Source organism: Clostridium omnivorum, assembly GCF_026012015.1.
Lineage (GTDB): Bacteria > Bacillota > Clostridia > Clostridiales > Clostridiaceae > Clostridium_AX > Clostridium_AX omnivorum.
Map to the genome: position 1 here is coordinate 230687 of NZ_BRXR01000001.1, position 46814 is coordinate 277500.

Here is a 46814-nt window from a genome sequence, read left to right on the forward strand (position 1 = left end):
ATTATAATAGCCTTCTTAATGGGAATACTATTTAAAAATACTCTCTTTAAAAAAGACGAGGAACCTTTTATTATAGAACTTCCTGAATACAAGCTACCAGAAGTAAAACTATTATTTAAGCACACTTGGGAAAAAGGAAAGGGTTTTTTAAAGAAAGCTGGTACAATAATTTTTTCAGTATCAATAATTGTTTGGGTTCTTTCTAACTTTAATTTTACTGGTATGACAGATATTAATTCCAGTTTTATGGCCTATATAGGTAAATTTATAAGCCCTATTTTCAAACCATTGGGATTTGCATCTTGGCAAAACTCCGTTGCTCTTCTTACTGGGATTATGGCAAAGGAAGTTGTCGTTGGAACCATGGGGGTTATATACGGCAGCGATTTAACAACAATGCTTCCTAAGGTTTTTTCTCCACTTTCTGCATACAGCTTTCTAGTATTTGTACTTCTTTATACTCCTTGCATTTCACTTATTGCCACTATGAAGAAGGAGTACGGCAGCAAAATGGCTATTTTTTCAGTATTATATCAACTTGTACTTGCATGGGTTGCATCATTTATAGTTTACAATTTAGGCAGTATGATACTTTCATTAATCTAATTTTCTACGAAAACAGCAAAGGTTCAAAAGTCATAACCGAACTTTTATAGGGCTGAAAATTTGAACGCACTTCAATAAGTAATTGAACTAATTACAATCAGATTAAATTTCCCGCGGATGTCCGTAAGAAATCTGCATGAATAGATTACTAAGTGTTTTAAGTGAGAGGAGAAAATTTATGATAGTAGAAATTATAGTAACAGTTGGCATTATAGCCGCTGCAGGTTATATTTTGTTTAAAAATCTTAAAAAAAGCGTTTCAGGTAAATGTAATTGCGGAAGTTGCTCTTCTAGCTGTCCAAAATACAATAGCCCAAAACAAAAATAAAAGCAGGTATATCCTGCTTTTATTTTTTAATAACTATTACTTATAATTTCATCAAGAAGCTGACCATCTAAATTGCCTTTTAATATAGCATCTATAACCCTTGATGCCGATTTTTTTGATATTTTTTCAATATCAGATTTTATCACAATTTTATTTTTCGAAATAAGGCTCTTTAAAAAACCAAGCTGTTTTTCAGTTATGCAATCTTCCCTAACTAAATTATTATTGCAGTCTACTTGATAGACTATCTTGAAAATCTTAGGTAAATTTAACACATCTTCATAATTATGAAGCATTATAATATATTTTAAATCCTCATCCTCTGATTCTAAAAATTGATTGTAAAGTTCAACGCTCATACCACCATCAATTTTATCTTCTCTTTGAACCCCAAGATACTTTTCTACAGTTTTAAGATTGCACCTTTCCATTCCCAATTGTTTATGATAAGGTCTAATTAACCTATATAAATCTATATGTTCATCTGGCGATTTAAATACAATATTATTCTTTTCCATACGTCTTTTAACAAAAGGTTCATCGAAAGCCATTCCATTGTAAGAACACCATGTTGTAAAACTAATTAAATCCTTGCCAAATTCAAAAAGAATATCAGCTTCATCTTCCAAAGTTTCAGCAAAATATTGTTTAATACTAAATCTTCCATCTTCCAAAAAAGTTCCAAGAGATATTAATATTATTCTGTCCTTATCTTTGTCAAAACCAGTAGTCTCTATATCAAAGTATGCAACTTCTTTCATCTTATATCTTTCAATTATTTCGCTAGGAATAATCAAATTGTCATTATACTCTCTAATATACATCATTTCCTCCAAATTCTAGACTGTAAGCCGCCAATACATTTATTATACACTAAAGAAATAATATATTAAATACAAAAATAGCTTCAGAGTACTATAAAGTTCTCTGAAGCTATAAACTACATTTTTTCTACTGTTTCAATCCCTAAAATATTTAATCCATTGCTTATAACCTGACAAGTTGCCTCAACTAGCTTTAAACGTCCTAATTTAACTTCTTCGTCTTCAACATTTAATATATTATGAGAATTATAGAACTTATTAAAAGCTTTAGCAATCTCAATTATATGTCTTGTTACTACAGATGGTTCATACTTGTCTATAGCAAGTAAAATGGAACTTTGGAAAGAATCTAAAAGCTTAGCAAGTTCAAATTCTTCAGCTGTTGTAAGCTTAGAGTAATTAACTTCTCCATTCAATTCTCCAGCTTTTCTAAGTATGCTCTTACCTCTTGCATAAGTATATTGTACATAAGGACCAGTTTCGCCATCAAAGCTTAACATTTCTTTCCAATCAAACACAATATCTCTTTCTCTTGTATTCTTAAGGTAAGTAAACACAACAGCACCAATTCCGATTTTCTTTGCAGTTTCTTCTTTGTTTTCTAGACTAGGATTCTTCTCATTTATTATTTCTAATGTTTTAGATATAGCTTCTTTTAATAAGTCCTCAAGGAATATTACATCTCCCTTTCTTGTAGAAAGCTTTTTATCAGCAAATCTTACAAGCCCAAAAGGTACATGTACACAATCTTTAGACCATTCATGTCCCATTAATCCTATAGTAGTAAATACTTGCTTAAAGTGTAATGATTGATCTATTCCTACTACATATATATTTTTATAAAAATCATAAGTTTTCTTTCTATAAAACGCTGCAGCAAGATCCCTGGTAGCGTAAATACTTGCTCCATCCGCCTTTTTTATAATAGTTGGAGGCATATTATATTCATCAAGCATTACCACCTTTGCTCCTTGGCTCTCTACAAGAAGCCCTTTTTCATCTATTTCTTCAATAACAGATTCCATTTTATCACTGTAGAAACTTTCTCCAGCGTAGGAATCAAACTTAACTCCAAGCATTTCATATACTTTATTAAATTCTTTTAAACTCATGTCCTTGAACTTATTCCAAAGGGCAGTTTCTTCCTCTTTTCCTTCTTCTAAGTTTTTAAAATGATGTCTAGCTTCATCATCTAAAGCAGGATTTTTCTCAGCTTCTTCGTGAAACTTAACATAAATTCTTAGTAGTTCATTAATTGGATCTTTAGCTAATTTTTCTTCATCAGCCCAGCCTTGCTTATATGCATATATAAGCTTTCCAAACTGAGTTCCCCAATCACCAAGATGATTTATCCCTATACAGTTATAACCTTCGAATTTCATTATTTTATATAAAGCATTTCCTATTACAGTGGTAAATAGGTGTCCAACGTGGAAAGGCTTAGCGATATTAGGTGATGAATATTCAACTACTACATTTTTACCAACTCCAACATTAGAAGAACCATAAGAATCTTTTTCAGCTAATACTTTTTCCAGTACGCTTTTAACAAAAACTCCCTTATCCAAGAAAAAGTTCAAATACGGTCCTGCATTTTCAACCTTTTCAAATCCTTCTCTATCAATTTCATTTTTTATCTGTTCAGCAATCATTTGCGGCGCTTTTCTCATAGTTTTTGAAAGCTGAAAACACGGAAAGGCAAAATCACCCATTTCAGCTCTTGGTGGTATTTCAATTAATCTTTCTATTGTTTCCAAGTCCAAATCAACGCATTTTTTTATTCTTTCTGCAACTACTTTTTTGTATTCCATAACCTTACTCCCTCCGATATAAATAATAAAACCCGTCTCTTATTAAAAGAGACGGGTATAATTCCGCGGTACCACTCTAGTTGACCAATAAGGTCCACTCAATGCTTTAACGTAGCAACCGGCTTGCTCTACTTATTTTCAAGCAGCTTCTCCGAGGCTCTCTTCCCTTTTTTAATCTTACAGGCTCACACCAAACCCTGCTCGCTGAAAGAAACCTAAAAAGGTACTCTTCTCTTCAATGAATTTTTATATTAAAATTACAATGTATTATACAACTATTAGTATTATTTGTCAATACATTTATTATTTTTTATGATTTTCTCTCTAAAAGCACTCTAAGAGCAGACTTTTCTTGTTCAATTTCTGATAATGTTCTAACTCCAAACCTCCTTAAAATCGATACAGGTGGACACCATCCTTGTAAGGCATGTTGAAGCAAAAATCCACCTATAACTCCAGTAACTGCATACCACTTCCTTTCCTTAGTAAAAAAACCTATAACACTAGATGCAAGCGCTGCAGTAGCGGCATGGGTTTCTAGAGTTCTTTCTATATCCCATTCAGCATCAAGCTCTTGCAGTCTTTTAAGCACATCTTCTCTGCTGCCTTTATAATATTTAGTTATACTTTCAACCATCTTTTCATCAATCTTTTGATTTACCTTTTCCTTTGTATGAATCCTTACCCTTTCAATGGTATTAGGAAGTGAAATATTCACGTTTCATTCCTCCTTTTAGTCGGAAGACGGAGCAATTAAACCTTACTCGCTTCCGCTTGCTAATTACTTGCTAAAGTCCATTTAGGGCTTTAACCTCCTTTATCATTCTACATGTACAATTTTAGTATGCGCAAAAATGAGTATTCCATTTACTGAAATACTCATTTATAAAATATATATACTTCCCTAGCTTACCTCTTCATTTTCCACAGCATTTTCATACTTTTCTATAGTACTATGCTTTATTCCATATATAAAATACACAACCAAGCCTATAGCAAGCCAAGCTATGAATCTATATTGAGTTATACGCGGAAGTGAATATATAAGATATCCACAGAATAGTATAGCCATAATTGGCACCGCTGGCACCATAGGGCATTTGAAGCTTCTTTTTAAATCAGGTCTTTTCTTTCTTAAAACAATTACAGCCGCTGAAACAATCATAAATGCAGCTAAAGTACCAATATTAGTTAGTTCAGCCACTATGCCAATTGGAGTAAATCCAGCCATAAGAGCTGTAACTATTCCAACTAAAACTGTACTTTTTACAGGAGTTCTAAACTTTGAATGCACTTCTCCAAAAACCTTAGGAAGCAATCCATCTCTTGACATAGCAAAGAATACTCTTGTTTGACCGAACATCATTACTAGCAAAACTGAAGTTATACCACAAACCGCACCAACAGATACTAATGCAGAACCCCAATTTATTCCAATTTGCTGTAATGCAAAAGCAACTGGCGCAGATGTTTCTTTAAATTGAATATATGGAACCATACCAGTAAGTATAGCTGATACAACAATATATAGTATAGTACATATAATTAAAGATAATATTATTCCTCTAGGTAAATCCTTTTGAGGATTTTTAACCTCTTCTGCAGCTGTTGAAACTGCATCGAAACCTATATAAGCAAAGAATATTATTGAAGCTCCTTGAAATACACCCTTCCAACCATATGGCATAAAAGGAGTCCAGTTTGCAGGTTTTATATGTGTTACTCCTAGTATAATAAATAGAAGCACAACTATCAATTTTATACCCACCATAATGTTGTTTACAGTGGTACTCTCTTTTACTCCAATAATTAAAAGTCCTGTAATAACTGCTATTATCAAAATAGCCGGAAGATTAATAACCCCTCCATTTACTCCTGGTGCATTAATTAGTTGTTTTGGTAAATTGATACCTATTGAACTCAAAAGATTAACGATATATCCAGACCATCCAATAGCTACAGCAGCTATGGCTACAGCATATTCCAGAATTAAATCCCAGCCTATGATCCAAGCCCAAATTTCTCCTAGAGCAGCATATCCATAAGTATAAGCACTACCAGCTACAGGAACCATAGCTGCAAATTCCGCATAGCACAATCCTGCAAAAGCACAAGCAAGACCTGAAATTATAAAGGATAAAATAAGTGCAGGACCTGAATAATTTGCTGCTGCAACTCCAGTTAAAACAAATATTCCAGTTCCAATAATAGCTCCAACACCTAACATTGTAAGCTCGAAAGAACCCAGTACCTTATTTAATGATTTTCCACCCTCTCCATCTTGCAAGAGCTGATTAATTGGCTTTACTCTAAAAATCTTGTTGCTCATGTTTTTTCCTCCTATCTTCTGTGTTTTCACCAGTTTATCATGGTATTATGCTAAGTGCAAATCGTCAAAATACTACAAAATAAGACAAAAACATGCTTATTTAATAGATGCAATCGTTTTCCTTTTGATATTGCGCATTTCAAAAAAAATATTATTTTGAAAAATGAATATTTTATAATTGACACTTGCATTTTCTGTTGTTAATATATTAAATAGTTACTAATTAATTTCGAAAGGAGAAAATATTTATGAAAAAGAAGTTACTACTTTTATTCACATCACTTATTATTGCTTCAACGCTTTCGGGCTGCTCAAACCCTTCTAAGGAGGCTGCTTCTGCTCAGAAGACTAGTAATGACAAAAAATATGTAATAGCTACAGATGCAACTTTTGCACCCTTCGAATTTCAAAAAGACGGAAAGTATATTGGTATTGATTTAGATATACTGGATGCAGTTTCCAAGATAGAGGGTTTCAAATACGAACTGAATCCTATGGATTTTAAAGGTATAATACCCGCACTTCAATCAAATCAAATAGATGGGGCAATTGCAGGCATGAGCATAACCGAAGAAAGAAGAAAAGTTTTAAATTTTTCAGATGACTATTTTGAGTCAGGTTTATCTGCTGTAGCAAAAAATGATAATTCTCAATTAAAAACTATATATGATTTAAAAGGAAAAATTCTAGCTGTTAAGAAAGGCACTGCAGGTGCAAAATATGCAGAAGATAATAAGGATAAAAGTAATTTCACCATTAAATATTTCAATGATTCCCCTTCAATGTTTCAAGAAGTTAAAAACGGGAATGCTGATGCAACTTTTGAAGATTACCCTGTAATTGCTTATAGCATTACTTTAGATCCAAATTGTGGGCTTAAAATTATAGGTGACAAAATAACAAAATCAAATTATGGTTTCGCTGTAAAAAAAGATTCAAATAAAGAGCTGCTTTCAATGTTCAATGATGGTTTGAAAAAAATCAAGGAAAATGGTGAATATGATAAAATCATCGCAAGGTATATAAAAAAATAAATTACATTTAAATTAAGGGGATGATGAGACTTGGATATTATAACTCTTTTTAATGATAGTCTTCCAAGCTTGCTGTCAGGTCTTTCAGTAACATTACGAGTTGCTTTTGTATCTTTAATTATAGCAAGTTTTTTAGGATTGATATTTGGACTTATGGCTATAGGTACCTCAAAGGTACTTAGGGCCATCTCTACTGTTTATGTAGATATAATTAGGGGTACTCCGCTTATTGTTCAAGCATTTTTCATATACTTTGGGCTTCCTAGTATTTTTAATTTTAAGATGCAGGCTATCACTGCAGGTATAATTACTATAAGCGTAAATGCAGGTGCGTATCTTGTTGAAATATTCAGAGCAGGTATTTTAGCCATAGATAATGGTCAATTAGAGGCTGCAAGAAGTTTAGGACTTTCATATAGTCAGGCAATGAGAAAAGTAATACTTCCTCAAGCTATTCGTAAAATGATTCCAGCATTTATAAATCAATTTATAATTTCCTTAAAAGATACATCACTCCTTTCAGTAATTGGTATAAAGGAGCTGACTCAAAGCGGAGAAATTATAATAGCCTCTACTTATAAGGCTTTTGAAATTTGGTCCATTGTTGGCATTCTGTATCTCGTATTAATTACAATGCTAAGTTATTTTTCTAGATACATTGAAAGGAGATTGAGAGTATGAGCATAATAGAAATTAACGCTTTAAAAAAATCCTTTTCTAACGTAGAAGTTCTCAAAAATATTAATTTAAAAGTAGAAAAAAGCGAAGTTTTATGTCTAATAGGACCATCAGGTTCTGGAAAGAGTACCTTATTGAGATGTCTTAATAGATTAGAAGAAATACAATCAGGAGAAATATTCATTAACGGTGAAAATATTTATGATAAAAAACTAAATACTAATGTACTTAGAGAAAAACTCGGCATGGTTTTTCAATCATTTAATTTATTTCCTCACTTGAAAGTTATTGACAATATTACCATGGCTCCATTAACACTAAAAAAAGCCTCAAAACAATCAGCAAAAAAAAGTGCCCTAGAGCTGCTTGATAAAGTAGGTTTAAAAGATAAAGCAAACGTGTACCCTGACAAATTATCCGGCGGTCAAAAACAACGAGTTGCTATTGCAAGAGCATTAGCTATGGAACCAGAAATTATGCTTTTTGACGAACCAACCTCAGCTTTAGACCCCGAAATGGTTGGGGAGGTGCTGCAAGTCATGAAAAATTTAGCTAGAGAAGGTATGACAATGGTAGTGGTAACTCATGAAATGGGCTTTGCAAAAGAGGTATGTGATAAAGTAATTTTCATGGATGGTGGCTATATTATTGAAGAAGGTGTTCCTGATGACATCTTTAATAATCCAAAGCAAGAAAGAACTAAGGATTTCCTAAGCAAGGTTTTATAACTTGCTTAGGACTTTTTTATATATCTATCTTTGCTTTTATAGCTTTTTTAAATTTCTCTAAATCTGTTATTGGTTTACCGCAAGTAAAATTCTGGCATAGATAGACCGTCACCATATTATTAATTCTACCTTTTGACGGTAAATTTTCATCCACCTTAGCTATTTCAATATTATCATTTAGAACAAGCATAGAAAAAGGCAAGTAGTTTTCGTTAATTTCTTTTATAAATTCCAAAGTTCTGCTTTCACCTTTTTCACCAGCAATTACAATTACCTGAGTGCCTATTTCATAAAAAAGTAATGCTGTCATCATGAATGAATATGAACTTGGATTATGTTTTATAGTTCCACCAAAAGCATTAAAAATTTCTTCAGCTTTCTTTTCTAACTCTAAATTTTCTGTAAGTCTTGCAAGCCTAATAATATTATAAGCTGCAACAGAATTTGCAGAGGGTACAGCACCATCATATATCTCTTTTGGTCTTATTATTAATTCTTCAGTATCTTTTCCATATAAGAAAAAGCCTCCTTCCTCACCATCCCAAAAGTTATCTAGCATTTTGCTATTAAATTCTATAGCCTTCTCCAAATATTTCATTTCCAAGCTGCTCTCATAAATTTCAATAAGGCCCCAAATTAAGAAGGCATAATCCTCTGCATAAGCTTCATAAGCACTTTCTCCATCTCTATACCTTGCCATTAATCTACCATCTTTACTAACTAAATTGCCTAATATAAATTCCACCGACCTTACAGCAGCATCTAGGTATTCACTCTTTTCAAAAGCTCTTGCTCCATAAGCCAGTGCAGCAATCATCAATCCATTCCAAGAAGTTAATATTTTGTCATCCTTATATGGATGTATTCTTTTATTTCTATAATTGAAAAGTTGCATTTTCAGTTTTTCAAGTTCTGAACTTATTTTTTTATCATTTTCTATATCATCCATATTTTTTTCTATAAGATTAGGTATATTCTTTCCTTCAAAATTCCCAGCCTCTGTTATATCATAATAATCACAAAATAGTTTACCACTATCTTCACCCAATACTTTTATAATTTCGTCATAACTCCAAACATAAAATTTTCCTTCTACTCCCTCAGAATCTGCATCCTCCGCAGAATAAAATCCCCCACCCTCAGAGGTCATATCTCTAAGTACATAGTTAAATATCTTTTCAGCAACCTCTCTATAAAATATCTTTCCCGTTAACTTATAACATTCCGTATATGCAATTGCAAGCAGTGCATTATCATATAGCATTTTCTCAAAATGAGGTACAAGCCATTTTCTATCCGTAGAATATCTAGAAAAGCCATATCCTATATGATCGAAAATTCCACCTTTGTACATAGCTTGTAGTGTTTTTTCAACTATATCAAGAGCTCCCTTGTCACCTTTGATAGAAGAATATCTCATAAGCAGATATAAATTATGTGGTATAGGAAACTTAGGTGCTCTTCCAAAACCTCCATACATGCTATCAAAACTATTCTTAAAATCTTCTATGGTGCTATAAATTGTTTCTTCCCCTATATCCCCATTGTCATGTGATACTGCTATCCTCTTAACCTGATTAATTATAGCATCAGTGGACTTCTCCAACTCATCCCTTCGTGTACTCCAAAAATTATGAATTTCATGGAGCAAGTCTATTATTCCGCTGTATCCATACTTACTTTCTTTAGGAATATATGTTGCTGCATAAAAAGGTTTTTTATCTGGTGTCATTAAAATAGTAAGCGGCCATCCACCACTTCCATTTATAAGTTGACAAACATTCATGTAGATACTATCTATATCCGGTCTCTCCTCTTTATCCACTTTTATAGCAATAAAATATTTGTTTAGCACCTCAGCAACCTCTTCATCTTCAAAAGATTCACGTTCCATAACATGACACCAATGACATGTTGAGTAACCTATTGACAGGAATATAGGCTTATCTTCTAATTTAGCTTTTTCAAAAGCTTCACTACCCCACGGGAACCAATCTACTGGGTTATGTGCATGCTGCAGCAGATATGGTGATTTTTCATTAGATAATCTATTTACAGTTTTATGACTAGTTTTAGACATTTTTAACCCTCCTTTATTTTCTTTGATTAGTTTGGCATTCACAAATATTTGCTATTCATTTTTCTCTTATGACTATGCTTTTTAACACTCAATTCCACAAGCACTTCTCAATTAAGTGAAAATATGTTTTTTTATTTTACTTTATCATTATCAATTACAGGAATAAAAAAGCAGCCGGAACAATCCAGCTGCTAAAAAGGGGGATGACTTTTGGTGTTATCTTTACTATTAATCCAATATTACCAGATAAGCTACTAATTGTAAAGTTTTTTTTTTACCTTTTCGCTACTAAATAGATTATTTCTATGGTTTAGAAAATTGCAATTGTGTCAAATGTCTATTTTTCAGTTCCTGTAGGTCTATCTAAAGCTTCTCTGCTAGATACGCTTATGCTAACTCTAATATTATTGGCCTAATATGTTGCCTTCTTTAAAATATATCAGGATCTTTTTTATTAGGCCCTTCACCTGGATGCTTCAAATGATTAAATGCTGGCCCTTCTACATTATCTCCGTCTATTGTAAATCTTGATCCATGACATGGACAATCCCAAGTTTTTTCTGCATCATTCCAAACTAGTTCACAACCTAAATGAGTACAAGTAATATCAACTATGTGCAGTTCTCCATTTTCATCTCTATAAGCTCCATACTTGTCACCCTCAATTTCTACTACTTTAGCTTCTCCATTTTTAATTTCCACATCTCTTGGAGCAGGTGTAATCTTACCCATAAAAAGTGTTTGAGCTACATCTAAGTTTTCAGATACTAATTTAGCTCCAGAAGCAAGTATGTCAAATCTTGATGGACTATAAACTGGTGCCCATGGACTATCACCTTTTGTAATCAAATCTGTTAATATATTTGCTGCTGCAGTGCTATTTGTCATTCCCCATTTAGCATAGCCTGTCGCTACAAATACATTATTAGTTTTAGAAGTAAGATATCCTACATAAGGAACATCATCCACGGTAGTACAATCCTGTGTAGACCATCTATATAATATCTTTTCCAAGTTAAAAGTTTCCTTTGCAAACTTGCCTAGGTTTTCGTAGTGTACACTTGTATGATCTTCACTTCCTGTCTTGTGATGTTCGCCACCTACAAGTATCATTTCTCCATCTTCATAGCTTTGGGAACGCAGTGATCTACCGGGTTCTTCTGCTGTTATGTAGGTTCCCTGTGGAAATTTATCTTTTATCTTAATACCAAGTACGTAGGATTTTTCTGCATACATTCTGGCGAAGTACATACCTAGTCCGTCATAGCATGGAAAATGGGATGCTATAATAGCCTTTGATGCTGTTACCTTGCTTCCGTTGTTTGTTACTACTACACATTTATCACCATCATCAACATCTACAACTTTAGAAAACTCAAAGATATGACTTCCATCTCCCGGTATTTCCTTAGCTATTGAAGTTATGTATTTCAATGGGTGAAATTGTGCCTGATTCTCAAATTTTATTGCCGCTCTTATATCAAAAGGAAGCTCTATCTTATCTTCATAAGATGCCTTTATCCCTAATTTTTCAGCAGCTTCTACTTCATTTTGTATTTTTTCAATATAATCTTCAGACTGAGTATACACATATGAAGGCGTCCAGCAAAAATCACAATCAATATTTTTTTTCTTTACTAAGTTCGCAACAAAATGAATTGCTGATTCATTTGCCTCTGCATACTGTCTAGCCTTTTCTTCTCCAAACTTTGAAATAATTTTACTATATTTTAATCCGTGCTGAGATGTTAACTTAGCAGTTGTATGACCTGTAGTACCATGTGCAATTCTACCTGCCTCTATTACAGCAACCTTAAGTCCTTTGCTTTTCAGTAGAAATGCTGTAGTAATTCCGGTAATTCCACCACCAACTATTGCAACATCCACTGTTATGTCCTCTTTTAATACTGGATAATCCGTTTTATCTATGGATGCAATCCAATAAGGTTCATGAATACTAGAAAATACATCCAAGCTAAGTTGTTTTGAGTCGTACATAATTATTCTCCTTTCAGACGAAACACTGCATAATTTATTTTTACTAGTTTCAGCCAGCAAGTCCATTTAGGACTTACATCTCAATCTATATCCCATTTTATTTTTTGCTACTTTTATAAAAATATGTATTGTAAGGTATTATAAATCAATTACCATATAGTTATTGAATAACTAAAAAATTAAACGCACACTTTGAATATAAGTGTGCGCTTTACATCAACCTTTTATTATTTTTTCATATCATTAAGCAATACTTTCATCATGAACTAAATTTAAATTGTTTTCAGCTTCTTCTTTTCCGGCTTTATTTAAAAGAATTATTGATACTAAAACTGAAATCAAATCTGAAATAGGATAGGCAATCCATGCTCCAATAGTACCAAGTATTTCAACAAGAATAATTGCTATTGGTATAAAAACTACCAATTGTCTAAAGATAGAAAGCAGGAAACCCTTTTTAGCTTCTCCAATCGCTTGATTATAATATATACCAATGTAGTAGACTCCAGTTAAAGAAAGTAATGAAATACATATCCTTAGTGACTTTACTGCCTCTGGAAGTATTTCTTTATCCTTTAAAAAGAAACCAATAATTTCATTCGAAAATGTGCCTATAATCATAGCAAAAACTACTGATATTATTGTAACCGTCTTAATAGATGTAATAACTATTTCCTTAACTTTATCAAATCTTTCAGCTCCATAATTATAAGCTACAATTGGCTGCATAGCAGAACTGATTCCAATTATAACAGTAAACATAAACATTGAAATTTTAGTTACTACTCCAACAATTATTATAGCTGTGTCTCCACCAGAAGAATAAAGCAGATTGTTCAAAATAATTGTAACTACAGCATCAGATATTTCTACTATAAATGTAGAAAAACCTATAGCTACAATTGAACTGATTACATCTTTATTTAGCGAACTGCAAGCAAATGTAATTGAATAATTAATATTAAACTGCTTCAATGCGCAATAGAATTTATAGAAAGCATATGCAAATACAATAATTTGAGAAATAACTGTTGAGATAGCTGCACCTTCTATACCTATATGAAAATGAGCTACTAAAACATAATTCAAAATTGTATTTACTAAAGCACCTAAAGAATTAGAATAAAGAGTAATCCTAGTATTTCCTAGTGAAGTCATAGTATAACATATTACTAATCCTAAACACTGAAACATGCCGCCAATTAATATCATTGATGTATAATCATTGGCCAATGAATAAGTTACATCACTTGCTCCTAGTCTATAAAGAAGAGGTTCTTTAATAAGATATATAAATACAGGAATGAGTATCATTAATATTATAGTTAATGCAAAAGCATTTATTATACTCTTTCTAATTTCAGAGGGTTTATTTTCTCCTAAATTTCTTGAAATATAAGTTGAAGAACCTACTGCAATTAATAATCCAATGGATGTTATAAACTTTTGAATTGGAAAAGCAACTGTAATTGCTGCAATGGCATTGCCTCCAATATATCTACCAACGAATACAGTATCGATCATATTATATAATTCAATAACTAATAGTGAGATAACCGATGGTATAGCAAACCTTAAAAGTATTCTATTTATATTTCCATTAGAAAAAATTCTTTCACTATTTCCCATATATATCTCACCTCCATCTCTAATCATATATGGTAAACCCATGAATAACTTTTCTAATTTCATTATATTTCTTAGGCTTATTTATCACATTCACATTTAAGCTTAATAAAATGTACTTTTAAGCTTCTACACATTTCTGTAAAAATGTAAAAAGGTACAAAAGCACCTTACTTTTGGTGTTTTTGTACCTTTTTAATCAAAATCAATATAGCTCCATAGCCTTTAAGAACGGTCTGAACATTTACAACGGCACTTTTCTTAAAATATTTAAATTCTATTTTTGGGAAAGATGCCTTATGAAGTATTTCCTTTTCTTCTTTATTAATTCTTACTGGTTTACCCATCTGGAGCCAATAATTGAAGGAGGAGCCCTGCTGCTCATTAATTTCATAACTTGTAATTCTAATATCAGATTGTATATTTGTTATGTTTAATGAAATTTTCTTTGATGTAGCATTTTTTAGTCCTCTTGATTTAAAAAATTCCTTATAAGTAACTAATTCATCTATACCCTCATGAAAATTATAAAGTAAAACTTGAAATTCATCAGAGGATTTTGTAACTATATAACCATCCTCCTTAGCTACTAACGTATCCCCAAGCTTATTTAGTAAATAATATGCATAATAAGCTGGCTTTTTTATACCTTTGTCATTTATTAAACCAGGATACCCAAAAAACACTTCATTTGTCAGGTTTACTTGTTTATCTAAAACATCAAATGCTCTTAGGTATGATAGTGTATTACTATTTAGCGCATTGTGAAGAATAAAAGGAACCATGTAACCAGTATCATAAATAGGATTTGTTTCTACAATTTCTTTAACACTACATTTTTTTGTAATTTCAATATCATACTGATCTTTTAAAAGCTTTTTAATGCTAAGCTCCAGCTCTTCTGATATTGTATTCCCAAATTCAAACTCAAACAGTAAAAAATCTAGTGTATCTAAATCACTAAAATAGCTTAAAAAAGACTTAAAAGCTTCCAAAAAATCATTTTCACAAAATCCTGCAGAATCAATTACAATAAGGGGTTTAATATCAATAGAATATAAAAATTCTAATACGTCTTTTGTTCTGTTCCAGTTAAAAAAGTTTGACTCCGGAAAAATCGCCATATCTGTACTGAAAACATTGAGTATTCTGCCATATTCAAAGCCTATTTCATTTTGTAATTCTTCTAAAGCATCTTTATTATCTTCAATTAATAAATCAAAGGCATCCCCTATAGTAATTACATTCTTGAATTTTTTATTAAAAGCACCTAGATCTAAATCCATATCTATATTTATTTTTGTTATTCTATCCTCATAATTAAATCTATCATAGTCTTCTAAGTAGTATGATAAGTAGCTTATACATTCCTGAAAATCAATTTCTTTATAAATTTTCATTTTCTTTAGCTTATCTTCATCTACCTTGTACTTTTTTCTAAATTGAAGAGGAGTAGTTTTATAAAATAATTTAAAATTTTTATTATAATATCTTGCATGAGAAAATCCAATTTCTTCTGATATTTCAGTTATTGTTTTATCTGAATCCAGAAGTAATTTTATGGACTCTTCCACCCTAGTAAGATTTATCAAATCAGTAAAGCTGTATCCAGAGGCATATTTTATTTCATGAGATAAATACTGAGGACTTAAGAACTCCTTTTCAGCAATGTCCTGCAGAGTTATATTGTTATTATAATTATTTATTATATATTTATATATACTGTGGTATCTCCTAAACAAATTTATATCTTCCTTAAGTTCTTCCTTGCCATAAATTAAATAATTAAAATTATTAATAAGATGATAAAGCAGATCAACTAGTATATTTTCAATTTCTTCATCATAATCTTCTTGTTTCTGAAATATCTCACATAATATCCTTGATAAATAAGTCCTAAGCTCATCATATTCTTCGCTAGACTGTGCATCCTGAGTCGATGTGTTTGTATAAAAAAACATATTCGCGATATCCGAATAATATTTTTCAAAAAAATAAGGATCTATATGAAAAATCAAAATCTTATTAGAACTATCATCACTATGGAGCTGGTGGACCTCGTCAACATTAATAATTTCAATTTGCTCTTCATGTATTTGATATTTTATTGAGTTTATATATACCTCTACAGTGCCTTTAATAACATAAATTATTTCTATAGAGTTATGCCAATGAATTGGATAGTCCTTTATGCTCATATAAGATACATTAATAGGTGTTTTATCATTATAACTTATATATTCCCTTCTCAAAAAAAATCCCCCTTCAAAATCACTTATAATACTTATATGCGTAAAAAAGGCGCTGCCTTCATTAATGATTTTCAATCATTTTTTGGCAGCCCCTTTTAAGCTTAAATACTGTACTTTTACTATAATTTATACTTTTTTAGCCCTGCATCCATATTGTTTGCAAGAGAATTTAATTCTTCAGCTGACTTTAACATATCGTCAAATATTTGTAATTGTACATCTACGCTGGCAGCAAGTTCTTCACTAGCTGCAGCTGTTTGCTCAGATACATTTGCCGTGTTCTCTATAGAAGAGATTGATTTATTTTTAAGTTCTTCCATCTGACTTATAGCATCGTTTGTCTCATTAATTTTTAATATAATTGAATCAATAGCTGTAGCAATCCTTTTGAAAGATTGTTCAGTCTTATCAACAGCAATAAGCTGCTCTTTTGATACATTTTGCATTACCCTTGTTGCATCTATAGTTTGCTTTGAATCGCTTTGTATGTTCTTTATCAAATTACTTATTTCCTCTGTAGATTGCTTACTCTGCTCCGCAAGCTTTCTTACTTCTTCTGCTACAACCGCAAAACCTTTTCCTGATTCCCCAGCTCTAGCTGCTTCAATAGCAGCATTTAAAGCTAACAGGTTTGTTTGATCTGCAATGCTCTGTATTGAATCAACAAATAAGTTAATATTTTTAAGAGTCTCTGCTAAATGGTCTACCGCGTCGAATATTTTCTCTGAAGATAAATTTAAGTTAGAAGACTTATCCTGCAAACTTTTAACCGCATCAAGTCCTTGCTTATTTAAATTGCTCACATTGTCTGTTTCCTCTATTACAGCATCATAGCTATCATTTACAACAACAATATGATTTGACAGGTTATTCATAATATCTACGCTCTTTTGTGTTTCAGAAACCTGATTCGAAGCATCAGCTGCAATATCATCAATAGTTTTCGATATTTCTGATATTGAGGCAGTGGCTTGTCTAACTTTATCAGTCATATCAATTGAGGATTTTACCATTGACTTAGTAAGATGATAGGATTCTTCAACTATCTTTCGCATCTCTGAAGTAATAGAATTTATATGGTCAGCTACTTTTCCAAGAGCCTTAAAGTCCTTTTTATCCAAACTAGTAGATAGGTCTCCTCTACTTATATCTTGTACAATAGAAATAAAGTTGCCTGATGTTTTCTTAATTGTGGCAGTAAAAATAACAAATAACAATAAACACATTACAATATTTGAAATTATACATGTCAATGAAATTAAAAAAATCTTCTCTGAGTTAGTAAAACCTTTTATAATGAAACCTAAAAAAGCACCTTCTAAAATAGTGGCTAATAAAAAAATTAGAATTGAGGTAGTAAACATCTCCTTCATTAATGAAACTACATTTTTTGATTTGCTATTGTTATCATTAACAATACTGCTCATAAATTATCCCCCTAGTCTTTATTATTCTTAAGTCTAAATTTTGGTCTATATATATATATTATAATAGAATTTTAAAATAAGGAAATAGGGTCAACCATTTTATATAAAAAAGAACAGGTCAATCCTGTTCTTTAAAATATTTTATTTTACTAATCTAAAATTGCTGCGTGGAGAATAGATAAGTTCCGTACGCCCAACTATATCATTTAAATCTATCATTCCTATGTCTCTGCTATCAATACTATTATTTCTATTATCACCCATAACAAAAACCTTGCCCTTTGGTATTGTAATTGGCCCATAATCATTTGTTAATATGTTTCCTAAAAGCTTTGCCCTTTGCCGATTCTCTCTTAAATATGTCTCATCTACAGAACTTCCATTGATAAATAATACATCATCTCTAAACTCAATTGTGTCTCCACCTATTCCTATTACTCTTTTAATAAAATCTGTGTTCTTTGTGGCATGTAATATTACTACATCGCCTCTATGTGGTTTTACTACATAATACACTAGTTTGTTCACCAGAACTTTTTCACCACTGTGTAGTGTAGATTCCATGGATGAACCACTAATTCTATAAGTTGTAAAAAAACATATTGATATTAAGTTCCATACTACGGAAATAAAAAAAGCTATAATAACAAGCTTTAGTATATTTCTTCTATTAAGTTCTACAGAATTTATAGCTCTCATCCCCTAAAACAATTTATAAATATTCTTTCTAAATTCTATTAGTAAAAGAATTATATTATGTTATTAATTGCTCCTTATTTTCACAAATGTTTATTGCCATTGGATCTATTACTATAAAAAATGCAACTATAGATGGGGTTGAGTAGCTCTCCTTATAAAAATAAAATCATACAAAAAATAAAAAAGCTTGAACAATAACTTATATTGCTCAAGCTTTTACTCTACCTAAAAATATTAGCTTAGAATAATATTTTGTAGACTAAATTTAATAAATTCCATTATAAACCTAGTATCCTCCAAATATATAAAATTAAATTCTCTATATATCTTCATATCATTTATTGGTACTGTTACTATAGTACCTCTATCTATTTCACCTTTAATTGTCTCCTTTGATATTATTGTATATCCAAGATTGGATTCAACTAATGATTTTATTGCACTTATGTCCCCAACTTCCATATACGGAAAAATATCTTCTATGTCATATCCTCTTTCCTTTAAACTATTTTCAAATACCTTCCTAGTTCCTGAGCCTTTTTCTCTTAAAATAAGCTTTCCGTTTATTATTTCATCTATATCTATTTGTTCTTTTAAAGCAAATTCATGTTTAGGGGATACAGCCAGAACGAGTTCATCATTTTTAATTTTTATATGTTTAAAAATCTTTCTATCAAAAGGTCCTTCAACTAATGCTAACTCAATTTTTTTATTTATAAGCTTATGGATTATTTCTTCTGTGTTATTTACCTGAAGCAAAATATCTATAGTTGGATTCAAATTCTTATGCATCCCTAGAATATTAGGTAATATATATCCTCCTATAGTAAGTGTAGCTCCAATTTCATGAACCTTTTTTGTTTTTGACTCTTTTTTCAGTTCTAACTCCATTCTAGAATAAATTTCCTCAAGCTCCTTTGAATATTTCATAAGCAGCATGCCCTCTTTTGTTATAGAAAACATTCTACCTTCTTTTTTTATCAACTTTACTTCATAATATTCTTCAAGAAATCTAATATGCTGTGATACAGCCGGTTGTGTTAAATTTAACGCCTCTGCTGTTCTAGTAAAGCTCTTTAACTGAACTAATGTAATAAAAGTTTTTAATCTTACATCCAGCAAAAACTCACCCCTTTTGTTAATTATACTTCTAGTATAGCTTATTCTTTATATAATTATAAGTAAATCTTTTAAATAAATTATCATTTATAAATTTTACTTATAATTATATAACATTTTATAATTTGTTTTATTTTTCTCTCAGAGTTAATATTTAAAAGAAGGTTATTTTGAAATGAGGTAAAAGGTCTAAATGGGCTTTTACGGGTAACTTGAGAGAGGCAGCGAGCACGATTAAGTTACTCAGTGTTTCGAGTGGAAGGAGAAAAACAAATGTTATTTATTAAAGAAAAGGGACCAGGTATTTTATTTGCATTTATTATAGCTGTGCTATCATACTTTCTAGGCAAACTATTTCCCATTATTGGCGGACCGGTTTTTGGAATAGTTATTGGTATTTTGATTAATAATTTTTGGGGAAAGCCAAAATACACTTTAAAAGGGGTAGCCTTTACTTCAAAAAAAATATTGCAGTGGGCAATAATTGTCCTTGGTGGTGGGCTTAGTTTATCTCAAGTTTGGAAGACTGGCTCAGATTCTTTTGCAGTAATGATTTTCACTATTACTGCTGCATTTATCTCTGCTTATGGTTTTGGAAAGCTTATGAACATACCATTTAAACTTAAATCCTTAATAGGAGTTGGTACTGCCATTTGTGGTGGTTCAGCCATTGCAGCAATTTCCCCTATTATTGAAGCAGATGAAATGGAAGTAGCCTATTCTATATCTACAATATTCTTATTTAATATTATAGCTGTTTTAATATTTCCACCACTAGGACATCTTCTAGGTTTTTCTGATAAAGCCTTTGGTCTTTGGGCAGGAACAGCAATTAACGATACGTCTTCAGTTGTAGCAGCTGGATATGCTTTTAGCAATATTGCTGGTACTTATGCAACCATAGTTAAACTAACAAGAACAACTATGATAATTCCAATTTCCATAATCTTTACTATAGCAGTAGCTATTAAAAAGAAAAAAGAGGCTAAGGAAATTGAAGGAGTAAATTACAGCTTTAAAAAAGTATTTCCTTGGTTCATATTATGGTTTTTAGTTGCCTCTCTATTAAATACTTTAGGAATCTTTAGTGCGCCAATGATTAATTTTATTAATAACTTGGGTAAATTCATGATTATAATGGCTCTGTCCGCTGTAGGACTAAGTGCTGATTTTAAGCAAATGCTTAAAACTGGCGTAAAACCAATCTTTCTAGGTTTGATTGTATGGTTCGTGGTTGCAATAGTAAGTATAATAGTACAATTTTCAATTGGCCAAATCTAGTTTTTACTCATTGGTTACACGGCATTAGCAAATTAGAATACAGGTATGAGAATTATAATTACTATAATCTTGTAAATCCAGATAATTTTTAAACCAAAACTTAAATACTATAAAGATAAGGATAATAATTATATACAGCTTATAATTATTATCCTTACTTTTTTGTTTAATTATCTTTTATTTATGGATACAATTCTATGTTAACCACATTTTTAGGTATGTCTCCATTTAGTATAGCTATAATATTCTCTGCTGCCATTATTGACATTTTCTTTCTTGTTTCTATAGTGGCACTTCCTATATGAGGCAGCAGTACCACGTTACTCAATTTCAAAAGTTTTTCTTCAATATATGGTTCATTTTCATATACATCCAGACCTGCACTCCATATACGCTTTTCTTCAAGTGCCTTTGCCAATGCAATTTCATCTACCACCGGGCCTCTTGAAGTGTTTATTAATATAGAGGTACTCTTCATTAGGCTTAATTCTTTTTCACCTATTAAATGCTTTGTTTCAGGAGTTAAAGGGCAGTGCAATGATACAAAATCTGATCTTCTTAAAAGCTCTTCCTTTTCAACCCAAGTAGCACCACACTCTTTTTCAAAACTCTCTTCTCTAGTTCTATTATGGTAAAGTATCTCCATATCAAAGGCCATTGCTTTTTTCCCAAAAGCTCTGCCTATTCTCCCTGCCCCAATTATCCCTATTGTTCTACCAGTAATATCCTGACCTAAAAGTAATTTTGGAGCCCATGCCTTAAAATTGCCATGCCTTGTATAAATATCGGCTTCAACTACTCTTCTTGCGGCGCTAAATAGCAAGGTCCATGCTAAGTCTGCAGTTGCATTAGTCAATACATCAGGAGTATTAGTTATAGCTATGCCTCTCCTTGTAGCCTCCGCCATGTCAATATTATTATACCCAACTGCATAATTTGAGATTACTTTAAGTTCATTTGCAGAGTCCATTACTTCCTTATCAATAATATCACTTAATAAGCATAATACAGCCTGCTTATCCCTTATATTTTTTATTAGTTCTTCTCTTTTTATTCCACAATTACTGTTAAATACCTGAACATCAAAATGGCTCTGTAATAGTTCAATTCCTTCTATAGGTATATCACTAGTTACCAGTACTTTTTGCCTTGTATCCATTTATATCCTCCTCTAATTGTGCTTATTTTTACCCTTTCCCTTCGATTTATTATAGCTCTTTTTTAACTCCTCAAGATCCTTTTTATAATTTTCCCAATTTTTTAAGTCATTATTATTATTAACCATACTTTCCTGATTATTTTGTGGTTGCATCACTTGATTATTATTGTCTTGCGTACTCTCATTATCTTCATTGTTCGGCATATCTATTGCATCCTTATTAGTATTCTCCTTGGAATCTACTATTTGCTCCTTTTGAACGCTGCTATCTTTATTATCCAAAACTTTATTATTTTCATTGTATGCCAAAAAACTAGAAAAGCACAATAATAAAATCAAGAAAGTGACTGCTACTAAAATGATTTTCTTTCTGCTCTTCTTATTTTTCTTATGAATGGATTTATCATTCAATTCTGTTTTAAATTCAATACTTTTATTATCCATTATTTCTGTTCTGTCAGAAGGATTATTGTAAAAGCTATAATCTAAAATTTTAGTTGTTTTGTCGTTATTTTCAATTATATTATCAATATACTTTTTTAAAGTATTAATGCTTTCGAACCTATCACCAGGTTCTATTTGCATACATTTTTTTATAATATCCTTTATTTCCTTACCTATCTCCATAGAATAGCTATCATCTTTAAGCGGTTCATTAATAGTATTAGGGCTCCTTTTATTTATTAAAAAGAATATTACTGCTCCAAGTCCATAAATATCACTTCTGATATTTGATTGATTGGCGCCATATTGCTCCGGAGCCGCATACCCCTTAGTTCCCAATGCTACCGTGTCCATGTTTCCATTTACTTTATATATTTTTGATATTCCAAAATCTACAAGGGTTACTTGCTGTTCATTAGAAATAATGATATTCTGAGGCTTTAAATCTCTATAAATAATTGGTGGTTCTAATCCATGCAGGTATTCTAATATCTCACAGATCTTAGATGTTATCGATAAAATAGAAGTAATTGAAATATCCGTATTCATTTTTATATACTGTTCTAAATTGTTACCTTCTATAAAATCCTCAACTATGTATAGATTATCATTTTCATTAAAAATATCTATTATTTTAGGAATCCCAATATGATTTAAATTCTTTAAAATATTAGGCTCTGCTGAAAGGTCCACTTGGTCTCTAAAGCTTTCTTTCACTTCTTTTACTGCCCAATTTTTATTGAGTCTTTTATCTTTAGCTAAATAAACAGTGCTCATTCCACCTTTTCCAAGCACTTTTATTATCTCATATCTATTATCCAATAGTATTCCACTACTTAACATTACACTAACTCCTCTTATATATATTAGCCCAATTTAATATACGTAAAAGAAGTTAAATATAGAAGGGCAATTAAAAATCCGAAGTAAAAAACTTCGGACTTTTAATTAAAATGTAGTTTTTGAAGAGTTCTTTAAAACGCTTATATTCATGATTTCCATTTGGAAAGCTTTAAGTAAGGCCTTCTCTAAAACCTTTTGCTCATCGAAATTTTCAACATCCTTACAAACAGCAAAAACTTTATTTACTTCACCGTAAACATTCCTATAAGTTAATATAACATTAGGTTTTTCATATTCAACATTTATTATTTTAACTCCCCAGGATATTTGTGCAAGGTCACCATCTACAGAAAGTTTTGTAAGACTCTTAAGTTTTTCAACATCTTCAGTCTCGCTTTCAACTATTAGCAGTTCATTACCAACTTTGTATTTTGACATATTCAATCCCTTCTTCCTCATTTTATTAGTTGTTCTTTAATTTACCATTAGAATCTTAATACTATTTTATATTTATTAGATACACTTAGCAATGGTAATTTTTTAGAATATTCTTTCATTATATGCTATTTTTCATCATTTTACTGCTATTGCTTGATATTTCCTTAACAATCTCAATAGTATAAAGATTTATAAAAAGCAGCAAAGTATTATTTCTACTCAGCTGCTTTCTCAAACATATGTAATTGTTTATTTATATATTTCTTTAACTGTATTTATCCTTTTAACTATTCTATATCCATTACTTTTAGCCACCCTATCAACATTTACTTTAGTATATTTTTCTAACTTAGCCATAAATTCTTCTGTTACTATTTCCTTTTGTGCAACCATCTTCAATCCTTTTTCCCAGCTAGCGGTTAGGGTAGGATTAAGAAGACTTGGTATTGATTCCTTAATTACTTCGTATATCATTTCACCTTTTGATGTTGGAGTTAACACTTGAGTCTTATTGTTGGTTTTTATATATTCTATTTTCTCCAGCTTTTTCAAAATTTCTGCTCTAGTAGCACTAGTTCCAATTCCTGCTCCCTTTATATGTTCTCTTAGCTCCTCATCTTCAATTAGTTTACCGGCATTTTCCATTGCGATAATTATAGAACCTGAAGTAAATCTCTTGGGAGGCGTAGTTTCTCCATCTTTAATATTAAAGGCATCTAATTCAACCTTTTGGCCCTTTTTCAAACTACTTAAAAAGACCATATCCTTCTCTTTGCTTCCTTCTGGCTTTAAGATTTCAAGATATCCTTTTTCAACACATACTTTATTATTGGTAAAGAAGTGTTCTGCTCCAATAATTGTATCTACACTAATTTTAGAATATTTTGCAGCAGGATAAAAAATTGCTAAAAACCTTCTTACTACTGTCTCATATATATTCTTTTCTATACCCTTCAAGCCTTCATAACTGTTCAAGCCTTCCCCAGTTGGAATTATTGCATAGTGATCAGTAATTTTGCTATCATCTATGTATTTTGAATTAACTATTTTCTCCTGCCACTTTTTTTCTATTATATTTTCGGCAGCGCTTTTTATTTCTTCATCCTGTTTAAAAAAAGTAAGCCCCTTAATATTTTTTATTATCTCCTTTGCAACTGCTTTGGATAATACTCTTGCATCGGTTCTAGGATAGGTCACCATTTTCTTTTCATATAAACTTTGCACTACTGATAATGTTTGATCAGGATTTATCTTAAACTTTTTTGAACATTCGTTTTGAAGTTCAGCTAAATTAAACAAAAGTGGTGCTGCTTTGTTTTCTGTGCTCTTTGTAATCTTGTCAACTACTGGCTTATTATAAGTTAGGTAGCTCCTTAAGTCTTCTATTAATTTTTCAGCATCTTCTCTTTTTTTAAAACCACCTTCATTATATAAAAGTGCAGATTCAAAATATTTTGAGCCTTCTACCGCCTTCCATTCCCCCTCATATCGAAGCTCATCGCCTATTTTAAAGGTTGAAGAAAGTTTGTAAAAAGGAACACTAACAAAGCTTCTTATCTCTCTTTCTCTATCCACTATCATTCCAAGAACACAGCTCATAACTCTTCCTACTGAAATCACAACCCTATCATTTCTAAGCATATTTGCTATTATTCTTCCATAAACTAGAGTTAATACTCTAGAAAAATTTATTCCAAGCAAGTAATCCTCTTTAGCTCTTAAATAAGCAGATGCTGCCAATGCATCATAATCAGATAGAGGCTTCGCTTCCTTTATTCCTCTTTTTATCTCCTCTTCAGTTTGAGAATCAATCCATACTCTTTTCTTTTCCTTTCCTGAAACTCCAACCATTTCATCTACTAATCTATATATATATTCTCCTTCTCTTCCAGAGTCTGTACACACATAAATTGTGGTAATATCCTCTCTTGTAAGTAAAGCTTTAACCACATTAAATTGTTTTTGGACTGATGGAATTACCTCATATTTATAAGCCTTAGGCATAAAGGGAAGTGTCTCTAAGGTCCATTTTTTTAGTTTCTCATCATAAACTTCAGGGTAACTCATAGTAACTAAATGACCTACACACCAGGTAAAAATCATTTTATCAGATTCTATATAACCATCAAGCTTTGTACCTTTTACATTTAACAACTTTACATAATCCATTGCTACGGAAGGTTTCTCTGTAATAAATAAAAATTTGCCCATAATTAACCTCGCAGTTTCTTTAATCATATATATTATATTGCATATTAAGCCTAAAAGTCCAATTACTATTTTGTTTTAGCTTTGATTAATTATTTCTTAGATTTTATATTGTTAATATTATTTTCCTTTAACTTCTCTTGTCTTTAAATTTTTATTCTAAATAGAACAATTCTAAATATATATAGTAATAGTTATAAAGGGGGGGATAAAAATGGCTAAGAACAAAGAAAATAAAAACACCAAAAAAAATGATTCCAAAAAGAATTCAACTAAAAAGGACACTAAAAAGAAAGACTCTAAGAAGAAATAATTGCATAAAAGTAAAAGAGCAGTTCAATTTCTGCTCTTTTAACTATTTTATTTCCAAGTAATGTTTAAAACTAATATATGTTAATCTTTGCATCCACAATAATATGAATCATATTCCTCATCTGGTTTGTAACAAAATAGAGGTAAATCAGCACTACTGTCTTTTATAATGTTACAAAATGGGCACCTTGCCTTTCTACCATCCCATTTTCTAGTGGCTCTTTTATTGTAGCCCTCATGGTTTCTTGAGCATAACCCACATATTGGATTATCATTCTCATCAGTAGAATTCGCCCTATGGCCGCATTTCATTAAAGGTGATTTTTTCATAATATCCCCCTCATATAACCATTATAATTAAACTAAAATCTGTTATACAAGTTAGTACTTACTGTTATATTAAATTATATTCTATAATTATAAATTAATTACTTTATTTTATAGATGAATTATTAATAACTTTTTATTATTATAAATATAATAGCTACCTAAATGCCTTATATAGCGTTAGAACTATAGGATACAAATAAATAATGGCTGTGGAACTTTAAAATTCCACAGCCATTATTTAAAAACATTTATTATTTAACATTTTTCAGTATATCTTTAATAAATTCGCTATTAGGGTAAACCTTTAAGATGTTATTGTATACTTTAATCGCCTTATCCTTTTCTTGAATTTTGAGATATGAATCGGCAAGCTTAAGCATTAAATCTAGGTCATTGCCTATTATTTTATGTGGTACTTTTTCAAGCATTTCGGCCGCTTTTTCGTAGTATTCCTGAGAATAATATATAAGTGCTCTTAAAGTATTACATTTTATATTATCAGGTTCCATATCAGATAATCTATTTAATAGATTTAAGCTATCATCTAGCTCATCCAATAAATATTTATCAATAGCTTCATGTAGAAGGATGCTTGGCTCACTTTTATAATACTTAATCTTCTTATAAATATAATAAAAATAAAATGGTACAGCAGCAAATAAGTATGGATATACTATTGCTAATATCAATAACATAATTCCAGACACTACATATACACGAACATTCATCTTTGGACTTTTCAAATAGAATGGTTTTAAAGAAAGTCCTTCTACAGGCTTTAACTCATAATCTTTATTCTTCATCTAGTCAGTTCCTCCAATAGCTCCCACATATCTCCGTTCTTTTTTTTCAGATTTATTATTTTAAACTCCTTATTAACAAATGCATGTGTTGTGCTTCCTTTAGCAAGTACTTTATTATCCTCTTCTCTAATAACATGATAATTAAAGACTACCTTTGCACCATTAAGCTCTTCAATCCATGTTTTTATAGTAAGAACATCTTCATACTTTGCACCCTGAATATATTTACAACTGCTTTCTACTAATGGTAAAAGAACCCCTTGCTTCTCCATTTCTCTGTAATTCATACCTGAAGCTGAAATAAACTCAGTTCGTCCAACTTCAAACCATGCATAATAATTTGAATGATGTACTATTCCCATTTGATCTGTCTCAACATATCTTACCTTAATCTTAGTTTCATTCATATACATAAAAACACCTCTTATATTTATCTAACTTAATGAATAGATTCTTCTTCATAACAGTCTATACCTCTAATACAACTATCACATACTTCGTCAAGTTTTTTAAGAACTAGTCTATATCCTTTCTTTATATATTCATTTTCATAAAGCTGTTCATATGGGATTTTTTCAATATCATATTCTAATATACTTAAGTAATTTTCACCATATATTTTCCTAAGAAGTAGCTCATAGTCTAGCTTTATAATACCATGATTTTCGTGGCTAGCACAATTCAAATTTTTAATATCACAGTTTGTCTTCTCTATTATTCCATAAAGCTGATATATATAACTCATTTCCTTTAAATCAAATTTCCCTTCTAAAGATGATACGACTAAAGAGTAATTTGAATTTAAAGGTACCGGAAATGCTGTAACTTCCTCATCACAATTAAAGGTTTTTAGGCTCCTTATACTTTGAAAGATAGCATTACAAATATCTAGTCGTATTAAAGCTGCGTTTTTACATACTTTTTTAACTATATATTTTTCTTCATACTTTCTATTTTCTTCTATCATCTTAATCTGAACTTTTTCTGACCTTATCATTTGTTTTTTAGTTATTATCCAACTACAAATTCCTCCTACTAACGCTCCTGCTATAATTGCTGCTGTGGATATAATTGTAGTTATCATATTTTCCGACAGTGATGATAAAACCTTGAACATAAGCAGCCACCTTTCACATTATTGTGAATTTACAATAGTATAATATCCATGAGTAATTATTTTATACTTAATAAAATAAACAAAATATTATATTGCTGTACATGCATTATATTGAAATAAATGTTTAAACTAATATTTAGACTATATAGTTCGATTTTTTTAATTATTTTTTGACAAAACTTACTAAGATAAAATATAATGAAATCATGTATAATTACTAGAATTATTTATTATATATCATAATAAATTTTAATATATAAATTATTAATAAAAAACTGTATATTAGAATTATTAATTAGGAGGATTAATATGCCAATTAAAATTGTAGCCGACAGTAGTTGTGACCTTAATGATGATTTAAGAGAAAAAATGAATATTACACTTGTTCCATTGACATTAGAGCTTGAGGACAAGGCATATATAGATGATGATAATCTAGATCTTAAAACATACTTAAAACACATGGCGGAATGTAAGACTTCACCAAAAACAGCCTGTCCATCGCCTGACGACTATATAAATTCTTATAAAGGTGAAGAAAGCGTTTTTGTTGTCACACTTTCTTCAAAACTTAGCGGTTCTTATAATAGCGCAGAACTAGCAAGAAATATTTACATAGATGATATAGGCAATAAGTTCATTCATGTTTTTGATTCTCTTAGTGCTTCTGTAGGCCAAACCTTAGTTAGTATTAAAATACACGATTTGGCTAAGTTAAATATTAGTGAACTGGAGATTGTTGAAAAAGTTAATAACTATATAAAGGAAATGAAAACTTTTTTCCTTTTAGAAAGTCTTGAACACCTGGCTAAGGCTGGAAGACTTAATCCAATTATTGCTAAGGTAGCATCTATGTTATCAATTAAACCTATAATGGGCTCCACTGATGAAGGCACAATTAGACTCGTAGAAAAATCAAGAGGATATAAAAAAGCTTTTTCAAGATTTGTTGATATAATTGGTGAAGAAGGTAAAAATCTAGAAGACAAAATACTAGGTATAGCCCACTGTAACTGCTTAGACAGAGCTTTGAGTTTTAAAGAAGAAGTATTAAAAAAATATAATTTCAAAGATATTGTTATAGTTGATATGAATGGTTTAAGTTCAACTTATGCTGATGATGGTGGACTTGTTATAGCCTTTTAATAAATATGTATAAAAAATTAAGACTTTTGAGATTTCTACTCAAAAGTCTTTTTTATTTATATATTAAACTGAATAGAATATAGGAATAAAGTCCTTATATTCATGCATCATATATTCTTCATACTTTTTACTTCCCATTAACTTGTAAATAATGTCCTCTGTATAATAACCCTCTTTATAGAGCTTTAACCCCTTTAATATCCTTTTAGCCTTACTTTTATTAAGTTCTAACATATCTATTAATTCATCAAAGCCATAATACTTTTTATATAAAACCTGCTGCAATTTATACTGAAACTCTAATTTATATTCTATATCTATAGAATTATCCCTATGAGGTCCGTGCTTTCCTCTATGGTGCTCTCCACATAGATATTTATAATTTAAAGGGAAATCAAGTCCCCCCTCGGATTTATGCACAATGTGATGTATATCAGCTGCTTTACCGCACACTTCACACCTATTCAATATATTCACTCCTTGATTACTTTAATATCTATATCCTATATAATTATACCACATATTTAGCAATAATTTATTACTACATAACAAATTCCATAATAATCACTTTTACTCCAAAATCTGCATTAGAATAGCTTACTGCCTAATAATTATAAGTTCATCTTCGATAATTTGATGCACAGTATCAGAAAGATTGCTTTGTTCCTCCTTAGTGAGCTTATTAACATATATAGGCTTATGAACCACCATGGTTACTGTATGTCCACTTACTTTTCTACCTACTTCTAATACCTTATATGTTCCATCTATAGTTATTGGAACTACGGGAACACCTGCCTTCAATGCTAGTTTCATGCTTCCCTTCTTAAAATCTCCCATTTCAGATTTTAAACTTCTTGTACCCTCTGGAAAAATTGCCATAGAATATCCCCTTTTTAAGGTTTCTATTCCTATATTAATAGATTTTATTGACTCTCTTACATCCTCTCTATCCATAAAAACTGTGTTCATATCTCTAAGCCAGCTTCTTACAAGAGGTATTTTCTCTATTTCTTTTTTTGCTATAAATCCAAATGGCTTGTCAATATAGCCAACCATTAAAAATGCATCAACAATTGCTTGATGATTGGCTACGAATAGGCATGGTCCTTCTGGTATATTATTTATACCTCTTACCTCCGAGGTTGTCTTAGATATCTTCATAATATGCTTACTTATCTTTTTTGCTTTTCCATATGCATACAACTCTGCTTCCACCTTAGACCTCTTCTTTAAAGAAGTTAATTTTATTCTCCAAAACGAAGTTACTATAAGATAAATTACAAAATATCCATACCACAGTATTTTCATTTGTTCCACCTCAAATTTAACTTATTATTGTATAAAATCTTAATAATAAAATTCAATTTCTATCTTATCAGATTTTCTTAACAATATATAGTGGATAATTAAATTTAAAAAATTTTCAATTTATTATCATACAATTAATGAATTTTATTCCAATACATGAAAAAACAGTCTTTACATATACATAAAGTCTATTTATATTGTTATTTTATTGAGTTAAAGTGTGCTATTATTTGGCTTTATAGTTCTATTTTTAATATAGATGTTAAAATGTGATTAGAATTTAATATTGATATTTGGATACTCTATTAATGGACGATTTATTAAAAAGTCTAATTTTATCTGTATTAGGAGGAATAAAAATTATGAATAACAATACTAATCAAGAAACAAAAGAATTAAATAGACAATCAAGACAAGGTTCAACTACTTCCATGAGTGCTTCATCAACAAGTGCTAATAGCCCTGAGCTTCAAGAAGCTAGACAATTAAATCAACAAGCTAAACAAGGCTCAACTTCATCTATGACTAGTTCAACTACAAGTTCCAGCAGCTCTGACCTTCAAGAAGCTAGACAACTTAATCAACAAGCTAATCAAAACATGACTTCTTCTGGTGCTAGCAAAATAAGCTATACTCAGCCAAGTATGTCAAATTCTTCTGCATCAACTACTTCTAGTACAGATATGAATAGTCCTGAGCTTCAAGAAGCTAGACAGCTAAATCAACAGTCCAAAAGTAAAAAAAGCAGATAATTTTTTATTTCACTAAGGAGGTATTTTCATATGACTAATAAAAAGCAACGCGAAGATACTGAAAATAGAGTTGATGAGCTTATCAATTTAGTTGAAAGAAAAACTAGAACTGAACGCCATTTAGAGCAACATTCAGATATAGGTGATCCGGATAGATTAGATAGACCTCAAGAATTACAAGATGAAAGAGAAGAGCAAATTCATAATTTAAAAAACAAAATAGTTTATGGTGATTCCGTAAATAATGACACTAATGACCAGATAGAAAACTTAGAGCGAAACTATGAATTTACTGAAGGATATATAAATCATAACTCAGATCATATAAGCAGCAAAGATATGAATAGAATAGAGGAAAAACAAGAGCACAGACGTGAACAAATGGATATATTAAAGCAATAGTTTTTAAAGCACATATTGATTATCAATATGTGCTTTTTATAATGTTTATGTACTAAGTATAAATTTATTAATTTCATTAATTAGCTTTTTACTGTACTCCTCTTGAGCACCATGTCCGCAGTTGGGAAAAATAACCAGACTCGAATTTCTAATTTCTTTAGCTATTTTATAAGCATCTTTTGAAGATATCAATCTATCATTTTCGCCCCATATAATTAAAGTAGGTTTTTCTATCTCCTTAATTTTCTCAAAATACAATTCATTATAACTAAGATTTCTAATTAAAGAAACAAATCCATATACTCCACGCTTAGTTCTAAAGCCACAATAATATGCATTTATGAATTCATCATTAATAACCTTGTGGTTATCTAAAAGAAACCTTGCTGCACAAGCTACTAAAACTTTACTTGTAAAAATATTTATCAGCTGAGGCATTAATGATATTCTTGCTAATTTAACTAATGAATTAGTTTTCTTTAGATTCATTTTATAACCAGCAGTGTCAATTAGAATAAGTTTGTTTACTCTATCCGGATATTTTATAGTCATATTTAGGCCTATCTCACCTCCCAGTGAGTTGCCTATAAGAATAGCTCTATCTATCTTAAAATAGTCCATAAATTCCCTAAGATCTTCAGTAAAACTATCAATACTATAATTATACCTTAGCTTTTCCGAACATCCACACCCACGCAAATCATAAGCATATACATGAAATCTTTTTGATAAAGGATAAAATATTTTTCTCCATGTGTAAACACAGGCTGAAAGACCATGAATCAAAATTATGGGTATTCCTTCACCTTTTTCAATTACATAGGTTTTTAACCCATTAATATAAATATATTTGTAGTATCCTTTAAATACATCATTTTGAATATTGCTTATTATTCTATCATTTTTCGACCTATATATTTTAAGCTTCATATTTATCACCTCTTATAGTTATTATTATTTATTATTTGGTATAGTCACATAAAAATGCATAAAAAAATAATGTCATGATGACATTATTCTTTTGCATAATTAAATGAAATTATAATATTATCTTCATAGTGCTCAAAGCCTAACGAAGTATAAGCCTTTATAGCTGGAAAATTATCTTTTCTAACCATAAGTGAAGGAATTTTACCCCTCTTTATAGCTCTTCTACATAGCTCTGAAACCGATGCTTTGCAATAACCATTTCCCCTATACTCTGCAGCAGTGTATACTCCTCCTATTTGGCATACATTATCTGTACATCCTAGAATTGAAGCTTTTGCTGCTATTTTGCCATCCCTAACAACAAATACTTCCTCTTCTTCTGCACTTCTCTCTTTAATAGTTTTAAAAGCTTCTTCCTGTGTTAATTCTTTCGAAAAGCCTATTTTATTAGCCTCAATAATAAATTCAATTGCAGCATCTATATTTACTGATTCACTACTCACCACCACTGCATCTTTAGACCTATAAGACTTAAAGTTTTTATTTACCAAATAGCTATAATTAGAAAATTCTTTTATTTTTTTATAATCTTTTATTTTTTCATATAATGGCAATATATATTTACTCATTCCCAAAAGATTATTCACATTTTTTTCTTTTATAATATCTGAAAAGTATTGTATTGAATTGATGCTTTCATAATGTGTAATACAATTTCCTAAGTTATAAAAAGCTATAACTCCCTGCAACTTGTGATTTTCTATATATCCATAATAATCTCCACATCTTCTTATGTTCTTATCATTATCTATTCCAAATTGTTTTACATTGCCTATAATCAAAGTAGTGTCAAATTCATTTTGTTTAAGGTAATCTAGTAATTGGTCTTTGTCATCACTGCTAAGCTTTTGTAAGCACCCCATAATATCCTCCAGCCTTCACCTATTACACCAGTAATTTAAATAGAAATGTAAATTACAAATTAAATTATTTGCAAACATATCCATTGCAGAATGTATACGTTTTACAAGTGAATTTTACCACTTACTGCTTTAGCTGTAAATATATCTAATTGCAAAATAATAAGAGTAATGACATAAATTTATGGAGAAAATAGTTTTTAGAGAGGTGATTAAATGAATTCTAAAAATAAGTCTTTCTATAACAATAAAGCAATTAATAAACAAAAGGATTGGGGTAAAGTTTCTTCAGCAGAATGTGGAAATGAAATTCGAAAAGCAGTTATGGATTTTGAAAAAAATCTTATTGAAGATCAAAATACTATTGAAAACAACGAATTAAGATAATTTATATAAGGAGGTTTACTATGAAGATTGAGGCTTTTTTTAGTACCTATAAAAATGCAAATGAAGCAGCTCAGAAGCTTAGAAGCGAAGGGTTTAATAACGCCTCTGCAGATTTAAATGAGCATTATGATATTAATAATAATAGAGCAGAAAATTTTGCTGGTTCAAGTACAGCTCCAAGCCTATCAGATTTAGTACTATATTCTGGAGAGCCTACAGATGTTACCGATAAGTCTCCATTAGCAGCAGCTAGTCCTATGGTTAGTGGAATGGGTGGCTTTGAAGAAATAACTGATATAAACTATAGAGTAAGTGTGGAAGTTAGTAATGATACTAGTGAAAAGGCCAAAGATATTTTACTAGCTTATGGTGGTGATATGAATAGTCCTAATCTTAACCTTCCAGAAAGAATTCAAGACTTATCTTTAAAAAATATTGATAGAAGTGATTTAAATATATAAATTAGAATGCCGTTATAATACGGCATTTTATTTTATATTAGATTATAATTATTGAGTTTTCCTTATATATTATATTATAATAGTTTTTATATTTAAGCATTTAGGAGGGTCTTCTTATAATGGAAAATATTGAGTTATTTACAAATGAACTAACTGAAGAAATTATACATGTTTTAAAAGGGGAAAACTTTAAAGATAATTTTAAATTAATCGTATCAAAAGAATTTTCATATATATTGGATTCTGAAAAAGATGTTTTTTTTAAGAGTCAGGCCTATGAAAATTTAAAAACTAAGATGACAAAACAAATACTTGAAGGCGGTCATTCGGAAATTTTTAAACAGCAGTTATCAGAGGTTATAAATCAAAACCTACAAAATCTTGAAAAATCAAAATATACACTTTCAGAAATTTTACCTCCATCCTTTACAAACAGTATTAAAGTTTATATTTACAATGAAAGTCCAAAAATTATTGCAACTATAAAGGAGTTTATTAATAATCCCAAGACTCAACGCAAATTAAAAGAAGAAATTAGTAAGTCTATAAATGGTTTTAACCCTATGGTCGCTAAATTTATAAATGCAAATTCTATCCACGCAAAAGTTATGGAAGGTATTAACTCTTATTTCGATAATCAAAGTAATATAATGAATATCATAACAAGTATTAATTCGGGTATTGATAATTTTATGAAAAAAGAAATATCTGAATTCTTCATTTACTTCCCTCAAGAGGGTAAGAATGCTCTGGCTGAGTCTCTATGTTCTACCATCATAGAGAATATATTTACTGAAAGCTTTGTATCATCCACTATAATACGTTTAGAGCAAAATATATTAAACAATCCAAAAAACAATATAAATGTAAATTTCTCAATGAGTACTCTTAGTAGTACATTAGTAAGTAAATTTATTGATGACTATTATGATATAAGCCTAGACATGGATAACACGAGAAAATTAATTAGACTTTTCTCAGAAGAAATTGTAAATAAGCTTCTAGAAATGCCTCTAAAAAACTTTCTTATTGCGGAGTAAAAGAAGGCGTAGGAAAATTACTAATCCTACGCCAATTATTTTATACATTGCTAACCATTCTTTCCTTAAGCTCTACATAAAACATTAAAATAAACTTTACTTCAAGTCCTACTTATTAGTTATACCTTTTTCATTAAAGCTCTGTCTTTTAATCTTTCCCCAGCTATTCTTATTTCTTTTAAATCTAAGAATTCCTTCAAGCCTGTATACTACTGTGAGCTGCCTATATCCAAAATTCTCTAATACACCATAGATTGTTAGCTTCAATAGTTGGGAAATGCTTGGATACTTATTAAATGTATATTCTTCTAACAATATAGCCCCTAAGGAAAGAATAACCCCATATAATATAGATGCTGCCAAAAACAACACAAAAAATCTAACATTAAGTAGCCCAAGTACATACGATAATGGTACAAGAATATATCCTAGTAATTCTATAATAGGTCCTAACATTTCAAATAACCAGTAATACGGTGCCGCAATGAGTCCTATAGAGCCAAATCTAGGATTAAATAACATAGACTTATGCCTAAATAAACTATCCATTAACCCAATTTGCCACCTTTTCCTTTGAGCTCTTAAATCCTTCATTGTTTCAGGAGCTTGTGTCCAGCAAACTGGGTCAGGTATAAATTTTATACTATATTTTATCTTGTTCCTAATCATATATTCATGCAATTTAACTACAAGTTCCATATCTTCGCCAATTGTTTCTTTGGAATATCCACCAACTTTAATTACTTCAGATTTTTTAAATGCCCCAAATGCTCCTGATATTATTAAGAGTGACCCTACATAATCCCACCCCATACGTCCAGTAAGAAATGCTCTTAAATATTCAATAATCTGAAACATAGCTATTTTATTTTTAGGCAGTCCTACTTTTTTAATAATTCCATTTTCAACAACACTTCCATTAGCTATCCTTACTATGCCTCCAACAGCCACAGTTTCTTTATACTCTATAAATGGCATAATAACTCTTACAAGTGAATTACTTTCTAATATTGAATCTGCATCAATAGCTGCGAAAACAGGATATCTTGATATATTAATACCAGTATTTAAAGCATCAGCCTTTCCTCCATTTTCTTTATCCACCACTACTAGATTTGGTATGTCTATATTTTTATAAATTCCTCTTACATTCTTTGTTTTAATATTATATCTAATGGGCTGATTAATAGGTTTTAAATTATATTTATTAATAACTTTACTAAGTGTACTATCCACAGACCCATCATTAATAACAATTACCTCAAACTGAGGATAATTTAATGATAATAGCGATTTTATATTCTCTACTATGGTTTCCTCTTCATTATATGCAGGCACCAGTACTGATATGGGAATCATATTCTCAGAAGAGGAATATTTTTTAAAGTCAGAATATAATATTTTTCTAATATAATCTGACAAACTAAAAGCTGATAAAATCAGTTGAGTAAAATAAATAAAATTAATACAAAGAACATAAAACAGTACAAAATAATTGAAATATAAAATTATTCTTTTAATAAGCAGCCAATTCATCTATCATCATCCTAACTTTCCCTATAAATGACATATTTCCTAACTAGATAGGCCAAATTTCTCTTTTTTTCATCCTGTGAATTCTCATATAAATATATATCATTTATAACTCCTGAATCTTCTAGTGAAGCTATTAGTATATCCTTTGCAAATTTATCTTCACCTTTTATTACCGTTTCAATTATTTCTATTCCTCTAGGTATTTGAAAAATAGATCTAGCAGAATTATATCTTACCCACCACTGACTATCCGATAATGATTCCACAAGCTTTGGAAGAGCCTTTGAGTCACCAATTCTTCCGAGACTTTTGGAAGCTGTAGACCTTACCTCCCATTCCTCATCCTTTAATTTATCGATTAATTTATCTAAAAACCTAACGTCTCCATTCTGCCCAATAGCTTTAATTGCTGCAATTCTTCTGTTTTTATCTTCATCATCAATATACTTGGATATTTGATAATTTAAATCAATGTCCATATAATTTCCTGCAGATTTTATAAATATTGTTGATAGAAATACGTCATCAGAATTAATCATACTTTTGTATAACTGAGCTTTATCGCCTTCAAAGCTATCGATTATTTCTGTCAAACTTCTATCACTTAATAAAAGATTACTACTAAGTTTATTAAATGCATTAACTAAACTATTTGCATCTCCAATTTTTGATATAGCCATTAAGGAATGATACCTAATATCAACAAAATTCTTATCGATAATTTTAACTAACTCACTTAAGGCTCTCTTACTCCTAAACTCGCCTAAATTCTTACAACTTAAAGCAATATTAAATTTATCACCTTTTTTTAAATTTTTCAGTTCATAATCCACAATACCCGTTTCTTCACATAATCTTGTCATACTATTTCTTATTTTACCATTATATAATTCAGTATAAACAATAATTCTTTCTATAATTAGTTTCCTTTTGATCCTATTTTTTATTATAGTTCTTATTTTAAGAATTTTATCCTCATCTGGGTACCTGTTCTCTAAGTCCTGCATAATTTTATCAATAAATGGTATAACCTCTTTCTTAAAAGCTTTTTCTTTCTTTGCTTCGATAAACTCTAAAGCTTTTTGATACAATAAATACGCATATAAGAAAAATATAAAACTTGAAAATAATATTATTGAATAATAAACGTATCTCTCCATATTTCCTCACTATCTAAACAATTTTTGAATTCTTAGATCAAGTTCTACAGGAGAAAATGGTTTTGTTATATAATCATCAGCACCTGCATTCAAAGCTATTTCAATACAATTTTCATTTTTTTGACTAGAAAGTACTATTATTTTCAAACTCTTATTGATATTATGAGATGATTTTATTAATTCAGCACAACCTATGCCTGGTATAGAAAAATCGGTAATTATTAAGTCTATATTTTTATCACTCATAACACTCATTGCACTATCAAAATTATTAGTTGTAAAAACTTCGTATCCTTTGTGGATATACCTAGTTTTTAATATAGTAAGCAAAATTTCATCCTCATCTAATATTAGTATATTTTTTTTAGCATCATCTTCAATTGAAGATAGATGTATATATGTCCTGCTCTTTCCATCCTTCTTTCCTTCATCGATGCTTTGAAGTGCATAACTAACTATTTTTTTTTCATCTTCTGTAATGCCATTATAGGAGGCTATACCTGCAGTAAAACTAATTTTAATATTATACTGGTCTGATAGCTTTGCAACTTCATACTGCATTTTCTCAGAAAAGCGTAGAGCTTCAACAGTATTTTTTCCTGGCAAAACAAAGATAAACTTTTCTCCTGAATATCTATATATGAATTCTCTCATATCTAAATTTTGTTTTAAAATATTAGAAAATTCCTTTAAAAATAAGTCTCCTCTCTCTTTCCCAAATACTTTATTAATCATGGACATATTGTCGATATCTAAGGCCAATACAGTATAAGGGGTCTTTTCTAAATTTGATGCTTTAAATACCCTTTTACTGTAGGCTTCACCATATTTCCGAGAATATACCCTAGTCAATGTATCAAATATTCTACTATTTATAAATTTCTTGCCAATGTCCATTAAATTCTTTGTCTTATTAGAAAGTTCTGTAATATTATAGGGTTTTTCCAAATAGTCAATTGCACCTAGCCTTAAAATCTCAAGTTTAGTATTTATATCCTTGAATCCTAAAAAAATCACTGGAATGTTTTCAATAGTTCCTTCGTTTTTTATCATTTTAAAGAAAGATATACCGGTGTTATCGAAATCATTATCTATTATTACAACACTTGGGCATTTTTCATTAAGTGTTTCAATAATGCACTTCTGAATGTTTTCCATGCAGTGTTTACAGCTTTCTATATATACCTCATAGCCCTCAGACTTTAAGTCCAATATAAAGCTATTTAATCCCCCTATATCAGTTGAATATATTACAATATTAGATGACTTTTCTTCGTCCATTTCAAATAATAAGTTGTCATTCATTTACTTCACCTCAATATCTTTGAATGCCTTTTGTATAATATAATAAGATGGTTTCAATCTCTCGTGGTACGTTGGCTGCTCCCATTCCTTCCATGAGTAATTAGCCATTCTAGTACCTCTTTCTAAAGTATTTCCCTTTAGAGCTAATAATCCTATACTAATACCATTAGTCTTAATAGGCATTATGCCAACTTTATACATATCTCCTATAACCATTTTTGTAGAAGGATCCATTACATTTAGTAGTGCCCATGGAATCCTTATTTCAATGTTATCACCATTTATAATAAAATCAGCCAATGAATTATAATTTTTATGTTCTGGATTTCCATCACCATATACTAATTTTCCTGTTTCATATTTTGACAGAGGTAATTTTATTTTATCCTGAGGTAAAAATAATTCTCTATTCAGACAAAGATAAATAGGATTAAATATACCATTATTCTTATTTTCAAAACTCTGGTTTTTTTCAATCATATTTAATTTAGAGTACATATAATAAAAGCTATCATAATATGCATCAACAAGAACACGTGACTTTTTTTCTCCATCAATGACTACTAGAAAATCTGCTGGTTTGTCAAAAGAAATATTTTTTTCTTTCCACTGTATATTACCACTACCATCTGTAATATCAATAGGTATGATTAAGTTTTCCTTATCCTTATCGAAATTCTTACATTGTGCTAGTAAATATAAATATTTTTCATCAGACTGCACATACATTTTTAGATTATCATCTTGAACAACTGGTTTAATTTTCTTCCATTCATCAATATTACCATCTACATAGCTTATACTTTTTTTACTTCCGGGATCAAAAGCCAGCAATCCGAATTCCTGTTCATTAGTCTGCGGATTTGACCAATAAGGTCTTCTATCCGCTATATCGAAGTCCATGGTATTCCAAGTTCTCTTAAACCACTCGTCCTGCCATGTAAAAACCAACCCTCCGGCATACCCCTCATCATAAATATCTTGAAGCATATTCTTGCACATTTCACCTTGAGTTTTTTCATCAATGTTACCTTGGTTATATCCACTGTGAATATTTACATGGGCCATTCCTCTTGAAGCTGGTATGCCAAACTCAGCAACTAATACTGGCATATTATACTCTTTTCTTAAATCCTTTAAATAAGCTTTGTAGGTATTTATATTTCCATTTTCATCAGTAAAGTTTTTGTAATTGCTTTGATAATTCATAAAGTCTGGATAATAGGGATAAATATGATAAGATGCAAATAAACCTGGCTTAAAAGCAGCTTCTTTTTGAATTTTTTCTGTATTTACACTTACCTTATCTTCTCTCTCAAGGGGCTCATTGGGATGTTTTAGCACATCTGTAGTAACCCAATTTGTAAAGCTAAGGGGTCTCTGCATTCCGTACCTTGCAGTTTCGTAATCGATAGTATAATCTCCTACCTCAGAAAGCCATGTTTCAAATGGAGAGGCACCTTTTGCAAAAAGATACTTTCCTTGGAAACTAGTTTTGCCCTTATTCTTTTCATTAGTTCCAATAACAAAATCAGGATCCCATTCAATTCCTAATATCCAAGCAGTAAAGTACTGAGATACATCTTTACTATATACACCACTTGCGTGCCCTTTTTCAGGTGCTAGCACAGCATTCCCATGAATTATATCTATTGTAGTTTTTATATCCTGCTTAAATCTATCCATTATCTTAGGGTTAAATGCATCATTTGTATTTGCAATATCATCCTCATTAATCCATACGCCCTGCATTACATAAATAGGTTTTATATTTTTTTTATTATATTCATAAAGGGCATTATAAAATTCAGGCTTCAAAATAGTATAGACTCTTATCGTATTAGCATTTAATTCTCCAATATACTTAAACCACCTAAGGTATTCTTCCTTCGTTATTGCTAGTTCCCCAGGAAATGTTCCAGGCTTACCAGCACCTATATTTACGCCCTTTATAAATTCCTTTTCCCATTTTCCATACTTATTTACATAAAAATATTTATCATCCACCATACATACATATTTCACATTATCTTTATGAATCGAAGTTTTATCTCTAATAATAGGAGTTAATTTAAAATACGAAAAGGCAATTGCAACTATAAGAATAATAACCATAAAATATCTCTTCATTAATATTACCTACTTTTACTTTCATCACATTATTAATTTTAATTTAAGTTTGCTAATTAATTAATCATTACATTTGATTATAGACTGAATTAATTTTAAAAAAGAAGATAAAATATATCTGATTACAAATAGTATAAGAATTCTTTAATATTTTTTCAATACTAGAAAATTACAGGAGGTTATACTTGTGAATAAAACTTCAATAAAAAATTTTATTAAAAACATGTTCTTTCGGTATATCGACGATGAAGTTACCGCCATGAGTTCTCAACTTGCTTATAGTTTGCTTCTGTCCTTTTTTCCTTTTATAATTCTCTTATTTACTCTAATAGGCTATAGTCCTTTAAAAAGTACGGATGTATTGTCTATGTTAAATAACCTCCTACCCAATGATGTTTTTAAACTAGTCAAAAATACGGTGGTAGAAATAGTTGATACTAAAAGGTTGGGATTGCTATCCTTTGGTATGATTTCAACAATTTGGACAGCATCAAATGGATTTAATGCTGTAATAAGAGGTCTTAATATGGCCTACGATGAAGAAGAAAAAAGACCTTACTGGAAAGTTCAGTTAGTAGCTATACTCTCTACCTTAGGATTAATCGTAATCATTCTCACCGCATTAGCATTAATAGTATTTGGAGAATTAGGTTTAAAACTACTTGTCAAACACTTTAAACAAATTAGAACATTAGAACTCATAATAGATATCAGCAGATATATAATTGGAATATTTATAATGCTAATTACTATTACTATAGTATATCGATTTACTCCAAGTAAAAAGCTTAAAATTAAGGAAGTGATTCCGGGTGCAATCTTCACCAGCTTAGGCTGGACAGCTGCTTCATTAATTTTTGCTTATTATGTTAATAATTTTGGAAACTATTCTATGATTTATGGGAGCTTGGGTGCTGTTATAGCCCTAATGACTTGGCTGTTTATAAGCTCAGTAATTATAATGTTAGGTGGAGAAATAAATGCATCCATAGCCTATGTTAAAGCTGGTAAAGAAAAACCCAAAGGTCACAAATACTAACATTATTTTTATTGATTAATGAAAAAATATTCTGGCTTATTTTAACAAAGGCCAGAATATTAACTAGTTTTATATTATCATTATAGCTATATTAATTATACATTTATATTTTGAGTCGGTAATTCGGTACGGATCTTACTTGTAACTAATAAGTTTATAATTGCAATTAAAGCCCCTCCGATAAATACATATTCATACCCTACTGAATTCCATATAAACCCTCCAATAAATGGCACAGCCATTGATACCATATGATCAATACTTATTCCCATGGATAATGTAGGTGAAACATCTTCAGGGGCTACGGCTATTTTTTTCAAGTATGTTGACCTAGCCATGCCTGCCGCTACAAGTAACTGATCTAATACAAAACACCCACATATAATATAGATTGCTGAACTTCCCATACCAATAGTATACATGAGAGACTTTGAAAAAGCATATCCAAGACATATAAAAATAAGTATGCAAGCTTCACCAGCAAGCACTACTCTTTCTCCTAGTTTATCAATCATATGTCCTATAAATGGCTTAAAAAATATTCCTATACCTGCCACTATAAAGCCTAGAATTGCAAATGTACTAACCCCTTGATTAAACACCTTTATTAGTACCCAAGGTCCAAAGGTAATAAAAATTTGTTTTCTTGCTCCATAGAGTATACTTAAAACATAAAATATTGAATACTCTTTTCTAAAAACAAATTTCTTCTTCGGAACATTTATCTTGTGGGGTGTCATAAAGAATATTAGTACTGCTGATAAAGAAAATGCTACAGCGCCAATTAAAAATGCTATCTTATAATTTACACTAATATTTTTAAATATTAATGCTGTAATCAAACTTGTAGCCAAAAATACCAATGTGTTTACTGCGTTAATCTGTCCTAATCTTTTCCCAATATTACCGTCCTCAGCCATATTCATTCCTATACTATTTGATACAGGCATAAACAAATGTTGCCCCATGCTGTATATGGTAAGCCAAATTATCATTCCACCATAACTCTTAGTTAAAAACCCTAAGCTCATCATCCCTACCGCTGCTAGTATATTTGCAACTGCAGCAATTCTAACATCACCTAAAAACATTAAAAATCCTGATACAAATACCACCATAAATCCTGGAAATTCTCTAGGTATTTCTAAAATTGTCCTTTGGGTTACAGTTAAATGAAATGTATCATTTAAAAAGTTGTTAAAAACTGATGAATCAATACTTTGGCTTATTCCAAGTATTGCACTAGCAATCATAAACAGTAAAAAATCTTTCTTTTTCATGAGTTGTTCCCCCGCCCCACTAGTAATAACTTCTTATTTTATATAACACTTTAAATTATATCATAATAAATAAAAAAGACAGTACAAACTTGTATATTGTACTGTCTTTTATGGTGGACCTTCAGGGACTCGAACCCCGGACCAACCGGTTATGAGCCGGTTGCTCTAACCAACTGAGCTAAAGATCCATATATTAACCTGGCAGCGTCCTACTCTTCCACAGGGCCTCCCCTGCAGTACCATCGGCGCTAAGAAGCTTAACCTTCGTGTTCGGAATGGGAACGGGTGTTACCTTCTTGCCATTACCACCAGATGCATGATTTGTCAAAATCTTCGATTTTGGTAACAAATCAGTACTCCTCAGCTCCGCTGAGTGAGTTTCCTTATAAAAAGGTTACTGAACTTTGAAAGAATATTATTCTCTCAAGACTGAACAGATTAAGAATATTTGGTCAAGCCCTCGACCTATTAGTATCAGTCAGCTAAACACATTACTGCGCTTACACCCCTGACCTATCAACCTTGTGTTCTTCAAGGGGTCTTACTAGCTTACGCTATGGGAAATCTTATCTTGAGGTGGGCTTCACGCTTAGATGCTTTCAGCGTTTATCCCGTCCCGACATAGCTACCCAGCCGTGCTCCTGGCGGAACAACTGGTACACCAGAGGTCAGTCCATCCCGGTCCTCTCGTACTAAGGACAGCTCCTCTCAAATTTCCTACGCCCGCGACGGATAGGGACCGAACTGTCTCACGACGTTCTGAACCCAGCTCGCGTGCCGCTTTAATGGGCGAACAGCCCAACCCTTGGGACCTACTTCAGCCCCAGGATGCGACGAGCCGACATCGAGGTGCCAAACCTCCCCGTCGATGTGGACTCTTGGGGGAGATCAGCCTGTTATCCCCGAGGTAGCTTTTATCCGTTGAGCGATGGCCCTCCCACGAGGTACCACCGGATCACTAAGCCCGACTTTCGTCCCTGCTCCACTTGTGGGTGTCGCAGTCAGGCTCCCTTCTGCCTTTGCACTCTACGAGCAATTTCCAACTGCTCTGAGGGAACCTTTGGACGCCTCCGTTACATTTTAGGAGGCGACCGCCCCAGTCAAACTGCCCACCTAACAATGTCCCACGACCAGTTTCATGGACTGTGGTTAGAACTTCAGTACTGTCAGGGTGGTATCCCAAGGGTGACTCCATAGGAGCTGACGCCCCTACTTCTCAGTCTCCCACCTATCCTGTACAGACAATACCGAAATTCAATGCTAAGCTACAGTAAAGCTCTACGGGGTCTTTCCGTCCAATCGCGGGTAGCGAGCATCTTCACTCGCAATACAATTTCGCCGGATTTGTTGTTGAGACAGTGCCCAAGTCATTACGCCATTCGTGCGGGTCAGAACTTACCTGACAAGGAATTTCGCTACCTTAGGACCGTTATAGTTACGGCCGCCGTTTACTGGGGCTTAAGTTCATAGCTTCGCTTGCGCTAACTAGTCCCCTTAACCTTCCAGCACCGGGCAGGCGTCAGCCCCTATACATCAGCTTTCGCTTTAGCAGAGACCTGTGTTTTTGCTAAACAGTTGCTTGGGCCTATTCTCTGCGACCTACTTGCGTAGGCACCCCTTCTCCCGAAGTTACGGGGTCAATTTGCCGAGTTCCTTAACAACAATTCTTCCGCTGGTCTTAGGATTCTCTCCTCACCTACCTGTGTCGGTTTGCGGTACGGGCAGAAGTTACCTCGATAGAAGCTTTTCTTGACAGTGTGGAATCAGATACTTCGCTACTTAAATTTCGCTCCCCATCACACCTCAGTTACTGCAGACGGATTTGCCTATCTGCAAACCTAAATGCTTAGACACACTAATCCAACAGTGTGCACATCCTATCCTACTGTGTCACTCCATCTCTAATAACGCCACTTCTGGTATCGGAATATCAACCGATTGTCCATCACCTACGCCTTTCGGCCTCGGCTTAGGTCCCGACTAACCCTGAGCGGACGAGCCTTCCTCAGGAAACCTTAGGTTTTCGACCAATGAGATTCTCACTCATTTCTCGCTACTTATGCCAGCATACTCACTCCTGTACAGTCCACCATTCCTTTCGGTATGACTTCTGCCCATACAGGAAGCTCCTCTACCACGTACCTTACGGTACATCCATAGCTTCGGTGGTAAGTTTTAGCCCCGGACATCTTCGGCGCAGGATCTCTCGACTAGTGAGCTATTACGCACTCTTTGAATGAGTGGCTGCTTCTAAGCCAACATCCTAGTTGTCTTAGAAATCCCACATCCTTTTCCACTTAACTTACACTTTGGGACCTTAGCTGATGATCTGGGCTGTTTCCCTTTTGACTACGGATCTTATCACTCGCAGTCTGACTGCCGGGGTACAAGTATATGGCATTCGGAGTTTGATAGAGTTCAGTAAGCGCAATGCCCCCTAGCCCATTCAGTGCTCTACCTCCATTACTTATTTTACCCGACGCTAGCCCTAAAGCTATTTCGAGGAGAACCAGCTATCTCCGAGTTCGATTGGAATTTCTC

41 protein-coding genes, 1 tRNA gene, 2 rRNA genes and 1 other annotated feature (2 of these 45 running past the window's edge) are annotated in these 46814 nt (G+C 31.4%); of the genes, 13 read left to right on the plus strand and 31 right to left on the minus strand.

The window, feature by feature from the left end:
* A protein-coding gene (gene feoB, locus bsdE14_RS01075; RefSeq protein WP_264848068.1) for a ferrous iron transport protein B crosses the window boundary here: on the plus strand, positions 1 to 606 show its 3' portion. 1167 nt of this gene lie to the left of the window's left edge; the window shows 606 of its 1773 coding nt (coding positions 1168–1773); its start codon lies beyond the left edge, outside the window; its stop codon occupies positions 604 to 606.
* A gap of 178 nt (positions 607 to 784) precedes the next feature.
* Positions 785 to 934, plus strand: a complete 150-nt coding sequence (locus tag bsdE14_RS01080) for a FeoB-associated Cys-rich membrane protein (RefSeq protein WP_264848069.1) — start codon at positions 785 to 787, stop codon at positions 932 to 934.
* A 26-nt stretch (positions 935 to 960) separates the two neighbouring features.
* Here the strand turns inward: bsdE14_RS01080 and bsdE14_RS01085 are convergent, their stop codons facing one another.
* From bsdE14_RS01085 to bcaP, 4 genes are all read right to left on the minus strand, one after another.
* Positions 961 to 1758 (minus strand): ribonuclease H-like domain-containing protein, encoded by a 798-nt coding sequence (locus bsdE14_RS01085; protein ID WP_264848070.1) that lies wholly within the window; start codon positions 1756 to 1758, stop codon positions 961 to 963.
* Positions 1759 to 1874: 116 nt separating this feature from the next.
* A complete protein-coding gene (gene argS / locus bsdE14_RS01090) occupies positions 1875 to 3569 on the minus strand; it encodes an arginine--tRNA ligase (RefSeq protein ID WP_264848071.1) in 1695 nt (564 codons plus the stop codon).
* 44 nt (positions 3570 to 3613) lie between these two features.
* Positions 3614 to 3817: a binding site (T-box leader), on the minus strand.
* Positions 3818 to 3879: 62 nt separating this feature from the next.
* A complete protein-coding gene (locus bsdE14_RS01095; protein ID WP_264848072.1) occupies positions 3880 to 4287 on the minus strand; it encodes a YgaP family membrane protein in 408 nt (135 codons plus the stop codon).
* A 186-nt stretch (positions 4288 to 4473) separates the two neighbouring features.
* Positions 4474 to 5898, minus strand: coding sequence for a branched-chain amino acid transporter BcaP (bcaP, locus tag bsdE14_RS01100; protein ID WP_264848073.1), 1425 nt, complete (start codon positions 5896 to 5898; stop codon positions 4474 to 4476).
* A gap of 248 nt (positions 5899 to 6146) precedes the next feature.
* Between bcaP and bsdE14_RS01105 the strand changes: the two genes are divergently transcribed.
* From bsdE14_RS01105 to bsdE14_RS01115, 3 genes are read left to right on the plus strand one after another with little or no spacing between them, the layout of a single operon-like run.
* Complete coding sequence (locus bsdE14_RS01105; RefSeq protein ID WP_264848074.1) at positions 6147 to 6932, plus strand: transporter substrate-binding domain-containing protein; 786 nt, start codon at positions 6147 to 6149, stop codon at positions 6930 to 6932.
* A gap of 30 nt (positions 6933 to 6962) precedes the next feature.
* Positions 6963 to 7613, plus strand: a complete 651-nt coding sequence (locus bsdE14_RS01110) for an amino acid ABC transporter permease (RefSeq protein ID WP_264848075.1) — start codon at positions 6963 to 6965, stop codon at positions 7611 to 7613.
* Between the two features lie 2 nt (positions 7614 to 7615).
* Positions 7616 to 8338 (plus strand): amino acid ABC transporter ATP-binding protein, encoded by a 723-nt coding sequence (locus bsdE14_RS01115; protein WP_264852196.1) that lies wholly within the window; start codon positions 7616 to 7618, stop codon positions 8336 to 8338.
* Between the two features lie 16 nt (positions 8339 to 8354).
* Here the strand turns inward: bsdE14_RS01115 and bsdE14_RS01120 are convergent, their stop codons facing one another.
* From bsdE14_RS01120 to bsdE14_RS01150, 7 genes are all read right to left on the minus strand, one after another.
* Positions 8355 to 10418, minus strand: a complete 2064-nt coding sequence (locus bsdE14_RS01120; protein WP_264848076.1) for a thioredoxin domain-containing protein — start codon at positions 10416 to 10418, stop codon at positions 8355 to 8357.
* A 429-nt stretch (positions 10419 to 10847) separates the two neighbouring features.
* Positions 10848 to 12416 (minus strand): FAD-dependent oxidoreductase, encoded by a 1569-nt coding sequence (locus tag bsdE14_RS01125; RefSeq protein WP_264848077.1) that lies wholly within the window; start codon positions 12414 to 12416, stop codon positions 10848 to 10850.
* A gap of 243 nt (positions 12417 to 12659) precedes the next feature.
* Positions 12660 to 14108: an MATE family efflux transporter gene (locus bsdE14_RS01130; RefSeq protein WP_264848078.1), complete on the minus strand. Its 1449-nt coding sequence runs from the start codon at positions 14106 to 14108 to the stop codon at positions 12660 to 12662.
* 104 nt (positions 14109 to 14212) lie between these two features.
* Positions 14213 to 16294 carry a GH39 family glycosyl hydrolase gene (locus tag bsdE14_RS01135; RefSeq protein WP_264848079.1) on the minus strand — a complete coding sequence of 694 codons (2082 nt, stop codon included), beginning with the start codon at positions 16292 to 16294 and terminating at the stop codon, positions 14213 to 14215.
* Between the two features lie 119 nt (positions 16295 to 16413).
* Positions 16414 to 17721: a methyl-accepting chemotaxis protein gene (locus tag bsdE14_RS01140; protein ID WP_264848080.1), complete on the minus strand. Its 1308-nt coding sequence runs from the start codon at positions 17719 to 17721 to the stop codon at positions 16414 to 16416.
* Positions 17722 to 17862: 141 nt separating this feature from the next.
* Positions 17863 to 18420 (minus strand): signal peptidase I, encoded by a 558-nt coding sequence (gene lepB / locus bsdE14_RS01145; protein WP_264848082.1) that lies wholly within the window; start codon positions 18418 to 18420, stop codon positions 17863 to 17865.
* 234 nt (positions 18421 to 18654) lie between these two features.
* Complete coding sequence (locus bsdE14_RS01150; protein ID WP_264848083.1) at positions 18655 to 19542, minus strand: LysR family transcriptional regulator; 888 nt, start codon at positions 19540 to 19542, stop codon at positions 18655 to 18657.
* 270 nt (positions 19543 to 19812) lie between these two features.
* Between bsdE14_RS01150 and bsdE14_RS01155 the strand changes: the two genes are divergently transcribed.
* Positions 19813 to 20820: a YeiH family protein gene (locus tag bsdE14_RS01155; protein WP_264848084.1), complete on the plus strand. Its 1008-nt coding sequence runs from the start codon at positions 19813 to 19815 to the stop codon at positions 20818 to 20820.
* A 181-nt stretch (positions 20821 to 21001) separates the two neighbouring features.
* Here the strand turns inward: bsdE14_RS01155 and bsdE14_RS01160 are convergent, their stop codons facing one another.
* From bsdE14_RS01160 to bsdE14_RS01195, 8 genes are all read right to left on the minus strand, one after another.
* A complete protein-coding gene (locus bsdE14_RS01160; protein ID WP_264848085.1) occupies positions 21002 to 21979 on the minus strand; it encodes a 2-hydroxyacid dehydrogenase in 978 nt (325 codons plus the stop codon).
* A gap of 12 nt (positions 21980 to 21991) precedes the next feature.
* Positions 21992 to 23266, minus strand: coding sequence for a serine/threonine-protein kinase (locus bsdE14_RS01165; RefSeq protein WP_264848086.1), 1275 nt, complete (start codon positions 23264 to 23266; stop codon positions 21992 to 21994).
* Positions 23267 to 23371: 105 nt separating this feature from the next.
* Positions 23372 to 23704: a hypothetical protein gene (locus bsdE14_RS01170; protein ID WP_264848087.1), complete on the minus strand. Its 333-nt coding sequence runs from the start codon at positions 23702 to 23704 to the stop codon at positions 23372 to 23374.
* A gap of 249 nt (positions 23705 to 23953) precedes the next feature.
* A complete protein-coding gene (locus bsdE14_RS01175; RefSeq protein ID WP_264848089.1) occupies positions 23954 to 25915 on the minus strand; it encodes a DNA topoisomerase in 1962 nt (653 codons plus the stop codon).
* Positions 25916 to 26305: 390 nt separating this feature from the next.
* Complete coding sequence (locus bsdE14_RS01180) at positions 26306 to 26554, minus strand: hypothetical protein (RefSeq protein ID WP_264848090.1); 249 nt, start codon at positions 26552 to 26554, stop codon at positions 26306 to 26308.
* A 251-nt stretch (positions 26555 to 26805) separates the two neighbouring features.
* Complete coding sequence (locus bsdE14_RS01185) at positions 26806 to 27357, minus strand: tetratricopeptide repeat protein (RefSeq protein ID WP_264848092.1); 552 nt, start codon at positions 27355 to 27357, stop codon at positions 26806 to 26808.
* Complete coding sequence (locus bsdE14_RS01190; RefSeq protein WP_264848094.1) at positions 27354 to 27770, minus strand: acyl-CoA thioesterase; 417 nt, start codon at positions 27768 to 27770, stop codon at positions 27354 to 27356. Before bsdE14_RS01190 ends, bsdE14_RS01185 begins: the two co-directional genes overlap by 4 nt.
* A gap of 26 nt (positions 27771 to 27796) precedes the next feature.
* Positions 27797 to 28474 (minus strand): hypothetical protein, encoded by a 678-nt coding sequence (locus bsdE14_RS01195; protein ID WP_264848095.1) that lies wholly within the window; start codon positions 28472 to 28474, stop codon positions 27797 to 27799.
* Between the two features lie 309 nt (positions 28475 to 28783).
* Between bsdE14_RS01195 and bsdE14_RS01200 the strand changes: the two genes are divergently transcribed.
* Positions 28784 to 29620 (plus strand): DegV family protein, encoded by an 837-nt coding sequence (locus bsdE14_RS01200; RefSeq protein WP_264848096.1) that lies wholly within the window; start codon positions 28784 to 28786, stop codon positions 29618 to 29620.
* A gap of 63 nt (positions 29621 to 29683) precedes the next feature.
* On the opposite strand, the gene bsdE14_RS01205 is transcribed toward bsdE14_RS01200, so the two are convergent.
* The gene (locus tag bsdE14_RS01205) at positions 29684 to 30088 is read right to left on the minus strand and encodes an HNH endonuclease signature motif containing protein (RefSeq protein WP_264848098.1); all 405 of its coding nucleotides are present in this window, start codon (positions 30086 to 30088) and stop codon (positions 29684 to 29686) included.
* A gap of 129 nt (positions 30089 to 30217) precedes the next feature.
* Positions 30218 to 30931: a lysophospholipid acyltransferase family protein gene (locus bsdE14_RS01210; protein WP_264848099.1), complete on the minus strand. Its 714-nt coding sequence runs from the start codon at positions 30929 to 30931 to the stop codon at positions 30218 to 30220.
* Positions 30932 to 31293: 362 nt separating this feature from the next.
* Between bsdE14_RS01210 and bsdE14_RS01215 the strand changes: the two genes are divergently transcribed.
* Together bsdE14_RS01215 and bsdE14_RS01220 are read left to right on the plus strand one after the other, a co-directional pair.
* Complete coding sequence (locus bsdE14_RS01215; protein WP_264848100.1) at positions 31294 to 31683, plus strand: hypothetical protein; 390 nt, start codon at positions 31294 to 31296, stop codon at positions 31681 to 31683.
* A 30-nt stretch (positions 31684 to 31713) separates the two neighbouring features.
* On the plus strand, positions 31714 to 32085 hold the full coding sequence (locus tag bsdE14_RS01220) for a hypothetical protein (RefSeq protein WP_264848101.1): 372 nt from the start codon (positions 31714 to 31716) through the stop codon (positions 32083 to 32085).
* A 45-nt stretch (positions 32086 to 32130) separates the two neighbouring features.
* On the opposite strand, the gene bsdE14_RS01225 is transcribed toward bsdE14_RS01220, so the two are convergent.
* Positions 32131 to 33015, minus strand: a complete 885-nt coding sequence (locus bsdE14_RS01225; protein ID WP_264848102.1) for an alpha/beta fold hydrolase — start codon at positions 33013 to 33015, stop codon at positions 32131 to 32133.
* Positions 33016 to 33098: 83 nt separating this feature from the next.
* The gene (locus tag bsdE14_RS01230; RefSeq protein WP_264848103.1) at positions 33099 to 33938 is read right to left on the minus strand and encodes a GNAT family N-acetyltransferase; all 840 of its coding nucleotides are present in this window, start codon (positions 33936 to 33938) and stop codon (positions 33099 to 33101) included.
* Positions 33939 to 34151: 213 nt separating this feature from the next.
* On the opposite strand from bsdE14_RS01230, the gene bsdE14_RS01235 reads away from it, so the two are divergent.
* The 3 genes from bsdE14_RS01235 to bsdE14_RS01245 all read left to right on the plus strand — a co-directional run bounded on the left by bsdE14_RS01235 (position 34152) and on the right by bsdE14_RS01245 (position 35823).
* Positions 34152 to 34322 carry a hypothetical protein gene (locus tag bsdE14_RS01235; RefSeq protein WP_264848104.1) on the plus strand — a complete coding sequence of 57 codons (171 nt, stop codon included), beginning with the start codon at positions 34152 to 34154 and terminating at the stop codon, positions 34320 to 34322.
* 20 nt (positions 34323 to 34342) lie between these two features.
* Positions 34343 to 34783, plus strand: coding sequence for a hypothetical protein (locus bsdE14_RS01240; RefSeq protein ID WP_264848105.1), 441 nt, complete (start codon positions 34343 to 34345; stop codon positions 34781 to 34783).
* A gap of 119 nt (positions 34784 to 34902) precedes the next feature.
* Positions 34903 to 35823 carry a DUF445 family protein gene (locus tag bsdE14_RS01245; protein WP_264848106.1) on the plus strand — a complete coding sequence of 307 codons (921 nt, stop codon included), beginning with the start codon at positions 34903 to 34905 and terminating at the stop codon, positions 35821 to 35823.
* Positions 35824 to 35931: 108 nt separating this feature from the next.
* On the opposite strand, the gene bsdE14_RS01250 is transcribed toward bsdE14_RS01245, so the two are convergent.
* From bsdE14_RS01250 to bsdE14_RS01265, 4 genes are read right to left on the minus strand one after another with little or no spacing between them, the layout of a single operon-like run.
* On the minus strand, positions 35932 to 37359 hold the full coding sequence (locus tag bsdE14_RS01250) for a glycosyltransferase family 2 protein (protein ID WP_264848107.1): 1428 nt from the start codon (positions 37357 to 37359) through the stop codon (positions 35932 to 35934).
* Positions 37360 to 37370: 11 nt separating this feature from the next.
* Positions 37371 to 38519 (minus strand): HEAT repeat domain-containing protein, encoded by a 1149-nt coding sequence (locus bsdE14_RS01255; protein WP_264848108.1) that lies wholly within the window; start codon positions 38517 to 38519, stop codon positions 37371 to 37373.
* A 9-nt stretch (positions 38520 to 38528) separates the two neighbouring features.
* Complete coding sequence (locus bsdE14_RS01260) at positions 38529 to 39824, minus strand: response regulator (RefSeq protein WP_264848109.1); 1296 nt, start codon at positions 39822 to 39824, stop codon at positions 38529 to 38531.
* Positions 39825 to 41954: a family 2 glycosyl transferase gene (locus tag bsdE14_RS01265; protein ID WP_264848110.1), complete on the minus strand. Its 2130-nt coding sequence runs from the start codon at positions 41952 to 41954 to the stop codon at positions 39825 to 39827.
* 187 nt (positions 41955 to 42141) lie between these two features.
* On the opposite strand from bsdE14_RS01265, the gene bsdE14_RS01270 reads away from it, so the two are divergent.
* Positions 42142 to 42993: a YihY/virulence factor BrkB family protein gene (locus bsdE14_RS01270; protein WP_264848111.1), complete on the plus strand. Its 852-nt coding sequence runs from the start codon at positions 42142 to 42144 to the stop codon at positions 42991 to 42993.
* A gap of 95 nt (positions 42994 to 43088) precedes the next feature.
* Here the strand turns inward: bsdE14_RS01270 and bsdE14_RS01275 are convergent, their stop codons facing one another.
* The 4 genes from bsdE14_RS01275 to bsdE14_RS01290 form a co-directional block, all read right to left on the minus strand.
* Positions 43089 to 44273, minus strand: coding sequence for an MFS transporter (locus bsdE14_RS01275; protein WP_264848112.1), 1185 nt, complete (start codon positions 44271 to 44273; stop codon positions 43089 to 43091).
* Positions 44274 to 44384: 111 nt separating this feature from the next.
* Positions 44385 to 44461 (minus strand) — tRNA-Ile (locus tag bsdE14_RS01280).
* Positions 44462 to 44469: 8 nt separating this feature from the next.
* A 5S ribosomal RNA gene (rrf, locus tag bsdE14_RS01285) occupies positions 44470 to 44586 on the minus strand.
* Positions 44587 to 44721: 135 nt separating this feature from the next.
* A 23S ribosomal RNA gene (locus bsdE14_RS01290) occupies positions 44722 to 46814 on the minus strand; it runs 815 nt beyond the window's last position.

Excerpts from the sequence above, each read along its gene's own strand:
- bsdE14_RS01105 (WP_264848074.1), top strand. The coding sequence starts at position 6,147 with ATGAAAAAGAAGTTACTACTTTTATTCACATCACTTATTATTGCTTCA.
- bsdE14_RS01120 (WP_264848076.1), bottom strand. The coding sequence starts at position 10,418 with ATGTCTAAAACTAGTCATAAAACTGTAAATAGATTATCTAATGAAAAA.
- bsdE14_RS01220 (WP_264848101.1), top strand. The coding sequence starts at position 31,714 with ATGACTAATAAAAAGCAACGCGAAGATACTGAAAATAGAGTTGATGAG.
- bsdE14_RS01250 (WP_264848107.1), bottom strand. The coding sequence starts at position 37,359 with ATGAATTGGCTGCTTATTAAAAGAATAATTTTATATTTCAATTATTTT.
- argS (WP_264848071.1), bottom strand. The coding sequence starts at position 3,569 with ATGGAATACAAAAAAGTAGTTGCAGAAAGAATAAAAAAATGCGTTGAT.
- bcaP (WP_264848073.1), bottom strand. The coding sequence starts at position 5,898 with ATGAGCAACAAGATTTTTAGAGTAAAGCCAATTAATCAGCTCTTGCAA.
- bsdE14_RS01190 (WP_264848094.1), bottom strand. The coding sequence starts at position 27,770 with ATGTATATGAATGAAACTAAGATTAAGGTAAGATATGTTGAGACAGAT.
- bsdE14_RS01275 (WP_264848112.1), bottom strand. The coding sequence starts at position 44,273 with ATGAAAAAGAAAGATTTTTTACTGTTTATGATTGCTAGTGCAATACTT.
- bsdE14_RS01210 (WP_264848099.1), bottom strand. The coding sequence starts at position 30,931 with ATGAAAATACTGTGGTATGGATATTTTGTAATTTATCTTATAGTAACT.
- bsdE14_RS01175 (WP_264848089.1), bottom strand. The coding sequence starts at position 25,915 with ATGGGCAAATTTTTATTTATTACAGAGAAACCTTCCGTAGCAATGGAT.
- bsdE14_RS01155 (WP_264848084.1), top strand. The coding sequence starts at position 19,813 with ATGTTATTTATTAAAGAAAAGGGACCAGGTATTTTATTTGCATTTATT.
- bsdE14_RS01160 (WP_264848085.1), bottom strand. The coding sequence starts at position 21,979 with ATGGATACAAGGCAAAAAGTACTGGTAACTAGTGATATACCTATAGAA.
- bsdE14_RS01215 (WP_264848100.1), top strand. The coding sequence starts at position 31,294 with ATGAATAACAATACTAATCAAGAAACAAAAGAATTAAATAGACAATCA.
- bsdE14_RS01165 (WP_264848086.1), bottom strand. The coding sequence starts at position 23,266 with ATGTTAAGTAGTGGAATACTATTGGATAATAGATATGAGATAATAAAA.
- bsdE14_RS01125 (WP_264848077.1), bottom strand. The coding sequence starts at position 12,416 with ATGTACGACTCAAAACAACTTAGCTTGGATGTATTTTCTAGTATTCAT.
- bsdE14_RS01130 (WP_264848078.1), bottom strand. The coding sequence starts at position 14,108 with ATGAAATTAGAAAAGTTATTCATGGGTTTACCATATATGATTAGAGAT.
- bsdE14_RS01265 (WP_264848110.1), bottom strand. The coding sequence starts at position 41,954 with ATGAAGAGATATTTTATGGTTATTATTCTTATAGTTGCAATTGCCTTT.
- bsdE14_RS01260 (WP_264848109.1), bottom strand. The coding sequence starts at position 39,824 with ATGAATGACAACTTATTATTTGAAATGGACGAAGAAAAGTCATCTAAT.
- lepB (WP_264848082.1), bottom strand. The coding sequence starts at position 18,420 with ATGAGAGCTATAAATTCTGTAGAACTTAATAGAAGAAATATACTAAAG.
- bsdE14_RS01170 (WP_264848087.1), bottom strand. The coding sequence starts at position 23,704 with ATGTCAAAATACAAAGTTGGTAATGAACTGCTAATAGTTGAAAGCGAG.
- bsdE14_RS01080 (WP_264848069.1), top strand. The coding sequence starts at position 785 with ATGATAGTAGAAATTATAGTAACAGTTGGCATTATAGCCGCTGCAGGT.
- bsdE14_RS01195 (WP_264848095.1), bottom strand. The coding sequence starts at position 28,474 with ATGTTCAAGGTTTTATCATCACTGTCGGAAAATATGATAACTACAATT.
- bsdE14_RS01235 (WP_264848104.1), top strand. The coding sequence starts at position 34,152 with ATGAATTCTAAAAATAAGTCTTTCTATAACAATAAAGCAATTAATAAA.
- bsdE14_RS01185 (WP_264848092.1), bottom strand. The coding sequence starts at position 27,357 with ATGAAGAATAAAGATTATGAGTTAAAGCCTGTAGAAGGACTTTCTTTA.
- bsdE14_RS01240 (WP_264848105.1), top strand. The coding sequence starts at position 34,343 with ATGAAGATTGAGGCTTTTTTTAGTACCTATAAAAATGCAAATGAAGCA.
- bsdE14_RS01180 (WP_264848090.1), bottom strand. The coding sequence starts at position 26,554 with ATGAAAAAATCACCTTTAATGAAATGCGGCCATAGGGCGAATTCTACT.
- bsdE14_RS01245 (WP_264848106.1), top strand. The coding sequence starts at position 34,903 with ATGGAAAATATTGAGTTATTTACAAATGAACTAACTGAAGAAATTATA.
- bsdE14_RS01230 (WP_264848103.1), bottom strand. The coding sequence starts at position 33,938 with ATGGGGTGCTTACAAAAGCTTAGCAGTGATGACAAAGACCAATTACTA.
- bsdE14_RS01085 (WP_264848070.1), bottom strand. The coding sequence starts at position 1,758 with ATGTATATTAGAGAGTATAATGACAATTTGATTATTCCTAGCGAAATA.
- bsdE14_RS01140 (WP_264848080.1), bottom strand. The coding sequence starts at position 17,721 with ATGAGCAGTATTGTTAATGATAACAATAGCAAATCAAAAAATGTAGTT.
- bsdE14_RS01200 (WP_264848096.1), top strand. The coding sequence starts at position 28,784 with ATGCCAATTAAAATTGTAGCCGACAGTAGTTGTGACCTTAATGATGAT.
- bsdE14_RS01255 (WP_264848108.1), bottom strand. The coding sequence starts at position 38,519 with ATGGAGAGATACGTTTATTATTCAATAATATTATTTTCAAGTTTTATA.
- bsdE14_RS01225 (WP_264848102.1), bottom strand. The coding sequence starts at position 33,015 with ATGAAGCTTAAAATATATAGGTCGAAAAATGATAGAATAATAAGCAAT.